At 69.3% G+C, this 42,014-nt stretch carries 32 protein-coding genes and 5 pseudogenes; 12 read left to right on the top strand and 25 right to left on the bottom strand.

The features are described 5' to 3' along the window. The 6 genes from ACWD4J_RS40850 to ACWD4J_RS40825 all read left to right on the top strand — a co-directional run. The coding region (locus ACWD4J_RS40850; RefSeq protein ID WP_451400620.1) for an SGNH/GDSL hydrolase family protein at nt 1-1,101 on the top strand (1,101 nt) is incomplete at its 5' end. A 166-nt stretch (nt 1,102-1,267) separates the two neighbouring features. Next, nucleotides 1,268-2,374 (top strand): ricin-type beta-trefoil lectin domain protein, encoded by a 1,107-nt coding sequence (locus tag ACWD4J_RS40845; RefSeq protein ID WP_451400619.1) that lies wholly within the window; start codon nt 1,268-1,270, stop codon nt 2,372-2,374. Between the two features lie 549 nt (nt 2,375-2,923). Beyond that, entirely contained in the window at nt 2,924-3,091 is a 168-nt protein-coding gene (locus tag ACWD4J_RS40840) for a hypothetical protein (RefSeq protein WP_451400618.1), read from the top strand. Nucleotides 3,092-3,171: 80 nt separating this feature from the next. Next, nucleotides 3,172-3,387: a hypothetical protein gene (locus ACWD4J_RS40835; protein WP_451400617.1), complete on the top strand. Its 216-nt coding sequence runs from the start codon at nt 3,172-3,174 to the stop codon at nt 3,385-3,387. 128 nt (nt 3,388-3,515) lie between these two features. Continuing rightward, a complete protein-coding gene (locus tag ACWD4J_RS40830) occupies nt 3,516-5,030 on the top strand; it encodes a glycoside hydrolase family 43 protein (RefSeq protein ID WP_451400616.1) in 1,515 nt (504 codons plus the stop codon). A 242-nt stretch (nt 5,031-5,272) separates the two neighbouring features. Continuing rightward, a complete protein-coding gene (locus ACWD4J_RS40825) occupies nt 5,273-7,033 on the top strand; it encodes a cellulase family glycosylhydrolase (protein ID WP_451400615.1) in 1,761 nt (586 codons plus the stop codon). Nucleotides 7,034-7,184: 151 nt separating this feature from the next. Here ACWD4J_RS40825 and ACWD4J_RS40820 read toward each other — a convergent pair. Beyond that, nucleotides 7,185-7,289 (bottom strand): annotated as a pseudogene (locus tag ACWD4J_RS40820) (LacI family DNA-binding transcriptional regulator); the annotation flags it as partial. 171 nt (nt 7,290-7,460) lie between these two features. Between ACWD4J_RS40820 and ACWD4J_RS40815 the strand changes: the two are divergent. Further along, entirely contained in the window at nt 7,461-8,405 is a 945-nt protein-coding gene (locus ACWD4J_RS40815) for an expansin EXLX1 family cellulose-binding protein (RefSeq protein WP_451400614.1), read from the top strand. Between the two features lie 134 nt (nt 8,406-8,539). Here ACWD4J_RS40815 and ACWD4J_RS40810 read toward each other — a convergent pair. The 5 genes and pseudogenes from ACWD4J_RS40810 to ACWD4J_RS40790 all read right to left on the bottom strand — a co-directional run. After that, nucleotides 8,540-8,732: pseudogene (locus ACWD4J_RS40810) on the bottom strand (hypothetical protein); the annotation flags it as partial. A gap of 196 nt (nt 8,733-8,928) precedes the next feature. Continuing rightward, nucleotides 8,929-9,183 (bottom strand): annotated as a pseudogene (locus ACWD4J_RS40805) (1,4-beta-glucanase); the annotation flags it as partial. 124 nt (nt 9,184-9,307) lie between these two features. Continuing rightward, complete coding sequence (locus tag ACWD4J_RS40800; protein WP_451400613.1) at nt 9,308-10,234, bottom strand: carbohydrate ABC transporter permease; 927 nt, start codon at nt 10,232-10,234, stop codon at nt 9,308-9,310. Further along, entirely contained in the window at nt 10,231-11,283 is a 1,053-nt protein-coding gene (locus ACWD4J_RS40795) for an ABC transporter permease (RefSeq protein ID WP_451400612.1), read from the bottom strand. The genes ACWD4J_RS40800 and ACWD4J_RS40795 overlap by 4 nt, the downstream gene beginning before the upstream one ends. Beyond that, nucleotides 11,283-12,944 carry an extracellular solute-binding protein gene (locus ACWD4J_RS40790; RefSeq protein ID WP_451400611.1) on the bottom strand — a complete coding sequence of 554 codons (1,662 nt, stop codon included), beginning with the start codon at nt 12,942-12,944 and terminating at the stop codon, nt 11,283-11,285. The genes ACWD4J_RS40795 and ACWD4J_RS40790 overlap by 1 nt, the downstream gene beginning before the upstream one ends. Before the next feature lie 264 nt (nt 12,945-13,208). Here ACWD4J_RS40790 and ACWD4J_RS40785 point away from each other — a divergent pair. Next, nucleotides 13,209-14,493 (top strand): annotated as a pseudogene (locus tag ACWD4J_RS40785) (glycoside hydrolase family 3 N-terminal domain-containing protein). Nucleotides 14,494-14,630: 137 nt separating this feature from the next. Here ACWD4J_RS40785 and ACWD4J_RS40780 read toward each other — a convergent pair. The 14 genes from ACWD4J_RS40780 to solA form a co-directional block, all read right to left on the bottom strand. Continuing rightward, entirely contained in the window at nt 14,631-14,984 is a 354-nt protein-coding gene (locus tag ACWD4J_RS40780) for a cupin domain-containing protein (protein WP_451400610.1), read from the bottom strand. A gap of 237 nt (nt 14,985-15,221) precedes the next feature. Beyond that, nucleotides 15,222-16,634: an aspartate ammonia-lyase gene (aspA, locus tag ACWD4J_RS40775; protein WP_451400609.1), complete on the bottom strand. Its 1,413-nt coding sequence runs from the start codon at nt 16,632-16,634 to the stop codon at nt 15,222-15,224. A 344-nt stretch (nt 16,635-16,978) separates the two neighbouring features. Beyond that, the gene (locus ACWD4J_RS40770) at nt 16,979-18,262 is read right to left on the bottom strand and encodes an NAD(P)/FAD-dependent oxidoreductase (protein WP_451400608.1); all 1,284 of its coding nucleotides are present in this window, start codon (nt 18,260-18,262) and stop codon (nt 16,979-16,981) included. Between the two features lie 41 nt (nt 18,263-18,303). After that, the gene (locus ACWD4J_RS40765; protein WP_451400607.1) at nt 18,304-18,969 is read right to left on the bottom strand and encodes a haloacid dehalogenase type II; all 666 of its coding nucleotides are present in this window, start codon (nt 18,967-18,969) and stop codon (nt 18,304-18,306) included. Between the two features lie 47 nt (nt 18,970-19,016). Continuing rightward, nucleotides 19,017-19,934 (bottom strand): aldo/keto reductase, encoded by a 918-nt coding sequence (locus ACWD4J_RS40760; protein ID WP_451400606.1) that lies wholly within the window; start codon nt 19,932-19,934, stop codon nt 19,017-19,019. Further along, nucleotides 19,934-21,391 carry an aldehyde dehydrogenase family protein gene (locus tag ACWD4J_RS40755; RefSeq protein WP_451400605.1) on the bottom strand — a complete coding sequence of 486 codons (1,458 nt, stop codon included), beginning with the start codon at nt 21,389-21,391 and terminating at the stop codon, nt 19,934-19,936. Before ACWD4J_RS40755 ends, ACWD4J_RS40760 begins: the two co-directional genes overlap by 1 nt. Next, complete coding sequence (locus ACWD4J_RS40750; protein ID WP_451400604.1) at nt 21,388-22,341, bottom strand: succinylglutamate desuccinylase/aspartoacylase family protein; 954 nt, start codon at nt 22,339-22,341, stop codon at nt 21,388-21,390. Before ACWD4J_RS40750 ends, ACWD4J_RS40755 begins: the two co-directional genes overlap by 4 nt. A 23-nt stretch (nt 22,342-22,364) precedes the next feature. Next, nucleotides 22,365-23,756 carry an aminotransferase class III-fold pyridoxal phosphate-dependent enzyme gene (locus ACWD4J_RS40745; RefSeq protein ID WP_451400603.1) on the bottom strand — a complete coding sequence of 464 codons (1,392 nt, stop codon included), beginning with the start codon at nt 23,754-23,756 and terminating at the stop codon, nt 22,365-22,367. After that, complete coding sequence (locus tag ACWD4J_RS40740) at nt 23,753-24,622, bottom strand: ABC transporter permease (protein WP_451400602.1); 870 nt, start codon at nt 24,620-24,622, stop codon at nt 23,753-23,755. The genes ACWD4J_RS40745 and ACWD4J_RS40740 overlap by 4 nt, the downstream gene beginning before the upstream one ends. Then, a complete protein-coding gene (locus ACWD4J_RS40735; RefSeq protein ID WP_451400601.1) occupies nt 24,619-25,533 on the bottom strand; it encodes an ABC transporter permease in 915 nt (304 codons plus the stop codon). The genes ACWD4J_RS40740 and ACWD4J_RS40735 overlap by 4 nt, the downstream gene beginning before the upstream one ends. A gap of 11 nt (nt 25,534-25,544) precedes the next feature. Next, nucleotides 25,545-26,684, bottom strand: coding sequence for an ABC transporter ATP-binding protein (locus ACWD4J_RS40730; protein WP_451400600.1), 1,140 nt, complete (start codon nt 26,682-26,684; stop codon nt 25,545-25,547). Continuing rightward, a complete protein-coding gene (locus tag ACWD4J_RS40725) occupies nt 26,677-27,777 on the bottom strand; it encodes an ABC transporter substrate-binding protein (protein WP_451400599.1) in 1,101 nt (366 codons plus the stop codon). The genes ACWD4J_RS40730 and ACWD4J_RS40725 overlap by 8 nt, the downstream gene beginning before the upstream one ends. Before the next feature lie 74 nt (nt 27,778-27,851). Beyond that, nucleotides 27,852-28,913, bottom strand: a complete 1,062-nt coding sequence (locus ACWD4J_RS40720; protein WP_451400598.1) for a succinylglutamate desuccinylase/aspartoacylase family protein — start codon at nt 28,911-28,913, stop codon at nt 27,852-27,854. A gap of 2 nt (nt 28,914-28,915) precedes the next feature. Then, a complete protein-coding gene (gene solA / locus ACWD4J_RS40715; protein ID WP_451400597.1) occupies nt 28,916-30,052 on the bottom strand; it encodes an N-methyl-L-tryptophan oxidase in 1,137 nt (378 codons plus the stop codon). 280 nt (nt 30,053-30,332) lie between these two features. Between solA and ACWD4J_RS40710 the strand changes: the two genes are divergently transcribed. Both ACWD4J_RS40710 and ACWD4J_RS40705 read left to right on the top strand, forming a co-directional pair. Beyond that, entirely contained in the window at nt 30,333-31,079 is a 747-nt protein-coding gene (locus ACWD4J_RS40710; RefSeq protein ID WP_451400622.1) for an IclR family transcriptional regulator, read from the top strand. Nucleotides 31,080-31,449: 370 nt separating this feature from the next. Further along, nucleotides 31,450-32,193 carry an IclR family transcriptional regulator gene (locus ACWD4J_RS40705; protein ID WP_451400621.1) on the top strand — a complete coding sequence of 248 codons (744 nt, stop codon included), beginning with the start codon at nt 31,450-31,452 and terminating at the stop codon, nt 32,191-32,193. Between the two features lie 326 nt (nt 32,194-32,519). Here the strand turns inward: ACWD4J_RS40705 and ACWD4J_RS40700 are convergent, their stop codons facing one another. The 3 genes from ACWD4J_RS40700 to ACWD4J_RS40690 are packed head-to-tail and all read right to left on the bottom strand — an operon-like array spanning nt 32,520 to nt 38,115. Next, the gene (locus ACWD4J_RS40700) at nt 32,520-33,959 is read right to left on the bottom strand and encodes an NAD-dependent succinate-semialdehyde dehydrogenase (RefSeq protein ID WP_451400596.1); all 1,440 of its coding nucleotides are present in this window, start codon (nt 33,957-33,959) and stop codon (nt 32,520-32,522) included. Continuing rightward, nucleotides 33,956-36,853, bottom strand: a complete 2,898-nt coding sequence (locus ACWD4J_RS40695; RefSeq protein WP_451400595.1) for an FAD-binding and (Fe-S)-binding domain-containing protein — start codon at nt 36,851-36,853, stop codon at nt 33,956-33,958. Before ACWD4J_RS40695 ends, ACWD4J_RS40700 begins: the two co-directional genes overlap by 4 nt. Then, the gene (locus ACWD4J_RS40690) at nt 36,850-38,115 is read right to left on the bottom strand and encodes an aspartate aminotransferase family protein (protein ID WP_451400594.1); all 1,266 of its coding nucleotides are present in this window, start codon (nt 38,113-38,115) and stop codon (nt 36,850-36,852) included. Before ACWD4J_RS40690 ends, ACWD4J_RS40695 begins: the two co-directional genes overlap by 4 nt. Nucleotides 38,116-38,375: 260 nt before the next feature. Between ACWD4J_RS40690 and ACWD4J_RS40685 the strand changes: the two genes are divergently transcribed. Continuing rightward, entirely contained in the window at nt 38,376-40,052 is a 1,677-nt protein-coding gene (locus tag ACWD4J_RS40685) for a PucR family transcriptional regulator (protein ID WP_451400593.1), read from the top strand. Nucleotides 40,053-40,196: 144 nt separating this feature from the next. On the opposite strand, the gene ACWD4J_RS40680 is transcribed toward ACWD4J_RS40685, so the two are convergent. Next, on the bottom strand, nt 40,197-40,388 hold the full coding sequence (locus ACWD4J_RS40680; protein WP_451400592.1) for a hypothetical protein: 192 nt from the start codon (nt 40,386-40,388) through the stop codon (nt 40,197-40,199). 40 nt (nt 40,389-40,428) lie between these two features. Between ACWD4J_RS40680 and ACWD4J_RS40675 the strand changes: the two are divergent. Beyond that, nucleotides 40,429-40,830 (top strand): annotated as a pseudogene (locus ACWD4J_RS40675) (pyridoxamine 5'-phosphate oxidase family protein); the annotation flags it as partial. Between the two features lie 422 nt (nt 40,831-41,252). On the opposite strand, the gene ACWD4J_RS40670 reads toward ACWD4J_RS40675, so the two are convergent. Next, nucleotides 41,253-42,014, bottom strand: a 762-nt coding sequence (locus tag ACWD4J_RS40670) for a phosphoketolase family protein (RefSeq protein ID WP_451400591.1), incomplete at its 5' end; no start/stop codon positions are given.

The following is a 42,014-nucleotide window of genomic DNA, read 5'->3' as shown; positions in this document are numbered from 1 at the left end:
GCCGTCGAGGTCGAGAACGCCTCCACCGCGGACGGCGCCAAGGTCGTGCAGTACACCGACTGGGGCGGAGCCAACCAGCAGTGGCAACTGGTCCGCGCGACAGGAGTGCTGGCACAGGTGCACACCGCGGGGCGGGTCAAGGACGCCGGAAACACCGTGCAGTACAGCTGGCCTGGTGTGTACTTCGAGGGCCGCGTCAGCGGCACCGGCGTGGGCATCGTGCTCAACGACTCTGCCGCCGACTACGACGTCCAGGTCGACGGAGCCACCGTCGCCACACTCATCACGCCCGGCGACACCACGCACTGGATCAACGGCCTGTCGAACAGCACGCACACCGTCCGGCTCGTCAAGCGCAACGACACCCCGGGGGACACCAGCACGTTCGGAGGCTTCGTCGCCGCGCCCGGCGGTGCCGTACTGAGCAAACCGGCCGCCCGCAACCGCCAGATCGAGTTCATCGGCGACTCCCTCACGGTGGGCTACGGCAACCTCTCGGCCTCCCACACCTGCACCTGGGATCAGGTCAAGCGGAACACCAACTCCGACGTGAGCTACGGCGCCCTCACCGCCCGGCAACTGAACGCCGACTATCAGATCAACGGCTATTCGGGCCTCGGCATGGTGCGCAACTACAACGGAGGCTCGCCGGACGTCACGTACCGGACCTTCTACGACCGTGCCCTGCTGAACGTGTCCGGCGACGTCTGGCAGAACCCGGGCACCTGGCGCCCCCGGGTCGTGGTGGTCAACCTCGGCACCAACGACTTCTCGACCGCCATCAACCCCGGTGAGCCGTGGACGCCCGACAGCCTCGCGGCCGCCTACCGCAGCGCCTACGGCGACTTCATCCAGAAGCTGCGCACGCGCTACGGGGCCGACACGACCATCGTGGCGGTGGGCGCAGGCCAGTACGCCGGCCATGTCCAGCAGGTGGTCAAGGCGCGCAACGACGCCGGCGACAGCCGGGTCCGCTACTGGTTCCTCGACGACTCGGGCCTGGACTTCCTCGGCTGCGACTGGCACTACTCGGCCCACGACGACCGAGTCATCTCCGACCGGCTCACCTCGTTCATCGCCGGTCTGCCGACAGGCTGGTGACGGCACCGACCGCCCAGGAGCACCACAGATCCGGCTACGGGACGGCGTTCTGACAGTACGTCAGTCAGCCGTCGGCGCCAGCGGGAGGATGACAGCCGAGTTGCCGACTCGAACGGCGATTCAGCCCCGTTGATTCAGCACTCACTCGTCATGAGAGGACGTCTGCATGAGAAAGTCCTGGACTCTATCCCTCATCACTCTAGTCTCTGCCGCGCTCGGGGTGACCGCGGCTGGTGTGACACCGGCCTCCGCCGCCTCGACCACGCCCTTGCGGGTCATGCCGTTGGGCGACTCGATAACCTGGGGTGTGGGAAGCAGTACGGGCAACGGCTACCGGGGTCCGTTGTGGGACAAGCTTGCGGCGGACGGCCATCCGTTGGACTTCGTCGGCACGTTACGGGGCGGTTCCATGTCCGACCCCGACAACGAAGACCACTCCGGATACCGCATCGACCAGATCGCCGCACTCGCCGACGCCTCGCTGACCCGCTACCGGCCCAACGTCGTGACGCTGGAGATCGGCACCAACGACCTCAACGGGAACTATCAGCCCTCCACCGCCAGCGCCCGGCTGAAGTCGCTGGTCAACCAGATCACCGCCGCCGTCCCCGACGCAACCGTCCTCGTGGCCTCCCTGGTCGTGTCCACCAGCGGCTCGGTGGAGCAGTACCGTGCCGCGTACAACCAGGCCATCCCCCACATCGTGAGCGACGCACAGGCCGCGGGCAAACACGTGGCATACGTGGACATGAGCAGCCTGACCACGGCCGACCTGGCCGACACCCTGCATCCCAACGACGCGGGCTACCAGAAGATGGCCGACGCCTTCCATCGCGGCATCCAGGCCGCGGACAGCGCCGGGTGGCTGAGGAACCCCGCCCCCGCCGCCGCACGCGTGGAGTCCGGCATCGCCGGCAAGTGCCTGGATGTGAACGGTGCCAACACAGCCGACGGGACCGCTGTCCAGATCTGGGGCTGCAGCGACGGTGCCAACCAGCTCTGGTCCACCTACACCGATGGCACCCTGCGCTCCATGGGCAAGTGCCTCGACGCCGCCGGCGGGGGCACCGCCAACGGCACCAAGGTGCAGATCTGGGCCTGCCACGGCGGCGCCAACCAGGTCTGGCAGCCCTACAACGGCGGCTACCGCAACCCCGCCTCCGGCCGTTGCCTCGACGATCCGGGCTTCTCCACGACCGACGGCACACAGCTCCAGCTGTGGGACTGCAACGGCGGCTCCAACCAGAAGTGGGCCACTCTGACCGCCGGATGACCCCCGCTCCCCGGACCCGAACCCCCTCCGCGTTCCGGTCCCGGCAGAACATCGGTGGCGGGCACCGCCGGGCGCGGCGCCCGCCGTGGCTGGGGTCACGAAGGCCCAATCGGCCCCTGAGCCGCTAGGCGGCCCCGTGCGGCGGCTCACCGTCAGTGGGAGCCCTGAGGGTCCCCCCAGGCGCGGCGACGGCCGGACCGTACGGGTGCGACATCGCGAACCGCTCGTCCACGTGGGCCGTTCGAGCATGCCGGCGACGCTCCGCGCCCCAGCGATCCGGGGCAGCAGAAAGAAAGCCGGTCAGTGGCGGAAAGGACGCCGAGCCCACGGCGCACACCCCTCGGGAGCCGAGTGTGGAACTGGCTCTGACGCATGGCTTGTCGAAGCGCTTCGAAGCTGCCATTCTCCTGATGGGCCGCCAATAGAGCAGCAGGAGAATAGGACCTTGCGGTAGAAACCCTTGTTTCACACGAGGCTTGTCCGCTAACTTGCGCCTAGTGGTGAAGCGCTTCGACAGCCACCACAGGAAGACCGTCGGCCTGCCGGCCGATGTCGGAAGCCGTCACCCGACACACACCCGACGGCCGCCACTGGCAGGTCCTGCTCCACCACAACCCCGAGGCCGTGCCCTTGCCGGACCCCGCCCACGACCTGCTCACCGATGCCCTCGCGCACGAACTGCCGCCCGGCGGTTGCGCGGTTCTGCGCGGGCACTGACCTCGAAAGAACCACCATGACCAAGGAACAAGGGACCTTCCACTGGGGGCACGAGGGCCTTCACCTCGAGATCGTCCTCGATGACGACGACAGCCCGCGCCTCACGCACCTCGGACTGGCCGGCGAAGCTGCAGAGAATCCCCGGTGCGTCCCTGCCCCTGGTGGAGGTGACGGCCGCGGGTCACGGCCGTGGCTGGTCGGGCAACCGCCTCGTGGGCACCGATCTCGGCGGGCGTCTGCGCCACCGGACCCACCGTGCGACCCACGACGGCGACCGGCACACGCGGCCGAGCTGAGCCTGACCCCGCCCACCGCGCCGTCCGCCGTTCTGCTCCGCATCAGCCCCACGGACCCTGGCGCCCCCTGAACCACCCCACTGAACCACCCCACGCCTGCATCACGAATCGACGAGAGGACCTATCGGGTGCCCCCTCTGCGCCAGCCGGACAGACGCTTCACCAACCCCGTGATCCCCGGCTTCCACCCCGACCCCAGCATCTGTCGCGTCGGCGACGACTACTACCTGGCCTGCTCCACCTTCGAGTACTTCCCCGGCGTACCCCTCTTCCACAGCCGCGACCTCGTCCACTGGACGCAGATCGGCAACGCCCTGGACCGGCCCGAGCAGCTGCGCCTGCCGGCGGACATGCCGTCCTCCGGCGGGATCTACGCCCCCACCCTGCGCCACCACGACGGCCGCTTCTGGCTGATCGTCACCAACTGCAGCGAGGGCGGCGGCAACCTGATCGTCACGGCCACCGACCCCGCCGGACCATGGTCGGACCCCATCTGGGCGCCGGGCGTCCCCGGCATCGATCCCGACCTGGCCTGGGACGAGGACGGCACCTGCTGGTGCACGGTCGCCGGGGTCTCGCAGGTCCGTCTCGACCCGTCCACCGGGCAGACGTACGGAACACCGCACAAGCTCTGGTCCGGCGGGCCCGGCGCCAAGGCCCCGGAGGCGCCGCACCTGTACCGGATCGGCGACTACTGGTACCTGCTCATCGCCGAGGGCGGCACCGAGCGCGGCCATGGTGTCTCGATCGCCCGCGGCCGTACGCCCGCCGGCCCGTTCGAGCCATGCCCGGCCAACCCGATCCTCACCCATCGCGGCACCGACCACCCCGTCCAGAACACCGGGCACGCCGACCTGGTCCAAGGCCCCGACGGCTCCTGGTGGATGGTGCTGCTCGGCGTACGGCCGGGCGGCGGCACGCCGGGCTGGCACGTGCTCGGCCGGGAGACCTTCCTGGCCCCCGTGACCTGGGTGGACGACTGGCCGGTCATCGGCGAGGTCGCCCTGGACCTGCCTGAGCTGCCGTGGCCGCTCTCCCCCAGCCCTGCCGAGGAGCACCGGGACGACTTCGAGCTCGCCGAACTGCGGCCGTCCTGGATCTCCCTGCGCGACCGGCCCGCCGAACACTGCACCACCAAGGAGCGCCCCGGATGGCTGACGCTCCGCGCGCGGGGCGGCTCCCTGGACGAGCCCGACGTGGTGTTCACCGGTCGGCGCCAGCAGCACAGGTCGTGCCGGGCGCGCACTCTGGTCGATGCCACGGAGGGAGGCGGTGGCCTCGCCGTGCGGCTCGACGAGCGGCACCACTACGAAATCGAGGTGTCCGGCACGCGGGTGCGGGTGGTCGCGCGTGTCGGCTCCCTGAGCACGGTCGTGGCCGAACAGCCCGTGCCCGCCGAGCCGGTGGTCCTCGCCGTCACGATCACGCAGCCGCCGTCTCCGGACGGGCCGTGCACGGGACCCGACGTCGTCTCCCTCGGCGTCGAGCAGCCCGACGGCACGTTCACCGAGCTCGCGACCCTCGACGGCCGCTACCTGTCGACCGAGGTCGCCGGCGGCTTCACCGGTCGGGTCATCGGCATGTTCGCCGCGACAGGCACCGTCCACTTCGACTGGTTCGACTACGAGCCGCTCGACGGCTGAACCAGGCCCCCCTCCCGCTGTCCCCCTCCGCTGACAGGAACAAGGAGGCTCCGCCATGTGGCGACGAGGGCCGGCTGACCCGTCCTCCCCGACCGGCTCGGCGGTCCGGCACTGAATCCCGAGAACGCCACGACACACATCACCCCATGGACCTGCAGCGGCAGGCGCGCCCGACGGTGGCGCCTGGCCACTGCCCGACCACGGATCGGATCACCCGTACAACCCACCGAAAGGCATGACACATGAAGGACATACGGCAACCCGCACACCACCGCAGCCGCGGCCCCGGACGCCTGGCCGGCCTGCTGATGGCGCTACTCGTCATCCTGGGACTGTCCGGCAGCACCGCGCTCGCCGCGCCCGGCGGCACGGCGCAGCAGGCACGCTCCACGATCAGCGTTCCGGCCCGCGCCATGGACGCCGTCGCGGCGATGCAGCCCAGCTGGAACCTGGGCAACACCCTGGACGCGATTCCGGACGAGACGTCCTGGGGCAACCCCAAGGCCACCAGGGAGCTGTTCGAAACCATCCGGGCGCAGGGCTTCCGCAGCGTCCGCATCCCGGTGACCTGGAGCGCACACCAGTCCGACACCGCGCCCTACACCGTCGATGCCGCGTACATGAGCCGCGTCAAGCAGGTGGTCGACTGGGCACAGGCCGAGAAGCTCTATGTCGTGCTCAACGTCCACCACGACTCATGGCAGTGGGTCTGGAAGATCTCCACCGACCACGACAACGTGCTCGCCCGCTACGACGCCCTGTGGACCCAGATCTCCGCGGCGTTCCGGGACGAGCCGCGCACCCTGCTCTTCGAGAGCGTCAACGAACCGAGCTTCGGCGACGCCACCGCCGCGCAGAAGACCCAGTTCATGGACGAGCTGAACACCTCGTTCCACAAGGTCGTCCGTGCTTCGGGCGGCGGGAACAAGGGCCGCCTGCTCGTCCTGACCACACAGGGCGGCACCCCCTCTCAGGACCTCATGGACGACCTGTACACCACGATCAGCGCGCTGCACGACAGCAACCTGGTCGCCACCGTGCACTACTACAGCTGGTACCCGTTCAGCGTGAACGTCGCAGGCGGCACCCGTTACGATGACGCAGCCCAGAACGACCTGAACGACGCCTTCGCCCGCATGCACGACACCTTCATCGCCAGGGGCATCCCCGTCTACCTCGGCGAGTACGGCCTGCTCGCATATCCCGACGACAACCACCCCTCCCGCATCGAGCGGGGCGAGGCGCTGAAGTACTACGAGCACGTCGGACACGCGGCACGCGTCGCCGGTGTCACCACCGCCCTGTGGGACCCCGGCTACGCCTACCTGAACCGAGAGACCCTGAAGTGGCGCGACCCCGCCCTCTTCGCCTGGATCAAGTCGAGCTGGACCACCCGCTCGGGAACCGCCTCCTTCGACAAGGTCTTCGTGGCGAAGTCGAGCCGGATCACAGCCCAGTCGCTCACGCTGAACCTGAACGGCACCAAGTTCCAGGGTCTGTGGCACGGCGACACCAAGCTTGTCGAGGGCCAGGACTACACCGTCGTCAATGATCGCCTCACCCTCACGGCACGTGCGCTGACCCGGCTGACCGGCGAGCGGGACTACGGGGTCAACGCGACGCTCCAGGCCCGGTTCTCCCGCGGCCTGCCCTGGCAGATCGACGTGGTCACCTACGACACTCCGGTGCTGTCGGACGCCACGGGCACACCCGGTTCGTTCGCCGTTCCCACGAAGTACCAGGGTGACCTGCTGGCGACCATGGAGGCCACGTACGCCGACGGCAGCAACGCCGGCCCGACCAGCTGGACTCCGTATCAGGAGTTCAACGTGGCCTTCTCGCCGGACTACCCGAACGGCACGATCATCCTGACCCCCGAATTCCTGAAGGCACTGCGTGACGGGGAACCGGCGACGCTGATCTTCCACTTCCACAGCGGCGCCAAAGTGAAGTACGAGGTCACGAAGTCCGGAGACTCAGTCACAGGTACAGCTGTCAACTAATCCTGACCGGCCGGCCCTCGCCCTGGTTGCCCACCTCCCGGGCAACCAGGGCACCGGCGTCTCTGCGCGCCGCCCCACTCCGTCTTGCTCCGTCTTGCTCCGTCTTGCTCCGTCTTGTTCCGTCTTGCTCCGTCTTGCTCCGTCTTTGGCAATAACCGTACTGGTGGATCAGTTCCTCGACGCGGGCCCGGGTCGCGTCCGACACTCCCGACCGGCCGTTGAGCACCTTGGTGGTGGTGATGTTCGAGGTCAGCACTCACCACCGGTTGCCCGCAGCTCATGGCCACGCGCGCGACCGTGCCAAGCCGCCCGTAACCGTCCTGCCGCGAGACTCGGCCACTTCCTGTGAGAAATCGTTGGCAACCTTTCCGCTTCCGGCGGTCACTCAGCAGTGCACCATCGGCTCGACCTTGCGAACGGACAGGAAATGAACACACCGAGGCAGGCCGCGCGGCAGCGCAGACAAAGACGCAGGCTCATGCTGGGCGGCACATCGGCGCTGATCGCCGCGGGCGTTCTCGCCTACCTGGTGATGGCGTTGCTCCCCGACCGCAACGTCGATGCAAGGTCCGCCGCGGCCACACCCCTCGCCACCACCCAAGTGAAAGCCACCGCCGCCGGCGAGACGAACACACCGACCGCGACGGCGAGCCCGACTGGCTCCCCCACCCCGAAGGGTGCCGCGACCACCACGTCAGCACGACCGTCATCCACTGACACTCCGCGGCCCAAGCGAAAGTCCGCCCCGGCCTCGCAGGCAGGACGGCTTCAGCCCCACACCACCTACCAGGGCGTCGCCACCGCCTACGAGGCCGGGGACGGAGACGGCGCCTGCCTGTTCGGCCCGAGCCCCGACCTCATGATCGCGGCCATGAACACCACCGACTACGAGACGTCCAAGGCGTGCGGCGCATACGTGCTCGTCCGCGCGGCCAACGGCAAATCCATCACGGTACGGATCACCAACGAATGCCCCCTGCCCTGCGCACCCGGGCAACTCGACCTCAGCCAACAGGCATTCGCCAAACTCGCCGACCTCAAGGTCGGCCGGATCCCCATCACCTGGAGCCTGGTGAGCCCCAGCACCTCCGACACGATCTCCATCCGGTACAAGACCGGCTCCAGCCGCTACTGGTGTGCCATACAGGCGATCGGCCACCGCAACCCAGTCGCCGGGCTGGAAGTCAGCACCACAGGCGGCTGGCGACGACTGCCCCGCACCTCCTACAACTACTTCATCTCCGCCGACGGCGGCGGGTGCGGCAGCGCGATCAGACTCACCGACATCTACGGCGAACGGCTGACCATCACCGGAATCGCGGTGCGGCCGAACGTCGCACAACCCACCCAGGTCCAGTTCGCCCGACACTGATCCCACGGCCCGCCCAAGGCCGCCGACGGCTCCCCACAAGTCTGGAAGCCACCTTCGCGGACTACAACGCGCTGCGGGCCGAGGTCGACCGCGCCTGAGGAAGGACGCGGACCGACCTCGGCCCCGATGTCGGGTCAGCCGCCGCTGACGGTCAGGTTGTTGGTGTTGAAGTTGAGCCCGCCGGACGACGAGGTGATCTCATAGCCGAACTGGACGTCGCCCGATGATCTCGTTGCCGGGCATCCAGCCCTTGGTGTAGGCGATCCAGTTGAGGATCGGCTTGACGTCCACGGTTCCGGAGTTGGAGTCGGACGTCCGCAGGAACGCGCCGTCGCCCGGTCTGGTGCCCAGGTCATTGCATCTCGATCAGTAGGGCGGGCAGGGTGTGGGCCGTGCCGGTCCAACCCCCCGGATGCTGCCCATCGTTGATCCGCGTCCAGGTCTTGGCCTCGTCGTCGGAGCGGTAGATGGCGTTGAAGTCCTCGATCCCGCCGGCCATGTAGATCGCCGGGTAGGAGGCGCCCTTGGCGGCCTTGCCGAACCAGCGGTAGGCGCCCCCGATGTCGGTCCGGACATAGGCGAGGCCACGAACGGAGGGATGAAAGAGCACGCCGGTGACAAACCCCGTCCCGCCGATGAAGACGTTGCGCCATCGACAGGAGGAGGCAGTGTCCTCGGCGGCATGCGCCCGAACCTGCCCGAGGGGAACGGCGGTGAGCGCAGCAGCGGCAGCGGCCTCGGCAAGAACGGCACGACGGCTCAGATGCGACGAAAGCATGACAAGCCTCGCTCTGCAGAAGGGGGGAGTCAGACCTATCTACGGACGCGGGGACCTGCGCGACCAGCCACAACGAACCCGCAGCCGCCGACGCGCAGAACCACCCCTCCGCGATGGTGACCGGTCAGCCCTTGATGGCTCCGGTGAGCATGCCCTTCTTGAAGTGCCGCTGGACGAAGGGGGAGGCAACCGCGACGGGGATCAGCGCGAGGACCATGACGGCCATCTGCAGTCCCAGGGAGGAGAGTTGGCCGGTGCGGACCGCCTGCTGGAGGCCGGTCGGCGCCTCGGTGTTCTTCTGGACCAGTTGGATGAGCACGTTCTGCAGCGGCATCATCTCCTGGTCGGTGAGGTAGATCGAGGCGTTGAACCAGGCACTCCAGTAGCCGACGGCGTAGAACAGCGAGATGACGGCCAGCACCGCGCGCGACAGCGGCATGATGATGGTCAGCAGGATCCGCAGATCACTGGCCCCGTCGATGCGGGCGGACTCGGTGAGTTCGGGTGAGATCCCCATGAAGAAGGCCCGCAGGACGAGGATGTTGAAGACACTGACCGCGCTCGGCAGGACCAGCGACAGATAGGTGTCGGTGAGGCCCAGCGACTGCACCAGAAGGTACGTCGGGATGAGCCCGGCCCCGAAGAACATGGTCGCCATCATGGTCATCAGGAAGAACCGATGGCCCAGACTCCCTGGCCGCGACAGGCCGTAGGCCGCCAGCACCGACACCGTCATCGAGAACAGGGTGCCGACGAGCGTGATCCCGACCGAGACCATGATCGCCCGGCTGACCTGGCCGCCGCCGAGGAGTTCGGTGTAGTTGATGAAGGTGATGCCCTGGGGGATCACGACGAGGCCGCCGACCCGGTCGATCACGGGTTTGGGAGAGAGGCTGGTGACGATCACGATCCACAGCGGACCGAGCACCCCCAGGCAGCAGAGCACGAGGAAGCCACTCTTGGCGGTGAGTCCTGCCTTGTTCGGCGGCTCCTCCCACACGGGGCGGGCGGGCGCCCTGAGGCTGCGGACGAGCTGCGTGTTGAGGCTCATTTCTTGTACACCCCCTGCTCGCCCAGCAGGTGCGCGAACTTGTTCGCGCCCAGGACGAGACCGACTCCGATGAGTCCCTTGGCCAGGCCGACCGCGGCCGCGTAGCTGAAGTCGCCGTTCTGGATACCCATGTTCCACACGTATGTGTCGAGGACCTCGCTGGCCCCCGCGCCGACCGCGTCCCGCTGGAGCAGGTACTGCTCGAAGCCGACGCTCAGCGCGTCGCCCACCCTGAGTACCAGCAGCAGGGCGATCACCGGGCGCAGCGCGGGCAGCGTCACATGCCACATGCGTCGCCAGCGCCCCGCGCCGTCGATGGCAGCGGCCTCGTACAGGTCGGTGCTGACGGCGGACAGGGCCGCGAGGAAGACGATGATCCCCCAGCCGGCGTCCTTCCACACGGCCTGCGCGGTGACCAGATACTTGAAGAGGTCCGCGTTGGTCATCAGGTCGAAGCCGCTCCACCCGTGGTTCTCGAGGGTCTGGGCGATGATGCCCGCGCCGCCGAGGACCTGCTGGAAGACGGTGACCACGAGGACCCAGGAGAAGAAGTGCGGCAGATACATGATCGCCTGCGCCACGGCCCGCACCCGGGGCCGGATCACGCTGTTGATGACCAGCGCGAGGGCGATGGGGACCGGGAAGAACAGCACCAGTTGGAGCACGAACAGGACGATGGTGTTCTTCGTGGCGCTCCAGAACAGCGGGTCGTCGAGCACCCGCGAGAACTGCTCCACGCCCACCCACGGGCTGTGGAAGATCGCCGTGACGCCGTTGCTGGACACGTACGGGTCGTAGTCCTGGAATGCGACGACGTTGCCGAGCAGCGGGACGTAGTTGAAGAGCAACAGCAGCACGATGACGGGCAGCGTCATCAAGATGAGCGCCCGGTCACGGCGCAGCCGGATCCGGAACGGAACCTTGCCGGCCTTGCTCGTACTGCGCGGCGCCCGCACCTTCGTCCCCGCGGTGGCGACCGCGGCCGTCGACTCCTCGACGGCCGCGGGGGGACGAATGCCGTCTGGCCTACTCCCGGCCGTGAGAGACATCAGTTGCCGCTGCCGTTCTTGTCGAGGAGTTCCTTGTACCAGTCGCGCAGCTTGTCGCCGCCGGAGGACCTCCAGGTGGAGATGGCGGCCTGCACGTCGGACAGCTTCTTGTGGCCGCGTACGTAGTCGATCTGCAGTTGCTCGAACTGGCTGGCGAGGTTGGCGTAGCGGGTCGGCTCGATGACCTCCATGCCGTAGATGGAGGTCTTCTTCATGAAGGCGCCCATCCGCTGCTGCCACTCGGTCTGCTTGCGGGCGATGTCGGGGAAGTCGGGGTGGGCGAAGTAGGGAGCCGGGGCCGCCAGCATCACCCAGGCGTTGATCACCTCGGAGTTGCCCTGGTCGGTCTTGACCGGGACGCCGTCCTTGACCGTGTAGTGGGTGCCCTCGACGCCGTAGTCGACGAGCATCCGCTCCTTGGTGCCGTAGGGCGCTGCCGCGAAGTCGGCGGCGGCCAGCGCGTTCTCCACGGTCTCCTTCGAGGCGCCCTTGCGGATCATCGTCCAGATGTTGGCGGGCGAGGACGCGGTCAGCGTCGGGTTGCCGCCGTCGGCGCCGAAGATGTCCATGGCGTCCATCTCGAAGTCCGGGTTGGCCTTGGCCTGTTCGGCGGTCTTCTGGTACCAGGCGGAGGAGTCGCTGTTGAAGACCAGGATCTCTCCGGCGGTGAACCGCTGGCCCGCGTCGCCGGACTGCGCCTTGTCGTCGGGGTGAACCACGCCGGCGTCGAACAGCTTGCGGGTCCACTCCAGGGCCTCGAGGTACTCGGGCCGCTCGATCTGGTACCTCAGCTTGCCGTCGTCATCGATGTTCCAGCCGGCGAGGTTGCCGAAGATGGCCCCCGAGATCCAGGACATGTCACCGCAGGCGTACACCTTGGCCTTGGCGCTGGTGGCCTCCTTGGCCCAACTGAGGAACTCATCGGCCGACTTGGGTACGGAGTAGCCCTTCTTGTCGAAGATGTCCTTGCGGTAGTAGGGCGTGATGAAGCTCGCGGGGGCGGTGGGCATCGGAATGCCGCGCAGCGCGCCGCCGAAGATGCCCATGCGCCAGGAGTCGGAGGGGATCGCGGCGAGGTTCGGGTACTTCTTGGCCTTGTCGCCCGCCAGGTAGGGGCCGAGGTCCATGAACTTCGCGGTGACCGCGTTCGGGATCTTGCCGACCAGTTCCCAGCCGGGCACGACCACCATGTCGGGCATGGAGCTGGAGGCCAGGACGGCGCCGAGCTTCTGGCCGTATGTGTTGCCGTCCTGGTTCTGCCAGATGACCTTGGTGCCCGCCGCCGCGTCGACCGCCTTGTAGTACGCACACCCGGGCTTCGGCGGGGTGCCCCAGAGCGGGGACATGATCTTGATGGGGGCGCCCGTGCCGAGCTTGTCCGGGACCGAAGTGGCGAGGGCCGCGAGGTCGATCTTGCCGGTGTAGCCGGCCGACGAACCGTTCTTCGACGGAAGGTCCGGCTTGGCGACCGTGCTGGCGACGTATGTCGGGATCAGCTTGCCGGCGGCCTTGCCCGACGTGGCCCCCTCTCGCGACCCGCTGTCCGAACCGCCGCAGGCGGTGAGCAGTGGCATTCCCCCGGCCACCGCTGCGGTGGCGACCGCCGTGGAGGCGAGAAAGCTTCTCCGGCTCGGTCCGGAGGAGGCGGCATTCGGCGTCATTGCGTCAACCCTTCATTGCACACCTGCACACCCGGCGGTGGGCCGTCGGCTGCGGTGTCGTGACTGGGACTGGCTGAGCTGAAACGGACATCCAATCACTGCGACGCGATCAGCAGTCGAAGCGCTTCGATGTTGCTGTGAGGTTAAGTGAACGCCCATGGGCGCACAAGGGTCGCTTCCAAGATTCCTCCAAGGTCTGAAGGCCCTGTATATGCCCTGCTTGACGTAACGGCGTTGATTCCTTGACATGCACCCTGGCGCCTGATGCACCTCGAAGCGCTTCGAAACACTCGACGCTCCGTCTCAAGAAGATCCCATGTATCCGCCACACACTCCGCACACACCACCACCTTTCCGCGATCCGCAGCCGCCTTTCGCGAAGCGCATCGACGACCTTCTGTCGCAGCTCACCCCCGACGAGAAGATCGGATTCCTGCACCAGTTCGCGCCCGCCGTGGAGCAGCTCGGCGTCGCCGCGTTCCGCACCGGCCAGGAGGCCCTGCACGGCGTGGCCTGGATGGGTCCGGCCACCGTCTTCCCGCAGGCGGTGGGCCTGGGCGCGACCTGGAACGACGATCTCGTACGCAGGGCGGTGTCCAAGGAGGCCCGGGCGATGCGCGCCCGGGCCTCCCGCGTGGGGCTGAACGTCTGGTCCCCGACCGTGAACCTGCTGCGCCACCCTCTGTGGGGCCGCAACGAGGAGGGCTACTCGGAGGACCCGAAGCTCGCCTCGGCCATCGCCACCGCCTACACGCACGGCCTGCACGGCGATCACCCGACGTACTGGCGCACCGCGCCCGTCCGCAAGCACTGGCTGGCCCACAACAACGAGACGGGCCGCGACGTCACGTCCTCCTCGGTCCGACCGCGCGTCCTACACGAATACGACCTGCACGCCTTCCGCGAGACGGTCGAGGCGACCACCGTGGCCGGTGTGATGCCGGCGTACAACCTGGTCAACGGCCGCCCGAACCATGTCTCGCCGTATCTACTGGTCTGCTCGGACGCAGGCGCGCCCTCCAACCTGGTCGACTCCGAGCGCTACTTCGACACCCACGAGGAGGCGACGGCCGCCGCGCTGCTGGCCGGCGTCGACAGCTTCACCTCGCCCGAGGGCCCATCGCCCCACAGATGCGATCGAGGGAGGCAGGCCTGGCACCCACGGAGGACTGCGACACTTCTTCCATGGGGCATCTATAAAGCGGCGATATTTCCTGATAGACACCTATAAGAGCCTGCAGGTCACCAATGCCATCCGCTATGGCGCCGCCCCGATCCGGCTGCGGCTACTGCGCGACCGCAGCAGCCTTATCTGCGAGGTCGCCGACGGCAGCAGCACCTCACCGCATCTGCGCCGGGCGGCCTCCACCGACGAAGGGGGGGGCGGGGGTTGTTCCTGGTCGCCCAGTTCACGGAGCGGTGGGGCACCCGGTACATGCCTCGCGGCAAAGTGATCTGGACCGAACAATCCCTCCACGGCACGGCGCCAGAACTTGACGCAGACATGGCAGACGCCCTGCTGGACCAATGGGGAGATGCGGACTGGTGAGCGACATACCGCGAGCTACCCCCGCGGAGTGCGGGAGGCAGGACGTGGTGACCGAGCCCGAGGTGCGGCGTGAAGGGACCGTCCCCGCGAGCGCGGGGAGCAGACGTCCGATATCAGCGTGCCGAGCCGTATCGGCATCACATCACGATCACGTAGATCTTGCGCACGGTTTCGATGGTCTTCCAGACACCGACGAAGCCCGGCTTCATGACAAAGCTGTCGCCTGCCTTGTAGACCACCGGCTCGCCACCTTCTGGCGTGAGTTCGACGATGCCGGAGAGGATATGGCAGAACTCGAAGGACTCGCCCTTGATCGAGCGCGTCTCGCCGGGCGTCGCTTCCCAGACGCCCGTATGGATCATCTCCCCGCGGGCGACGTCTTGGGCCCAGGTCTTGAAGGCGGGGTTGCCGGAAATCAGGCGTTCCGGGAGCGCACCGGACTCGCGCGGTGCGAAGGAGGGATTGGTGTCGATGGTCTTCAGGAGCGACATGTTTTCCTTTCCTGGGCTTGAGAAGTCAGTAACGGCCCCGGTCGATGAGTCCGATTGAACAGAGCCCGGCGGCATGCGCCCACTCCTTTCAGCGCTTGGACACGGCGACCTGGTTCTTGATCCGACAAGGCGAGAGAGATCGTCCGGATCGTCCTCGGGCAGCTCAGGTCGCCGTCCGGTGAGCAGCAGGTTTGCGCCCTCGCGGCGGAAGTGGGAGGCGACTGTGACAGCAGGTGGTCAGGCCAGTACCTGGCCACTGCCTGCCACGACCTCGGGCTGTAGCAGGTCGGCGAGTGTCTCGGCCGGCAACAAGCTTTTCTCCAGGACGAGTTCGGCCACGCCCCGGCCGGTGGCGAGGGCTTCCTTGGCGATGTCGGTGGCGGCCGTGTAACCGATGTGCGGGTTGAGAGCGGTCACCAGGCCGATGGAGTTCTCGACGGTCGCGCGCAGTGCCTCGGTGTTGGCGGTGATGCCGGCCACGCAGCGTTCGGCCAGCGTCAGGCAGGCCGCGCGCAGGTGTGTGATGGACTTCGACAGGGAGTGCAGAATGATCGGCTCGAAGGCATTGAGCTGGAGCTGTCCGGCCTCGGCGGCCATGGTGATGGTGACGTCGTTGCCGATCACCTCGAAGGCGACCTGATTGACGACCTCGGGGATCACCGGGTTGACCTTGCCGGGCATGATGCTCGAACCCGCCTGCACCGGCGGGAGGTTGATCTCGCTGAGCCCGGCGCGCGGGCCGGAGGACAGCAAGCGCAGGTCGTTGCAGCTCTTGGACAGCTTGGCCGCGACCCGCTTGAGCACGCCGGACATCTGGACGAAGGCACCGCAGTCCTGGGTCGCTTCGACCAGGTTGGCAGCGGTGACCAGCGGCTGCCCGGTGATGGCCGCGAGGTGGCGGCGAGCCGACTCGGCATATCCGGAGGGTGCGTTGAGGCCGGTGCCGATCGCGGTGGCACCGAGGTTGATCTCATGTATCAGCTCCACGGCCTCGGCGAGCCGGCTGCGATCCTCCTCAATCATGACCGCGTAGGCGGAGAACTCCTGACCGAGCGTCATCGGCACTGCGTCCTGCAGCTGAGTACGGCCCATCTTAAGGATGTCGCGGAACTCGAGCGCCTTGGCGGCGAAGGCGTTCTGGAGCACGAACATGGCCCTGAGCAGGCCGTGGACCGCGAACACCGTCGCGATTTTCACGGCGGTCGGATAGACGTCGTTGGTCGACTGGCCCAGGTTGACGTCCTCGTTGGGGTGCAGGTACTCGTACTGGCCCTTGGCGTGGCCCAACAGTTCCAGAGCGCGGTTCGCGACGACCTCGTTGGCGTTCATGTTGGTCGAGGTGCCGGCGCCACCCTGGATGACGTCGACGACAAACTGATCGTGCAGCTTGCCGGCGCGAATCTCCTGGCAGGCCGCGACGATCGCGACCGCCTTCCTCGGCTCCAGCAGGCCCAGTTCCTGGTTCGCGAGGGCGGCTGCCTCCTTCACGGCGGCCAAGGCGTCGATCAGGTAAGGGTAGGCGGAGATCGGTGTCCCAGTGATGGGGAAGTTCTCCATGGCGCGCAGGGTGTGAATGCCCCAGTACGCCTCGGCGGGGACGTCGCGGTCGCCGAGCAGGTCGTGTTCGCTTCGGGTGGCTGCGGCGGTCATGGCGGTGCGGACCTTCTCTCGAAACGGGTGCGGGCGTGGTGTACGGAGGGTGGGCGAAGGAGCGAGCGCGCTGACCGGCTGGGCTCGGCTGCGAGCTCTGCTGACGAAGGTCCACGTCGGGCAGCGGCTCCCCTGCAACCCCGGCGCACGCCCGGGGGCCGACGCCGCGTCGGCCGTCGGGGATCGCCCGCGCCGCCGCCCGCGTGGAGGGCCACACTGCAGTCAGTGGGTCACCAGTCGCCACGGCGGGCGCCTCACCGTGAGGGAGGCGATGCGAAACTGCGGGGACTTCCCACACCCACTTCGCGGAAAGTCCCCGCAGTGTCACCGCCGTCGGTATCGGCTCAGAACAGCTTGTCCTTTGCCTTGTAGTAGGCGCCTCCGAACGGCAGGAACCAGGCCGTGCCGTTGTAGAAGGGGACGGGCACCTTCGGGAAGCCGAAGCCGCGCATCGGGTTGGCCTCGGGCTTGCCGTCCATCATCTCGGCGACCGCGCGGCCCATGTAGGTGGCCATCTGGACGCCGTGGCCGCAGTAGCCCATGGAGTAGTACAGGCCGTTGACCTCTCCCGCGTGCGGAATGCGGTCCCAGGACATGCCGACCATGCCGCCCCAGACGTAGTCGATCCGCGTCCCGGCCAGCTGCGGGAAGATCTCGGTCATCTCCCGCTTGAGGATGTCGCCGCTCTTGACGTCGGAGGCCGGGTTGGAGGGGGCGAAGCGGGCCCGGCCGCCGAAGGCGAGGCGGTTGTCCGGGGTGAGGCGGACGTAGTTGCCGACATTCTTGTGGGCGACCAGCAGGCGGCCGTTCGGGATGAGCTCCTTGGCGCGCGCCTCCCCCAGCGGCTCGGTGACGATGATGAAGCTGCCGACGTTGATCAGCCGCTTCCGGAACCACGGCATCGACTTGTCGGTGTAGGCGTCCGTCGCCGCCATGACCTGCTTGGCACGGATGGTGCCGTGCAGGGTCTCCACGAGGAAGCCGCCGTCAGGGAGGCGGGTGAGGCCGGTGGCGGCGTTGCGCTCGTGGATCTCGGCGCCGGCACGCTCGGCGGCGTCTGCCAGGCCGCCGACGAACTTGCCCACGTGCAGGCCCGCGCTGAGCGGGTCGAGCAGGGCGCCGTGGTAGCAGTCCGAGCCGAGCTCGGCCCGCAGTTCGCTCTTGCTCAGCACGACCGTCTCGTGGCCGAAGTTCTCGGCCAGGTCGCGCTGCTTGGCCTCCAGGCCCTTGAAGTGGTGGGGCTTGCAGACCAAGCCGAGGCGCCCGGAGCGGTTGAAGTCGCAGTCGATCTGTTCCTTCTGCGTGAGGTCCTCGACGACGTCGACCGCCTCGCGGAAGGCGTTGTACAGCTCGAGTGCGCGCTCCTGCCCATAGCGCTTGCGCGCCTCGGCGGGGCTGATGGTGATGCCCTGAGTGCACATGCTGCCGTTGCGCCCGGAGGCGCCCGAGCCGACCTGGTCCTTCTCGACGAGGACGACTCGGGCACCCTTGCGAGCGGTGTGGTAGGCGGTGGACAGGCCGGTGAGGCCGCCGCCGATCACCACCACGTCCGCCTCGTCGGGCAGGTCCTTTCCGGAACGGTCGGGCAGGGCGGGGGCTGTGTCCAGCCAGTAGGGGATCTGCTTCATGGCGTGCGTCCTCTGTGTTCTCTGTCTTGTGTCGCCCTAGGTCAGCAGCCGAGCAAGGCCGGCAGGCCCGACAGGTCGGGCAGCTCGTCGTACGGCTGGTAGTCGGCGCTGCCGGGGCGGCCGTAGCGGTTGATCCACACCCGGCGCTTCAGGCCGAGGTCGCGGGTCGGGATGTGGTCGTACTCCCAGCCCTGGGCGGTGTGGATGACCTGGGAGGGCTCGACGCCCATGGTCTTGTAGGCGTGCTCGAAGGTCTGACGGTCCGGCTTGTAGGCGCCGGCCTGCTGGGCGGTGATGACGTAGTCGAACTCGACGCCGATGTTCTCGACGTTCCGCGCGATCATGTTGTCGTCGGTGTTGGAGATGATGGCGATCTCGTAGCGCGACTTCAGGGCGCGCAGGGCGTCCGGGACCTCAGGGAAGGGGCCGAAGGTGGGGACGGCCTCGACGAGGGCGTCGCCGTCGGACGTGCGGTACTCCAGGCCGTGCAGGCGCATGGCGTTGCGCAGGCTGGAGTGCAGGATCTCGTGGTACGGGCGGTAGGCCTCCAGGACGGCCTGGAAGCGCATGACGCGGAAGTCGTCGAGGAACTCGTCGACATCCAGGTTGTCCAGATCCAGCCGGTCCTCGATGACCTTCAGGGTCGTGGGGCCGAGCTCGAAGTTGATCAGGGTTGCATAGGCGTCGAAGGTGACGATCTCTCGCATGGTGTTCAGCCTCAATCTCGCAGGTTTTCTGAGTGAGTGGTGGGGCTTCAGACGACGCGTTCGCCAGGGGTGACGATCGCGTCCAGTGCGGCCAGGTCGGCCTCGCTGGGGATCCAGTCGGCCGCCGCCGCGTTGGCGGTGACCTGTTCAGGTGTCATGGCGCCGCAGATGACGGAGCCGACCGCGGGGAGCGCGGCCAGTCCGCCAACAGCGACCTGAAGGAGCGTCAGACCGCGTTCGGCGCCGTGTGCGGTGAGCTCCTCGACCTTGTCGAGGGCCGCGTCGGTGAGCCAGCCATGCCGCCAGGACAGGCGGCTGCCGGGCGGAGGCTGCTCGCCGCGCCGGTACTTTCCGCTGAGCAGGCCGTTGGCCAGCGGGTAGTACGGCAGCACGCCGACGCCGTGGCGCAGGCAGGCAGGGATCAGGTCCTGCTCCACGCTGCGGTCGAGCAGGTGGTAGCGGGCCTGGGTGGACACGAAGGCATCCGTGAGGTGCTCGGCCGGGAGGTTGGAGCAGCCGATGTACCGGATCTTGCCCTCGTCGACCAGCTCCCGGAGCGCGGTCAGCGTCTCCTCCAGCGGGGTGACGCCGTCCGGCTCGTGGTACTGGTACAGGTCGATCCGGTCGGTGCAGAGGCGGCGCAGTGAGTTCTCCACGGCGTACCGGATGTACGCGCGGGCCCCGCGCGGACCGTACAGGTCGGCGTCCCGGCCCATCTCCATGCCGAACTTGGTGGCCAGCACCACATGGTCACGGTGGCCCTTGAGAGCGGCGCCGAGCAGCCGTTCCCCGTCGCCGCGCCCACCGTACATGTCAGCCGTGTCGAACAGGGTGATACCCGCATCGAGGGCCGCATGGACAACGGCCTTCGTCGCCCCCTCGTCGAGGCGGGAGCCGAAGTTGTTGCCGCCGACACCGACCGCGGAGACGGTCGGGCCGCGCTCGCCCAGGATGCGGTATCTCATCAGCGGTCTCCGAATCCGATGCAGACGTTCTTGGTCTGCAGGTAGCTGGCCAGGCCTTCGAGGCCCTTCTCCCGGCCCCAGCCGCTGTGCTTGTAGCCGCCGAAGGGGAGCTCGACACCGGTGCCGACTCCGGTGGCGTTGACATAGACCTGGCCGGCCCGGATGCCCTCCGCCAGCCGCATCGCCTTGTCGATGTCGCGGGTCCAGACGTACGAAGCAAGGCCGTACGGGCTGTCGTTGGCGATCTGGAGGGCCTCGTCGGCATCGTCGAATTCGATGACGGTGACGACGGGGCCGAAGATCTCCTCCCGGGCGCAACGGGCCTCGTTCGTCAAGCCGGTGAGCACCGTCGGCTGGACGTAGTAGCCGTCGGCCAGCTCGGGGTCGGACGGGGCGCCGCCGCCTGCGCGCACGGTCGCGCCCTCCTGCCGGGCCAGCTCCACGTAGCCCAGCACCCGGTCGCGCTGCCGGGCGGCGACCAGCGGGCCGACATCCGGGTCGGTGTGGCCCGGGCCGATGCGCAGTGAGCCGGCGTACGAGGCCAGCTTGTCGAGGAACTCCTCGGCGCCGCGCTGGAGCAGCAGCCGGGTGCCGGCCGAGCAGGTCTGGCCGGCGTTGCCGAAGGCCGAGGCCGCGACGGCCTTCAGCGCCAGGTCGAAGTCGGCATCGGCGAAGACGACGACCGGGGACTTGCCGCCCAGCTCGGTGACGGAGGGCACCACGTTGGCGGCGGCCGCCTGGGCGACCTTGATGCCGGTGGGCACCGAGCCGGTGAAGGTGACCTGGTCGATGTCCGGGTGGCCGGCGAGCGTCGCGCCGGTCTCACCGTCGCCGGGGACGACGTTCAGCACACCCGGCGGAAGACCGCACTCCAGGGCGATCCTGCCAATCTCCAGCGGGGTGAGCGGCGCTTCGGGCGACGGCTTGAGGACCACCGTGCAGCCCGCTGCCAGTGCGGGGGCGGAGCCCCTCGCGGTGTTCTGCAGCGGGTAGTTGAACGGGATGATCTGGCCGGAGACGCCGATCGGCTCGCGGACCGTGTAGTCGATCAGGCCGGGGCCCAGCGGGATAGTCGTCCCGCCGTGCTTGTCGGCGACGCCCGCGTAGAACTCGAAGTAGCGGGCCGCGGCCTCCACGTCGGCCTTGGCCTGACTGAGCGGCTTACCGACGTCCTGGCTCTCCAAGCGGGCCAGCCGTTCGCCCTGGTAGCGAATGGCTTCGGCGATCCGGTACAGGATCCGGCCCCGGTCGGCGGCCCGCATCCGGGCCCACTCGGGCGCCTCGAACGCCGCGCGTGCGGCGGCCACCGCCTGGTCCACGTCCGCCTTGCCGGCCAGCGCCACCTGGGCGATGCCCGTCCCGTTGGACGGGTCGAGGACGGTGAAGGAGCGTCCGTCGGCGGCCGGGACCTGCTTGCCGTCGATGAGCAGCTCGATCAACTGCAGTTCGCCGGTCATGGCTGGATCTCCCCCTGCACCTCACCGAAGATGACGACCTCGTCGCCCGGGCGGACCGTACGGATCCGGCGCACCCAGAGCACGATGCCCTCCTGCGGCGCGCGGACCTCCTCCAGCGTGTTGCCGTAGTGGTCGGAGATGGTCGCGATCAGGTCGCCTTCCTTGCAGGTCTCCCCCGGCTCGGCGTGAGAGACGAAGAAGCCGCCGGCGTCGGAGCGGGCGAAGGTGCCGGAGACGGTGGTGTAGGTGTCCCGCAGCTCCGCCTTGCCGTCGATCATCCCGAGCTGGCGCAGGATGTTGCGGATCGAGTTCATGTGCTGCTCGACGTTGGCCTCACGGTAGGTGGCGCCGCCGCACTCGATGGTGATGGCGGGCTTGCCGGCCTCGAGGGCGGGGTGGCGGACCGTGCCGCCCCACTTGCCGCCCTTCCAGACCAGCTCGTGCCCGGCGGCGAGGGCGATGTCCGTCGCCAGCTCCTCATAGCCGCCCTGGAGGATGACCAGCGGGGCGATCTCGCCGTAGGCGCCTCCGGTGTGCAGGTCGACCACGGCGTCGACGGCGGGGACGACCTGCTCGACGAAGGTCGCGGCCAGGCGCTGCGAGTACGAGCCCTCCGCGTCGCCCGGGAAGATGCGGTTGAGGTTGAGGTGGTCGATGCCGCTGGCGCGGGCGGCCGCCTCGAAGGCCGGAGTGTTCATGCAGGGGATGCCGACGAGGGTGCCGCACAGGGTGGCCGGGTCGATGTCGGCGAGGACGCGCCGGATGGCCTCCTGGCCGTCGTACTCGTCGCCGTGCACGCCGGCGTCCACGCACAGGACCGGGCCGGCCTGGGCGCCGTTGACGACGATCAGCGGAATGCCGAGCTCCACGCCGTAGCTGCTGGTACCGACCGGGATGAGGCCCTGAGCGCGCTCGCCGGGGGCGACGGTCAGTGGACCGATGGAGTACATGTCGTTCCTTTCCGAAACGTGGATCAAAGTCGAGCGGACGCCTCTTCGAGGGTGCCCGCGATGATCTCGGCGATACAGTCGAGGAGGAGACGGTCGCTGATCAGTGGGGGCGCGATCTGGAGCAGCGGCGCGGAGCGGTTGTAGACGCGGGCGAGGAGCCCGGCCTCGCGCAGCCGGCGCGGGATCAGGTCGGCGATCAGGGCGGCCCTGGCGGTGTCGCTGAAGCCGCCGCCGTCGAGGTCGCCGGCGAGTTCGCAGGAGTAGAAGAACCCGGTGCCGCGGACGTCGCCGACGATCGGCAGGTCCGTGAGGGACGCCATGCGCTTCGCGAGGTGGTCCTGGAGGCCGCGGACGTTGTCCAGGATCCGGTCCCGCTCCATGATCTCCAGGTTCCGCAGGGCGATGGCCGCGCTCAGCGGGTGCCCGGCGAAGGTGTAGCCGTGGTTGAGGACCGCACCGGGCCGGTTGATGACCTCGGTGACCCTGGTGCTGACGAGGGTGGCGCCCATGGGGGCGTATCCAGCGGTGATCCCCTTGGCGACGGTGACGATGTCCGGCCGGGCACCGTAGCGGTCACCGCCGAACCACTCGCCGAGCCGTCCGAAGGCGGTGATCACCTCGTCGGCGACGAGCAGGAAGCCGTACCGGTCGGCCAGCACCCGCAGACCCTGCCAGTAACCCCTGGGCGGGGTGATGCAGCCGCCCCGGTTCTGCACCGGCTCGGCGATGAGCATGGCGACGGTTGCCGGGCCCTCGGCCAAGATCGCGGCCTCCAGCTCGGCGAGCAGCCAGGCCGTGTACACATCGTCGTCCGCGTACTCCGGTGCGAGGCCGAAGCGGTTGGTGTTGGACACGAACCGGGTCTCGATCGCCGGCGGGCCGTACGGCTCCGTCAGGCCAGGGTCGTCGGTGAGCGACAGGGCGCCCACGGTCAGCCCGTGGTAGGCGCCGCGCCGGGCGATCGCCTTGGTGCGGCCCGGCTCGCCGCGCAGCGCGTGGTAGCGGCGGGCTATCTTCCAGGCGGTTTCGACGGCTTCGGCGCCGCCGCTCGAGAAGAAGGTGTGCTCGATGTCGACGGGGGCGATCCGGGACAGCCGCTCGGCGAGCTCGATGGCCGTGGGGTGCGCGGAGCCGGTCCACAGCGGGCTGTAGCACAGCTCGCGCAGTTGCCGTTCGGCGGCCTCGGCGAACTCGGGGCCGTAGGAGTAGCCGAGCTGGCAGCAGTACAGCCCTGACAGGCCGTCGATGTAGCGCCTGCCGTCGGCGTCGTCGACGTACGGGCCCTCGCCGCGCCGGACGACGAGGAGGTTCTCGCCGCCCGGGCCGAGCGAGCCGTTGTCGGTCATGTTGAGAAGCAGGTGCCTGGCTGCGGTGGCCGACAGTTCGCCGGCCGGAGTGCGGGCGGTGGTGATCATGACGCGGTCTCACTTCCCGCGGCGAGGCCCACGCCGGGCTCGGTCGGCAGGATGCCGTCCTGCTGGCCGGAGCCGCTGAGCCTGCGCACCACGCTCACCAGGGCCAGGGCCACGATGGCGATCCCGATGAGGATCGCGCTGACGGCCGTCACCGACGGGTCGACGTCGTACTGCAGGACGTTGAACACCTGGACCGGCAGGGTCACGGTGCCCACGGAGGACAGGAACTGCGCGACGAAGAACTCGTCGAAGCTGGTGATGAAGGAGAAGATCGCGGCGGCGATCAGTCCGGGCATGGCCAGTGGAAGGGTGATGCGCCGCGCGACGGTGAGTCGGCTCGCGCCCATGCTGGCGGCCGCGTCCTCCAGCCGTTCGTCGATGCCCTTGAGCGTGGCCATGAGGATCATCACCGCGATCGGTGAGGCCAGCACGGTGTGGCCGAGGGCGATGGCGATCGGGCTGCCGAGCATCGCGGCCGGTTCGAAGAGCAGGAACAGGCCGAGCGCGATGACGACTTGGGGGATCACCAGCGGGGCCAGGACCAGGCCGTAGACCGCCGTGCGCAGCGGCAGCTCGCTGCGGACCAGGGCCGTGGCCGCCGTCATGCCCAGGACGAGGGAGAAGACGGTGGTCAGGGAGGCCACCAGGGCGCTGAGGGAGAGCGCAGCCGGCCACTTGCTGCCGTCGGCGAACAGCACCTTGTACCAGTTGAGCGTCCAGGCCTCCGGCGGGAAGGAGCCGAAGGCGTCCTTCCCGAAGGAGGTGACGACGATGACGACGATCGGCAGCGCCAGGAACAGCAGGATCAGTGTGGACAGGACGGCCAGGGTGATGCGTCCGGCCAGAGTGGAGCGGAGTTCGGTCATGACGCCGTACCTCGGTTCCGGTACGCCTCGCCCGCCGACTTCAGCAGTCTGAGCAGCAGCAGCCCGGCGAAGGTGAGCAGCAGCAGGATGATGCCGAGCGCCGAGGCGCCGTTCCACTGGTCCTGCTTCATGACCTGCGTGTCGATGAGCGAGGCGACCATGGTCTGCTTCGGGCCGCCCATCAGGGCGGGGGTGATGTAGTAGCCGAGGCAGAGGATGAAGCACAGCACGCCGGCGTTGACCAGCCCGGGAGCGACCAGCGGCACGTAGACCCGGCGGAAGATGGTCACCCGGCCGGCGCCCATGCTGGCCGCGGCGGCCATCAGCCGCCGGTCGATGCCCTTCATGACCGCGTACAGCAGCAGCACGGTGTACGGCAGCATCACGGAGGTGGTGCCGATGACGACTCCCAGCTCGTTGTAGAGCAACTGGATGGGGGCGTCGGGGACGTGAAGGTCCGTCAGGACATTGTTGATGACGCCGTGTTCACCGAGGAGGATGATCCAGCCGTAGGTGCGCACCAGAGCGCTGATGAAGTGCGGGACGACCACGATCACCATCACCAGCCCCGCCCACAGGGGCTTGAGCCGTGAAACGGCGGCGGCCAGGACGAAGCCGATGACCAGGCTGAGCAGCGAGGTCTCGGCGGAGATCCGCAGGGTGGTGAGGAGGATCTCCAGGCTGGCGCCCTGGAAGGCGTCGGTGTACCAGTGGAAGGTGAATCCTCCGTCCTCGCCCTTGAGGCTCAGCATCAGGGTGCTGAAGATCGGGTAGACGAAGAGGACCAGCAGGTAGACGACGACGGGCGCGGCGTTGAGCAGCCCGAAGCGGGTGCGGCGTTCGCACAACGCGCGGCCCAGTCGTTTCTTGGGGGTCACCGGGGCTACGGGGCCCGGTGCCGGAGCGATCACGGCCACCTTCCTCACCCCCCGTCTTCCGCGTCGGCGAACACGCTGACGTTCTCGGGGTCCGCGGCGAGGTCCACGCGCGCACCGAGGGCGGGGGCGCGGCCTGCGGGCAGTTCCAGCCGCACGAGGTCGGTCTCCGAGCCGCCGAGGGGGCGGACAGTGACCCGGACGAGGGTGCCGACATAGGTGACCGTCTCGACGGTCCCGGTACAGAAGCCGTCGCCGGCGGGACACAGGAAGAGCCGGCCCGGCTGCACCGCCGCGCGTACCTTCGCCGCGGGCGACACCGTCTGTGGGCGGGCCTTGATCAGGCCGCCGGTGTCGAGCCGTACGAGTGTGTGCTCGGTGGTCTGTTCCTCGACGCGGCCGGGGAGGAAGTTCGCCGCGCCGAGGAAGTCGGCGACAAAGGGGGTGCGGGGGCGCTCGAAGAGCTCCTGCGGGGTGTCGAACTGGTCGATCCGCCCGTCCCGCATGACCGCGATGCGGTCGGAGAGGACGAGGGCCTCTTCCTGATCATGCGTCACATAGATGACAGTCAGGCCGAGTTCCTGCTGGATGCGCTTGATCTCGGTCTGGAGCTGGTCGCGCATCTTCTTGTCGAGGGCGCCCAGCGGCTCGTCCATGAGGATCACCGGCGGCCGGTAGACCAGGGCGCGGCACAGGGCGACGCGCTGCTGCTGTCCGCCGGACAGCTCGCGCGGCCGCCGGCGGGCCATCTTGGAAAGGCCTGCCATCTCCAGCGTCTCGCCGACCCGTCGGCGCTGCTCCGCCTTCGGCACACCGCGCAGTTGCAGCGGGAAGGCGACGTTGTCCCACACCGTCATGTGCGGGAAGAGCAGGTACTGCTGGAAGACGAAGCCCAGGCCGCGCTTCTGCGGGGCCAGGCGGGTCACGTCGTTGCCGCCGACGACGATGCTGCCGGAGTCCGGTTCGCAGAACCCGGCGATCATCATCAGGGTGGTGGTCTTACCGGAGCCCGAAGACCCCAGGAAGGTGACGAACTCGCCCGCCGCGATCTCCATGGAGACCTCGTCGACGGCCGTCACTCCCCCGTACGTCTTGCGCAGTCGCCTCACGGACAGGGGCTTTCCGCTGCCCGCCAGCGCCGCCGGGGCGGCGAGCGACTGCTCGGGCATCACACGGGTCTCAGGCATGCGTCCACTCCTGCCAGCGCTTGGCCACCACTTCCTGGTTCTCCAGCCACCAGTGGACGTCCATGTCGAAGCCGGTCTTGAGGTGCTTCGGCGAGCTGCCCAGGTTCGCTGCGGTGGCCGGGGAGAGCTTCTTGTAGGCGGCGGGCACCGACGGGGCCATCGGGTAGAGCTCGGCGTAGTGGGCCTGTACGTCGGGCCGCAGCGCGAAGTCGATGAGCTGGTAGGCGGCGTCCAGGTTGGCGGCGCCCTTGGGGATGCCGAAGGCGTTGCTCTGGCGGCGGGCACCGTTCCACTGGTAGGCGAGCGGCGAGCCCTGCTTGATCAGGGCGTCGAGGCGGCCGTGCCAGACGTCGGTGGCCACGACCTCCTTGCGGCCCAGCAGCACGCCGGGCAGGGCGCCGGTGTCCCAGTACTTCTTTATCGATCCCTTGATGTGGTCCAGGGACTTGAAGGCGCGGTCCAGGTCCAGGGGGTACAGCTTGTCCAGAGGCACCCCGTCGGCGAGGAGGGCGAACTCCAGCACGGGCCGGTCCGCGTCCAGACCCTGGAGGGCACGGTCGCCGGGGAACGCCTTGGTGTCCCAGAAGTCGGCCCAGGAGGAGGGCTTCTTCCCGCCCCAGACATCGGTGCGGTAGGCCATCACGCTGGCCCAGTAGTTCTTGCCGACCGCGTTGGAGGTGACGATGGACTTGGCGATGCCGGCCTTCTTGAAGTTCTTCAGCCGGTCGTAGTCCAGGTCCTCGGTGGCCTCTGCGTTCTTGAAGCGCAAGAAGTCGGACATCGAGTCGTCGATGACGTCGAACTGCGGCCGGCCCTGCTGGATCTGGGCGAGCATCTGCGCGTACTGGATGTTCACCACCTCGATCCGGATCCCGGTCTCCCTGGTGAACGGCTCGTAGATGGCCTTCTGGTTGGCGTCGCCATAAGTGCCGCCGCTGTCGCGGACGACCAGCGTCTTGGAGCTCTTGCCACCGCCGCCGGACCGGCTGGTGCCGGTGCCGCAGCCACTGAGGGCGGTCGCGGCGGCGACACCCGCCGTGACCCCGCCTATTCCGCGCAGGAACAGTCTGCGGTCGATCCGGGCATCTTTCATCGTGTGCCTCCTGGTGATGCTGGCCGTAAGAAGGGGAGCGGCCGGGGGACGTGAGTAGCGGCTGGGACGGGGGTCTAGGAGCGGGGGTCCGCCTCGTCGGATCCGACGCCCGCACCGGGGGTCTGGAGGGTGACGGATCGCGTGGCCTGGTGGGGGTCCCATGGGGTGGCGATGGCGGCCAGTTCGGCACCGGTGGCGACGGTGAGGCCGTGCATGCCGTAGAAGATCCGCCCGCCGGCCGGGGCGTGGACCGTGTGCTCCCGGCCGTCGACCGGGTCGACGATGCGGCCGAGGACGTCGCCCTCTGCCACTTCGCCGATGACGTGGCCGTCGAAGGAGAACTCCGGGTACCAGAGGCCGGTGGCCTCGGCCGTGACACCGGCGGACCAGACCCACTCGCGGATCGTCGCCGGGGCGGAGTCGTCCGAAGGCAGCACGCCCAGGTGGCGCAACGCCCGGAACAGGCCGTCGACGCGACGGTCGGCCGTGGCCTCGTCACGCTGCCCGAGTGAGCCGACCTCGACGAGTACCGCCGAGATGCCCCGGCGGGCGGCGGCAGCGTGGCTGTTGCCGCCGTCGGCCTTCAGCCCGAGGATGACGTCCTCGATGCCGAAGGACCCGGCCAGCTCGGCCGTCGCCTTGTCCAGGTCCGGGTCACCGGTGAGACGGTAGCCGACGAAGTCCCGCAGGACCTGGTCGATGCCGCCGCAGTGCAGGTCGATGTAGACGTCGGCGCCGTCGACCAGGTGGGCGAAGAGCCAGGCGGCCAGCCGCTCGGTGGGGCTGCCGTCCGGGTTGCCGGGGAAGACACGGTTGAGGTTCACGCCGTCGACCGGGGAGACGTTGAGCCGGCCCTGGTACACGGCGGGAGGGTTGGCGACCGGACAGACGATCACCTGCCCGCTCACCTCGCCGGGCTCCAGCAGGTTTGCCAGGCGCGCGGCGGCTTCGATGGGCGTGAACTCGCCGCCGTGCACACCCGCGGTGATGACGACGCGCGGACCCGGGCGGGTTCCGTTGACCAGGGTCAGCGGGATGTCCGCAGTGAGGGTGCCGAGATCGGCCTGGACGGTGCCGCGCGCCTTGGTGCCGGGCTGGGCCTGAAGGGAGCCGACGGAGAGGGTGGTGTCGTGCATGGTCATGCCTCCGTACGGCCGACGGTGGAGATGAAGTCGATGGGCTGGGGAGAGGTGCCGTCCAGCGCGAGGTCGGCCGCGATGTCTCCGAAGGCGGGTGCGAGCTTGAAGCCGTGGCCGGAGAAGCCGGCGAGCAGGACGACGTTCTCGGCGCCGGGCAGCGGGCCGACCAGCGGGCGGCTGCTCTCGGTGTAGCCCTCCATGTAGACGGAGAGGCGGGTCGGGTCCGGGTGCAGGTCCGGCATGTAGCGGCCGATCAGCTCGCTGAAGATCTCCAGCTCCTCCGGCTGCACAGTCCGGTCCAGCTGGTTCGGGTCGCCCGCGGGCCGGTGCAGTGCGCGGGACAGGCCGAGCTTGACGGAGACGCCGTCCGGGGAGGGCAGGCCGTAGCAGTGGGTTGGGGCCGTACGGATGAACGCGGGCCGCTCCTCGCCGAACCAGGCGTCGGTGGTGGGCACATACCAGGCGCTGACGAGGCGGCGGATGTCCACCTCCCACGGCAGGTCGGGCAGCAGGTCGTTGACCCAGGGGCCGGGAGTGACGACGGCCGTGTCGAAGCGCTCGCTGCCAGTGTCGGTGCGGATCTCGACGCCGTTCGCGACGGGGACGATCTCCCGGACCGTGGTGTAGCGGTGGATGACGGCGCCCAGCTGCTCGGCGTGGCGGGCCGCGGTCTGGATGGTCAGTTCGGGGCGGATGAAACCGGCGCGGCGGTCGAGCACGGCCGCGTCGCCGTCCTCGATGCGGTACTGCGGGAAGCGCTTGGCGAGGGCCTCGGCGTCGAGCACCTCGTGGTCGAGTCCGTGCTCGGCGATGGACTCGAGGACTGTCGCCATCTGCTGGTGCTCGGTCGGCCCCATGAGCAGGCATCCGGTCAGACGGCGCAGCTCTCGGCCGGTCTCCTGCTGCAGCTGCTCATACAGGGCGTCGGCGTGCTTGAGGAGCGGGACGTACCGGGAGTCCTCGAAGTGCGCGCTGCGGAAGATCCGGGTCTCACCGCCGGCGGCACTGCGGTCGTGGCCGGGGGCGAAGCGGTCGTATCCGACGACTTCGGCGCCGCGGGCTGCCAGCCGCCAGGCGGCCTGGCTGCCCATCGTTCCGACGCCGACGACGGCGACGCGCTTCCTGGCAGCTGACACAGGGGTTTCCTTTCGTATCGCCGGGGCGCATGCTGGGCCCGGCGCGAGGCTGTTCGATTCGAGTGGGTTTGGGCGGGGGCTTGGCCCTCATGGGACCCACGGCTCGCATCCGCCCGGTTTCTCGGGGTGTTCCGGCTCACAATCGGTTTCTCCCGGTGAGCCGTGCCACAATGTGAAACGCTGTGCTAGAATCTGGCACAGACAATGACAGTGGTACGGAGGGGAGTCAAGAGGGTGTCCACAAGAAATTCCGAGGATTAACAGGGGAAAACGGATGGAAATGAAGAGCGTCACCAGGTCGCTGCGCATCCTGGAGGCGGTCGCTCAGCATCAGCCGGTGACCGTAGGGGAGTTGACCAAGCTGTTCGGCCTCCCGAAGTCGACCGTGCAGCGCACCCTGGTCACGCTGGCCGAGGCCGGCTGGCTAAGGGCCAACCGCAGGGACACCACCCGCTGGGAGATCGGCGCACGCGTTCTTGCCGTACGACCCGCAGCCCTGCAGGGGTCCAGCCTGTTCGCCGCCGCCCGGGATCCCATGGTGCGGCTGAGGGATGAGGTGAACGAGACCATCCACCTGTCGGTGCCCGACGCCCTGCAGGGGATGGTCGTCGTCGACCGCGTCGACTGTGAACACGCCGTACGGACCTTCCACACCATCGGCGACACCTCACCCCTGCACGCCACCGCCGTCGGGCGCGCCGTTCTCGCCCACCTTCCGAAGCAGGACATCGAGGAGTTCATCGCGGGGGGACTGGAGCGCTTCAGCGACACGACGCCGGCCGACCCCGACCAGCTGCACGCCGAGCTCGACCGGATCCGCACCGACGGCTACGCGGTCAACCGCAACCAGTACCGGCCGGGCGTCTGCGCCGTCGCCGCACCCGTGCTGGACGAGGACGGCACACCGCTGGCGGCCGTGGCCATCTCCATGCCCGAGTCCCGGTACGACGCGGCTCGGGTGCCCGAATGGGGCCGCCTCGTCGCCGACACGACCGCGGAGATCACGCGGCGCCGCCTGGGCGGCTGAACGGACGGCGGTGGCCCTGGAGCCGCCGCCAGCGAGGGTGGGCTCCCACGCGCCGGCGTGGGAGCCCACCCTCAGTGCATGTCGCGGCAGCCACCGCCCTGTGCCCGGCCGAGGGGAGGGACGGACACAGTGCGGCTGCACCACGCGGCACGGTAGGCACGATCAGAGCGCTACCGCTCGCTGTCCATCGCCGCGAGGCATCGGACTCTCGCTACTCCTCGATGCCGGTCCGACCACCGGACAGACCCAGGATGCGTGCCGTATTGTGGAACGCTGTGCTAGAATCCGGCACGATCATGCCTGCGGCTCCGAGAGGGAGTCAAGAGGTGAGTAGGACGAATCCACAGATCCGAGGGGGCAACGGATGGAAATGAAGAGCGTCACCAGGTCGCTACGCATCCTGGAGGCGGTCGCCCAGCATCAGCCCGTGACCGTGGGGGAGCTGACGAAACTCTTCGGCCTGCCCAAATCGACCGTGCAGCGGACCCTGGTCACCCTCAACGAGGCGGGCTGGCTGCGCGCGAACCGCAAGGACACCACCCGCTGGGAGATCGGCGCACGCGTCCTTGCCGTACGACCCGCAGCCCTGCAGGGCTCCAGCCTGTTCGCCGCCGCCCGCGAGCCCATGATCCGGCTCCGCGACGCGGTGAACGAGACCATCCACCTGTCCGTGCCCGACGCCCTGCACGGCATGGTCGTCGTCGACCGCGTCGACTGCGACCACGCCGTACGCACCTTCCACGCCATCGGCGACACCTCACCCCTGCACGCGACGGCCGCCGGGCACGCGGTTCTCGCCCATCTGCCGAAGGCCGAGATCGACGAGGTCGCTGCGGGCACACTCGAGGGTTACGGCGAGGAGACCATCACTGACCCTGTGACGCTGCGGGCAGAACTACGCCGCGTCAGAGACCGCGGATACGCCGTCAACCACAACCAGTACCTTCAGGGTGTCTGTGCCATCGCGGCACCTGTCCTGGACGGTGACGGCGTCCCGCTGGCCGCCGTGGCCGTCTCCCTGCCCGACTCCCGCTTCGAGCCCGGCCGGCTCGCCGAGCTGGGGCGACTGGTGACCGACACCGCGGCGGACATCACCGCCCGCCACCTGCGCTGAGGGCGGCGGACCCGGGCCGGACGACAGCCGCGTATCACCGCGGAGCGACAGCCGGCCAGCCTGACCGCATTCCCTGGCGCTCTACGACCCCCGCGCCCCCTCAACTGTGCAGAGGCCCCGTAGCGGCAGCTGTGCAGGCCCCGTAGCGGCAGCTCGTGCACGTCAGCCCGGGCGCCGAACGCGCGTGCCCACCTCGCGCAGGCCGCCGACCGGGTGGGCGAAGGCAGACCGATCCCCGTGCTCGGCCTGGAGGACGGTTCGGCCGCACACGGGGCGGTCCGCGCGGTGCGCGATGGCGCGGATACGTCAGGGCAGGACTACCGCCGTCATCGCACGGGCACCGCGAGGTACTGGTACTCCAGGAACTCGTCGATCCCGACCCGGCCGCCCTCGCGGCCCAGCCCGGACTGCTTGACGCCGCCGAAGGGCGCGGCCGGGTTGGAGACGAGGCCGGTGTTGAGGCCGACCATGCCCACCTCCAGGCGTTCGCTGACGCGCAGGGCACGGTCCAGGCCCTCGGTGAAGACGTAGCCGACCAGGCCCCAGGGGGTGTCGTTGGCGCGGCGGACGACCTCGTCCTCGTCGTCGAAGGTGAGGATCGCCGCGACCGGGCCGAAGATCTCCGTGTCCATCAAGCGGCTGTCAGGGGCGACGTCGGCGAGCACGGTCGGCGGGTAGAAGCAGCCCGGGCCTTCAGGAGTGCGGCCGCCGACGAGGACCCGGGCGCCGCGCTCCACCGCGTCGGACACCAGTTCATCGACCTTGGCGCGTCCGGCCCTGTCGATCAGCGGGCCGACGTCGACGCCGTCCCGGGTGCCGGGGCCCACTACGAGCGCGCCCATGCGCAGGGCGAGGCGCTGCGCGAACTCCTCCGCCACCGACCGGTGCACGAAGAAGCGGTTGGCTGCCGTGCACGCCTCGCCCATGTTGCGCATCTTGGCGACCATCGCACCGTCCACGGCCTTGTCCAGGTCGCCGTCCTCGAAGACGATGAACGGGGCGTTGCCGCCCAGTTCCATCGACGTGCGCACCACAGTGTCGGCGCACTGGACGAGCAGCAGCCGCCCGACCTGGGTGGAGCCGGTGAAGGACAGCTTGCGAATCCGCCCGCCGCGCAGGAGCGGTTCGCACACCTCCCCCGCACGGGAGGTGGTGACGACGTTCAGTACGCCGTCCGGCAGCCCGGCCTCCTTGAGGATCGCGGCGAGAGCCAGGCTGGAGAGAGGGGTCTGCGGGGCCGGCTTGAGCACCATCGTGCAGCCGGCCGCGATCGCCGGGCCGATCTTGCGGGTGCCCATGGCGAGCGGGAAGTTCCAGGGGGTGATCAGCAGGCAGGGGCCCACCGGGCGGCGGGAGAGCAGCATCCGGTTGCGGCCGTCCGGCAGGGTGCCGAGGCCGCCGTCGATGCGGACGGCCTCCTCGGAGAACCAACGGAAGAACTCGGCGGCGTACGCCACCTCTCCCCTGGCCTCGGCGAGCGGCTTGCCCATCTCGGCCGTCATCAGGTGGGCCAGCTCGTCGGTGCGCTCGAGGATGATCTCGTAAGCGCGGCGCAGGATCTCGCTGCGCGCCCGCGGCGCCGTACGGGCCCACTCCCCCTGCGCCTGGACAGCCGCGTCCTCCGCGAGCCGGGCGTCCTTGGGCCCCGCGTCGGCGACGTGACAGAGGATCTCGCCGGTGGCGGGGTCGTCGACGGGCATGGTGGCGCCGTCCGCGGCGTCCACCCACGCCCCGCCGATGAACAACTGCGTGGGTGTGTCGGTCATGAGGTTCCTCCTGGTTGATCGGCGGCGGGGTCGAGCAGTTCCGCCAGGTGCAGGGCCCGGACGCCCCGGTCACCGGCGAGGTGGTCGATCTGGGTGGCGCAGCTGAAGCCGTCGGCCACAACGACTGTCGGCGTGTCCGGGTCGATGCCGTCGAGGCGGGGTTTCAGGGCCAGGTCGGCGACGGCCATCGAGGTGTCGTAGTGCTGCTCCTCGAAGCCGAAGTTCCCGGCGAGCCCGCAGCAGCCCTCGGCCTCGTCGACCTTCCGTACGCCGAGCCTGCGCAGCAGGTCGCGCGGGCGGCGGCCGGCGAAGGTGGCGTACTCGTGGCAGTGGGTCTGCAGGACGACGTTCTCCGGCAGTTCCGGTGGGGTCCAGTCCTCGGCGGCGAGGTCGTTCAGCGCTCCGGTGAGGGTGTGGACGCGGGCCGCGACGCGCTGGGCCGCGCGCGTGCCGAGGAGTTCGGGCACGTCACGCTTGAGGGCGGCCGCACAGCTGGGCTCGGCCACGACGATGGGCCGGTCGTCGCCGTTGTCCAGGCGCGCGACCGTGCGAGCCATGATGCGGCGTGCGACGGACAGCTGGCCGGTGCTGACCCAGGTCAGGCCGCAGCACAGGTCGTCCTCCGCTGTGCAGGGAATCCCGGCGTCGGCGAGCACGCGGCTCGCCGCTCCGGCCACCTCGGGGCGGAACGCGCGCGTGAAGCTGTCGACGAAGAGCAGGGTCTTCGCCGGTTCACCCGTCCTGGCCGTGCGCAGGGCCCTGCGGAGGGCCCGCCGGGGGGCGAAGGCCGGAATCGTACGCCGCGTGGTCACGCCCCCGAGGCGGGCGAGCAGCTTGCCGACCGGTCCGCGCAGCAGGGCGTTGAGGGGCCGGGCCGCGTATCCGGCGAGGGCGGAGGTCAGAGGCAGCCAGCCCAGCGAGTAGTGGGAGCGGGGCCGGAGCCTGCCCTTGTAGTGCTGGTGCAGGAACTCGGCCTTGTACGTGGCCATGTCGACGCCGACCGGGCAGTCGCTGGAGCACGCCTTGCAGGACAGGCACAGGTCGAGGGCGTCCTTGACCTCGGTCGAGCGCCAGCCGTCCTGGACGGTCCCGCCCCGCACCATCTCCTGCAGCAGGCGGGCCCGGCCGCGGGTCGAGTCGTTCTCCTCCCCCGTGGCCCGGTAGCTGGGACACATCACGCCGCCCGCGTCGCTGCGGCAGCGGCCGACGCCGACGCAGCGGCGCACGGCGCCCGCGAAGCCGTCCTCGTCATGCGGGAAGGAGAAGAGTGTCTCGACGGGCAGCACGTCAGAGGGCGTGTGCAGCGCGAGATCGGCGTCGAGCCGGGCCGGGGCCACGATGACGCCCGGGTTCAGCAGTCCCTCCGGATCGAAGATCTCCTTGAAGGCGGCGAACGCCCGAATCATTCGATGGCTGTACATGACCTCCAGCAGCTCACCGCGCGCCCGCCCGTCCCCGTGCTCGCCCGACAGGGTGCCGCCGTGCTCGACGACCAGGGCGGCGGCTTCGGAGAGGAACCGGCGCATGGCAGCCCGGCCGCTGTCCGTGGCCAGATCGAAGTCGATGCGCACGTGGACACAGCCGGCGCCGAAATGCCCGTACAGCACGCCCGTCAGCCGGTGAGAGGCCAGCAGCTTGCGGAAGTCCCGCAGATAGGCGGCGAGGTTCTCGGGCGCGACCGCCGCGTCCTCCCAGCCGGGCCAGGACTCCCCTCCGTCCACCAGGCGGGCGGCGAGACCGGCCCCGTCCTCGCGGACACGCCACAGTGAGCGCCGCTCGGCCGGGCCCTCCACGACCCGCCCGCCGATCATCCGTCCCCGGACCTTGAGCACGTCCAGCAGTTCGGTGGCCCGGGCGTTCACCGCGGCCTCGTCGTCGCCGTCGAGCTCGACGTACAGCCAGGCATGCCCCTCAGGCAGGCCGGTGACGGAGTCCGGACCACGGCGGGCCCGCATGGTGGCGACGATCGCCTCGTCCATGCCCTCAACGGCGGTCGGATTCCAGCGCAGGATCTCCGGCACGTCCTCAGCCGCGTCGACAACATCGTCGTAGCCGAGAGTGAGCAGTGCCGAAGCCTGTGCGGTCGCCACCAGGCGGACCGTCGCTGCGGTGACGACCGCACAGGAGCCCTCGGTGCCCACCAGAGCGCGGGCCATGTCGAAGCCGTGCTCGGGGAGCAGGTGGTGCAGCTGGTAACCGGAGACCTGGCGGGGGATGCGGCCGAGCTCGGTGCGGATCGGGGCCAGGTCGGCGTCGATCAGGCGCCGTAGGTCCGCTTCGAGCCGGGCGACGCGCTGGACGGCGTCCGCGTCGGCCGGGTCGGCGGCGCGCAGTCCGGTGCGGTCGGCGACGGCCCGGGCGCCGTCGGCCGTCACGATCTCCAGCGCCTCGATGTGGCCACTGGTACGCCCGTGCCGCACCGACCGGTTGCCGCACGCGTCGTTGCCGATCATCCCGCCGAGGGTGCAGCGGCTGTGCGAGGAGGGGTCGGGGCCGAAGGTGAGCCCGTGCAGGGCGGTCGCGCTGCACAGCACATCGAGGATCACTCCGGCCTCGACGCGCGCCGTCCGCGCGGCCGGGTCGATGTTCAGGATCCGGTTCATGTACCGGGAGAAATCCAGGACCAGGCCGGGCCCGACCGCGTTGCCCGCCATGCTGGTGCCGCCGCCGCGGGCGGTTACCGGCACGCCCGCTTCGCGGCAGGCCCGCACCACCGCGACCACGTCGTCGGCGGAGCGCGGGAAGGCCACGCCCCGTGGCGGCACCCGATAGTTGGAAGCGTCGTAGGCATAGAGGCCAGTGACACCCGGGCCCGTCTCCACCCTCAGGCCGGGAGCGGTCTCGGCGAGCCGCGCGACCAGTGGGTCCAGGGCCGTGGTGGTGTCCGTCGTCACCGCGATGCTCCCGATGTGCCGACTTCCACCGCGGTCGCCCACGCCTGGAGGCCCTCGTCCACCGCCGTCTCGTCGATCACCAGCGCCGGGATCATGCGCACGACCTGGTTCCAGGCTCCGCACAGCAGCAGGAGCAGGCCCTCGTCCACGGCGGCCCGCTGCACGCGGGCGGCGGTCTCGGGGTCCGGGCTGCCGTCCTCGGTGACGAACTCGGTGGCCAGCATCAGGCCCAGACCCCGCACGTCCCCGATGCCCGGTGTCCGGTCCGCCACCGCCTCCAGGCCGTGGCGCAGCCGCTTGCCCATCACCTCGGCGTTCTCGACGAGCTTCTCGTCACGTACGACGTCGAGGGTGGCGCAGGCCGCGGCGCAGGCGACGGCGTTGGCGCCGTACGTACCGCCCTGCGAACCGGGCCACGCCTTGGTCATCAACTCCTCGGATGCGGCGATGCCGGACAGCGGGAAGCCGCTGGCCAGGCCCTTGGCGGTGACGAGGATGTCCGGGGTGACGCCGAAGTGGTCGTGGCCCCAGAAGCGGCCGGTGCGGCCGACGCCGGTCTGCACCTCGTCGGCGATCACCAGGAAGCCGTGCCGGTCCGCCCGCTCCCGCAGCCCTTCCATGAACGCGCGGTTGGCGGGCACGTACCCGCCCTCACCCAGGACCGGCTCGACGATGATCGCGGCCGTGTCGGCGGGCGATGAGATCGTCTGGAGGGTGTAGTCGAGCTCCTTCAGGGCGAAGCGGGTCGCGGTCTCCTCGTCCCAGCCGTAGCGGTAGGCCGACGGGAAGGGGGTGACGACCACGCCGCTCATCAGTGGGGAGAAACCGGAGCGGAAACGGGTACCGGAGGTCGTCATGGAGGCGGCGGCGACGGTACGGCCATGGAAGCCGCCGTGGCAGACGATGATGTTCGGCCTTCCGGTGGCCTGGCGGGCCAGCCTCAGCGCGGCCTCGACCGCCTCGCTGCCGGAGTTGGTGAAGAACAGGCTGTCCAGGCCGGTCGGCAGGACCTCGCCGAGCTTGTCGACCAGCCGCCGCAGAGGCTGGTGCATGATGGTCGTGTACTGGCCGTGGACGAGCGTGGCCACCTGCTCCTGGGCGGCTTCCACAACCCTGCGGTGGCAGTGTCCGGTGCTGGTCACGCCGATGCCGGCGGTGAAGTCGAGGTAGCGGCGGCCGTCCTCGCCGTAGAGGTGGACGCCCTCGCCCCGGACCGCCACCACGGGCGTGGCCTGGCGAAGGTGCGGCGACAGTGCGGTCATGTTCGTCTCCCGGCGTGGGTCATCGGTCTGCTCCGGTCCCCTTGAGCATCACCGCTGGCCAGGAGGGCGCCAACGCCCAATCTGTCCAGCCGCGACGCGGCATCCGGACGTTGTGTCAACCGCACCGGCCCCATGCCCCGCGCATCCCCTCACGCCCGCCCTCTCAGGTCTCTTGCGCAGGTCAGCGACGCTTGTCAGAGTGACGGAGCACTCCCCCAGCTCTCCGCTTCGCGCGAGCAGGGGAACCCCGAGGAGGCACCGTGAGCGAGCACCACCACATGGCTCCCGAGCCCGGCACCGACGGCCTCCACGCCTCCGTCCCGGGCCGGGACATGGACACCGTCGGCCGTCCGCTCACCGTTGCCGACGTGCTGACCCTCCCCGTCCTGGCCGCCGGAGACCCACAGGTCGTCACCGGCGTGGACCGGCTCGACCACCCCGTCCACTGGGTCCACATCACCGAGCTGACGGACCCCGCGTCCTTCCTCAAGGGCGGCGAGCTCGTCCTGACCACCGGCATGCCCCTGCCCGAGGAGCCGGCCGACGTACGCCGCTACGTCGACGAACTCGCCGACATCGGCGCAGCGGCCCTCGTCATCGAACTCGTCCGTCGCTACCACCGCCCGCCCGACGCCCTCGTCCACGCCTGTCAGGCCCGCGGCCTACCCCTCGTCACCCTGGCCAAGGACGTCAACTTCCTGGAGGTCACCCAGGTCGTACACGCGCTCCTGCTCGGCAACCAGGCGCACGCGATGCGGCGCACCCAACGCATCCACGAGGCGTTCACCGCCCTCACCCTGCGCGGCGCCGGACCGGAGGACGTGGTGCGCACGGCGGCGGAGATAAGCGGCCGCACGGTCGTGCTGGAGAACTTGGTACACCAAGCGCTGATCTGCGAACCGTCCGGACACACGGTGGGGGAGGCTCTCACCGGTTGGGAAGAGCGCTCCCGAGCCACCGGGCCCGGGGACCGTACGACGATGAGCGGCCCGGAGGGCTGGCTCACGGCACCGGTCGAGTACCAGGGTGAACGCTGGGGCCGTGTGGCCATGCTCCCGGCCGCAACTGACGGGCCGACATTCGGGCCGCAGGACATCACCGTCCTGGAGAGGACCGCGATGGCCCTGACCGTCGCTCGCCTCATTCACCCCGTGCCCTGGGAACGCGCCGCACACCGAAACGCCCTGCGGGACCTGGTCGAACAGCGTCACCGCTCCGCCGAGGACGCCCGCGCCCGCTGCGCCGCTCTGGGTTTGCCGGCGGACCGAAGCCGCTTCGTCGCGATCCTCGTGGACCTCCACCCGGGAGATGAGGGAAGCGAACCCGAGAGCCGCCTGTTCCAGGAGCTTCGGACGGCAGGTGCCCCGGCCATCGTCGGCGCCCTGGCCCGCGACCGCATCGGCGTCCTGCTGGCCCTGCGCCCCTCCCAGCCCTGGCGCCCCATCGCCGAACGCCTGTACGGAATAGCGCGTGGCATGGCGCCGCAAGCAGTCGTGAGCGTCGGCTCGGAGGTCACGGATCTCTCCGACACCGCCCGGTCCTTCCGCGAGGCGGCGCGCGTCGCGGAGGCCACCCCGCTGGGCCAGCCCCTCCCCCCGGACCGCTCCTTCCACGAGCTGTCCGACATCGGCCTGCGCCGCCTGCTGTACGCCCTCCGGGAGGACACCCGGATCCAGGACTACGCCGAAAGACAACTCGGCCGTCTCATCGACCACGACAGCCAGCACGGCACCGACCTGCTGACGACCCTGCGCCACTACCTCAAGGCGGCCGGCAACAAGACCACCGCCGCGCGCCGGGGCGGCCTCTCCCGCGAAACCATGTACCAACGGCTGCGCACCATCGAGCGCCTCCTCGACCGCGACCTCGAATCCGGCGAACAGCGCACCGAACTCCACGTGGCGCTGACGACTCTGGACGTCCTGCGAGCCCATTGACGCCAAACGGCCTCCGTCCGGCCGTCAGGCGTCGGATTTACATACATAGATCCCGGGCCGCCCGGTGCACAGCCCGACGACTACGGCTACACCTTCCCACCCGGTGGCCCTGGGCCGACGCATTCACAGACGCCCTCGCGGCCATCACCGCACTGTCACGACAAGGCTGAAGCCCGACTCGGAGTACTGGAGCTTGACCGCATATGGGTACTTGGTCTTCGTCAATACCGAGTAGTGGTTGTTGGGTTCGGCCACTACGTCGGCCGGGTTGCCCTTGCCGCCTGGGATGGTGAGGAAGGGCGTGTAAGCGTTGTTGTGTAAGTCCTTGGTTTTCACTGGGCGCTGATCCGGTCTTCGAAGAACAGCGCGAACGCGCATCGAGGTCGACAGCGACGAAGCCCTGCGACTGCTCGGCAGCGTGTCCCTATGGGGGATCGTCTTCACACGCCATGCACTGCCGACCATCCGCCCGGTCAACCACATTCTGGACAACGGCGATGTCATCATCCGCACCCAGGAGGGCACGGCCCTGACCTCGCACACCCGGCAGGCCGGCGACCCGGGCGTGGTCGTCGCCTACGAAGCCGACGCCATTGGTCCGGACACGCACCTCGGCTGGAGCGTGGTGGTCATCGGTTACGCCCACCTGGTGACCGACCCGGCAGACCTGGCCCGCTATCAGGCACTGCTCCACCCCTGGGTGAAGCAGACCATGGACTACGCGGTCCGCATCCGCCCCGACCTGATCACCGGCGTCCTGCTCAGCGACGCGGACGAGCCCGCCGCGCCCGGAGCCCGCGGAGGCCCGAGGCGGCGCCGGAGCGCCGGAGCCCACGGCCGCGAGCGCGATGAGGACGACGGCGTAGAGGCGGTGGCAGACAGCCAACATCGACATGCTCGCCGCACCGTCGGACACGTGGTCTGCGGTCGGCCACTCGACCCGCATGCGCGCCATCAAGGCGATGCCGCTGCCGGCGACGCCGGGGAGCCGCAAAACGAGGCCCGCGGGACCAGAACGATTCCGATGCCGAGCAGACCGACCACACCCCAGTCGGCTCGCACTCCCCGGCGCAGTCTTGGAAGTGGACTCCATCGAGCCCCGCAACAGCGCCGCTGAGAAAACCTCTGATCGGCGAACCGCCGTCGAACTGGACTGACAGTCCTGGCCCCGCGGCCCTCAAGTCCGGCTTGCAGGCCCGGTCAGCTGCTCCAGGTCCAGTCGGCGACCTCGGGGAGATCCGTACCGTGTTCGCGGATCCAGGCGTGGTGGCGCACCCGCGTGTCCTCCATCAACTGCCGTACCCCTGCGGCCCGTACCGCAAGGCCGGGGACTCGGTCGATGACGTCCATGACCAGCCGGTAGCGGTCGAGGTCGTTGCGGACCACCATGTCGAAGGGTGTCGTCGTGGTGCCGATCTCCTTGTAGCCGCGCACGTGCAGATGCTGGTGGCCGGTGCGGCGGTAGGCCAGGCGGTGGATCAGCCACGGGTAGCCGTGGTATGCGAAGATGACGGGCTTGTCCGGGGTGAACAGGGCGTCGTATTCGGGTCCTGGCATGCCGTGCGGGTGCTCCTCCTGGGGCAGCAGCCGGGCCAGGTCGACGACGTTGACCACGCGGACGGCCAGGTCCGGCAGATGCCGGCGCAGCAACTGCGCGGCGGCGAGCACCTCCTGGGTGGGCACGTCGCCCGCGGCCGCGAGCACCACGTCCGGCTCCCGGCTGCCGTCATCGGTGCCGGCCCACTCCCAGATCCCGGCGCCACGGGCGCAGTGGGCGCGGGCCTGGTCCATGGTGAGCCAGTCGAAGCAGGGCTGCTTGCCGGCCACGACGACGTTGACGTAGTCCCGGCTGCGCAGCACGTGGTCGGCGACCGACAGCAGGGTGTTGGTGTCCGGCGGCAGATAGACCCGTACGACCTCGGGGCTCTTGTTGAGGACGTGGTCGACGAAGCCGGGGTCCTG

This window comes from Streptomyces sp. NPDC002577 (assembly GCF_053594815.1).
The sequence above is the reverse complement of the archived record's forward strand: the minus strand, read 5'-3'. Positions and strand labels throughout refer to the sequence as shown.

Bases quoted from the DNA above. Each gene is read 5' to 3' on its own strand.
- ACWD4J_RS40815 (WP_451400614.1), top strand. From the start codon at position 7,461: ATGAACACACCGAGGCAGGCCGCGCGGCAGCGCAGACAAAGACGCAGG.
- ACWD4J_RS40790 (WP_451400611.1), bottom strand. From the start codon at position 12,944: ATGACGCCGAATGCCGCCTCCTCCGGACCGAGCCGGAGAAGCTTTCTC.
- ACWD4J_RS40750 (WP_451400604.1), bottom strand. From the start codon at position 22,341: ATGTACTCCATCGGTCCACTGACCGTCGCCCCCGGCGAGCGCGCTCAG.
- ACWD4J_RS40755 (WP_451400605.1), bottom strand. From the start codon at position 21,391: ATGACCGGCGAACTGCAGTTGATCGAGCTGCTCATCGACGGCAAGCAG.
- ACWD4J_RS40780 (WP_451400610.1), bottom strand. From the start codon at position 14,984: ATGTCGCTCCTGAAGACCATCGACACCAATCCCTCCTTCGCACCGCGC.
- ACWD4J_RS40765 (WP_451400607.1), bottom strand. From the start codon at position 18,969: ATGCGAGAGATCGTCACCTTCGACGCCTATGCAACCCTGATCAACTTC.
- ACWD4J_RS40800 (WP_451400613.1), bottom strand. From the start codon at position 10,234: ATGAGCCTCAACACGCAGCTCGTCCGCAGCCTCAGGGCGCCCGCCCGC.
- ACWD4J_RS40740 (WP_451400602.1), bottom strand. From the start codon at position 24,622: ATGACCGAACTCCGCTCCACTCTGGCCGGACGCATCACCCTGGCCGTC.
- ACWD4J_RS40700 (WP_451400596.1), bottom strand. From the start codon at position 33,959: ATGACCGACACACCCACGCAGTTGTTCATCGGCGGGGCGTGGGTGGAC.
- ACWD4J_RS40730 (WP_451400600.1), bottom strand. From the start codon at position 26,684: ATGCCTGAGACCCGTGTGATGCCCGAGCAGTCGCTCGCCGCCCCGGCG.
- ACWD4J_RS40760 (WP_451400606.1), bottom strand. From the start codon at position 19,934: ATGAGATACCGCATCCTGGGCGAGCGCGGCCCGACCGTCTCCGCGGTC.
- ACWD4J_RS40690 (WP_451400594.1), bottom strand. From the start codon at position 38,115: ATGACCGCACTGTCGCCGCACCTTCGCCAGGCCACGCCCGTGGTGGCG.
- ACWD4J_RS40710 (WP_451400622.1), top strand. From the start codon at position 30,333: ATGAAGAGCGTCACCAGGTCGCTGCGCATCCTGGAGGCGGTCGCTCAG.
- aspA (WP_451400609.1), bottom strand. From the start codon at position 16,634: ATGACCGCCGCAGCCACCCGAAGCGAACACGACCTGCTCGGCGACCGC.
- ACWD4J_RS40825 (WP_451400615.1), top strand. From the start codon at position 5,273: ATGAAGGACATACGGCAACCCGCACACCACCGCAGCCGCGGCCCCGGA.
- ACWD4J_RS40725 (WP_451400599.1), bottom strand. From the start codon at position 27,777: ATGAAAGATGCCCGGATCGACCGCAGACTGTTCCTGCGCGGAATAGGC.
- ACWD4J_RS40840 (WP_451400618.1), top strand. From the start codon at position 2,924: ATGTCGGAAGCCGTCACCCGACACACACCCGACGGCCGCCACTGGCAG.
- ACWD4J_RS40720 (WP_451400598.1), bottom strand. From the start codon at position 28,913: ATGCACGACACCACCCTCTCCGTCGGCTCCCTTCAGGCCCAGCCCGGC.
- ACWD4J_RS40705 (WP_451400621.1), top strand. From the start codon at position 31,450: ATGAAGAGCGTCACCAGGTCGCTACGCATCCTGGAGGCGGTCGCCCAG.
- ACWD4J_RS40835 (WP_451400617.1), top strand. From the start codon at position 3,172: ATGACGACGACAGCCCGCGCCTCACGCACCTCGGACTGGCCGGCGAAG.
- ACWD4J_RS40770 (WP_451400608.1), bottom strand. From the start codon at position 18,262: ATGAAGCAGATCCCCTACTGGCTGGACACAGCCCCCGCCCTGCCCGAC.
- ACWD4J_RS40795 (WP_451400612.1), bottom strand. From the start codon at position 11,283: ATGTCTCTCACGGCCGGGAGTAGGCCAGACGGCATTCGTCCCCCCGCG.
- ACWD4J_RS40845 (WP_451400619.1), top strand. From the start codon at position 1,268: ATGAGAAAGTCCTGGACTCTATCCCTCATCACTCTAGTCTCTGCCGCG.
- ACWD4J_RS40745 (WP_451400603.1), bottom strand. From the start codon at position 23,756: ATGATCACCACCGCCCGCACTCCGGCCGGCGAACTGTCGGCCACCGCA.